This is a genomic window from Variovorax beijingensis, assembly GCF_003951285.1.
Classification (GTDB): Bacteria; Pseudomonadota; Gammaproteobacteria; order Burkholderiales; family Burkholderiaceae_C; genus Variovorax; species Variovorax beijingensis.
The window spans coordinates 1-53,741 of record NZ_RXFQ01000013.1; the positions used below are offsets into that span (position 1 = coordinate 1).

At 67.9% G+C, this 53,741-nt stretch carries 56 protein-coding genes (1 of these 56 running past the window's edge); 21 read left to right on the forward strand and 35 right to left on the reverse strand.

Going from position 1 to position 53,741, the window contains the following annotated elements; genetic code table 11:
• Positions 1–2 precede the first annotated feature (2 nt).
• Both EJO66_RS21270 and EJO66_RS21275 read right to left on the reverse strand, forming a co-directional pair.
• On the reverse strand, positions 3–545 hold the full coding sequence (locus EJO66_RS21270) for a superoxide dismutase family protein (RefSeq protein ID WP_124955956.1): 543 nt from the start codon (positions 543–545) through the stop codon (positions 3–5).
• On the reverse strand, positions 542–1,276 hold the full coding sequence (locus EJO66_RS21275; protein WP_206168879.1) for a gamma-glutamylcyclotransferase: 735 nt from the start codon (positions 1,274–1,276) through the stop codon (positions 542–544). The genes EJO66_RS21270 and EJO66_RS21275 overlap by 4 nt, the downstream gene beginning before the upstream one ends.
• Before the next feature lie 126 nt (positions 1,277–1,402).
• Here EJO66_RS21275 and EJO66_RS21280 point away from each other — a divergent pair, with 126 nt between their 5' ends.
• The 4 genes from EJO66_RS21280 (at position 1,403) to EJO66_RS21295 (ending at position 5,325) form a co-directional block, all read left to right on the forward strand.
• A complete protein-coding gene (locus EJO66_RS21280) occupies positions 1,403–1,954 on the forward strand; it encodes an OmpA family protein (RefSeq protein ID WP_125966030.1) in 552 nt (183 codons plus the stop codon).
• A gap of 156 nt (positions 1,955–2,110) precedes the next feature.
• Positions 2,111–3,937 (forward strand): phosphogluconate dehydratase, encoded by a 1,827-nt coding sequence (gene edd / locus EJO66_RS21285; RefSeq protein ID WP_124955952.1) that lies wholly within the window; start codon positions 2,111–2,113, stop codon positions 3,935–3,937.
• Positions 3,938–3,953: 16 nt separating this feature from the next.
• Positions 3,954–4,589 (forward strand): bifunctional 4-hydroxy-2-oxoglutarate aldolase/2-dehydro-3-deoxy-phosphogluconate aldolase, encoded by a 636-nt coding sequence (eda, locus tag EJO66_RS21290; RefSeq protein ID WP_021008370.1) that lies wholly within the window; start codon positions 3,954–3,956, stop codon positions 4,587–4,589.
• Positions 4,590–4,596: 7 nt separating this feature from the next.
• Positions 4,597–5,325: a haloacid dehalogenase type II gene (locus EJO66_RS21295; RefSeq protein ID WP_125966031.1), complete on the forward strand. Its 729-nt coding sequence runs from the start codon at positions 4,597–4,599 to the stop codon at positions 5,323–5,325.
• Positions 5,326–5,363: 38 nt separating this feature from the next.
• Here EJO66_RS21295 and EJO66_RS21300 read toward each other — a convergent pair whose 3' ends face one another.
• The 9 genes from EJO66_RS21300 to EJO66_RS21340 form a co-directional block, all read right to left on the reverse strand.
• Positions 5,364–6,425 (reverse strand): acyltransferase family protein, encoded by a 1,062-nt coding sequence (locus EJO66_RS21300; RefSeq protein ID WP_125966032.1) that lies wholly within the window; start codon positions 6,423–6,425, stop codon positions 5,364–5,366.
• Complete coding sequence (locus EJO66_RS21305; protein WP_124955946.1) at positions 6,422–7,579, reverse strand: hypothetical protein; 1,158 nt, start codon at positions 7,577–7,579, stop codon at positions 6,422–6,424. The genes EJO66_RS21300 and EJO66_RS21305 overlap by 4 nt, the downstream gene beginning before the upstream one ends.
• A 278-nt stretch (positions 7,580–7,857) precedes the next feature.
• The gene (gene gloA, locus EJO66_RS21310; protein ID WP_125966033.1) at positions 7,858–8,298 is read right to left on the reverse strand and encodes a lactoylglutathione lyase; all 441 of its coding nucleotides are present in this window, start codon (positions 8,296–8,298) and stop codon (positions 7,858–7,860) included.
• A gap of 46 nt (positions 8,299–8,344) precedes the next feature.
• A complete protein-coding gene (locus EJO66_RS21315) occupies positions 8,345–9,022 on the reverse strand; it encodes a glutathione S-transferase family protein (protein WP_124955942.1) in 678 nt (225 codons plus the stop codon).
• Between the two features lie 103 nt (positions 9,023–9,125).
• Positions 9,126–9,809, reverse strand: a complete 684-nt coding sequence (locus EJO66_RS21320; RefSeq protein ID WP_124955940.1) for an ABC transporter ATP-binding protein — start codon at positions 9,807–9,809, stop codon at positions 9,126–9,128.
• Positions 9,806–11,458 carry an ABC transporter permease gene (locus EJO66_RS21325; protein WP_125966034.1) on the reverse strand — a complete coding sequence of 551 codons (1,653 nt, stop codon included), beginning with the start codon at positions 11,456–11,458 and terminating at the stop codon, positions 9,806–9,808. The genes EJO66_RS21320 and EJO66_RS21325 overlap by 4 nt, the downstream gene beginning before the upstream one ends.
• 136 nt (positions 11,459–11,594) lie before the next feature.
• Positions 11,595–12,653, reverse strand: coding sequence for a Fe(3+) ABC transporter substrate-binding protein (locus EJO66_RS21330; RefSeq protein WP_124955936.1), 1,059 nt, complete (start codon positions 12,651–12,653; stop codon positions 11,595–11,597).
• Positions 12,654–12,772: 119 nt separating this feature from the next.
• Positions 12,773–13,468, reverse strand: coding sequence for a nitroreductase (locus EJO66_RS21335; protein ID WP_124955934.1), 696 nt, complete (start codon positions 13,466–13,468; stop codon positions 12,773–12,775).
• 17 nt (positions 13,469–13,485) lie between these two features.
• Positions 13,486–14,034 carry a PaaI family thioesterase gene (locus EJO66_RS21340; RefSeq protein WP_124955932.1) on the reverse strand — a complete coding sequence of 183 codons (549 nt, stop codon included), beginning with the start codon at positions 14,032–14,034 and terminating at the stop codon, positions 13,486–13,488.
• Between the two features lie 52 nt (positions 14,035–14,086).
• On the opposite strand from EJO66_RS21340, the gene EJO66_RS21345 reads away from it, so the two are divergent.
• From EJO66_RS21345 to EJO66_RS21355, 3 genes are all read left to right on the forward strand, one after another.
• Entirely contained in the window at positions 14,087–14,584 is a 498-nt protein-coding gene (locus EJO66_RS21345; protein WP_124955931.1) for a MarR family winged helix-turn-helix transcriptional regulator, read from the forward strand.
• A complete protein-coding gene (locus EJO66_RS21350; RefSeq protein ID WP_125966035.1) occupies positions 14,577–15,812 on the forward strand; it encodes an MFS transporter in 1,236 nt (411 codons plus the stop codon). The genes EJO66_RS21345 and EJO66_RS21350 overlap by 8 nt, the downstream gene beginning before the upstream one ends.
• Before the next feature lie 61 nt (positions 15,813–15,873).
• Positions 15,874–17,280 carry an MATE family efflux transporter gene (locus EJO66_RS21355; RefSeq protein ID WP_125966036.1) on the forward strand — a complete coding sequence of 469 codons (1,407 nt, stop codon included), beginning with the start codon at positions 15,874–15,876 and terminating at the stop codon, positions 17,278–17,280.
• A gap of 52 nt (positions 17,281–17,332) precedes the next feature.
• On the opposite strand, the gene EJO66_RS21360 is transcribed toward EJO66_RS21355, so the two are convergent.
• The 5 genes from EJO66_RS21360 to EJO66_RS21380 all read right to left on the reverse strand — a co-directional run bounded on the left by EJO66_RS21360 (position 17,333) and on the right by EJO66_RS21380 (position 21,871).
• A complete protein-coding gene (locus tag EJO66_RS21360; RefSeq protein WP_124955925.1) occupies positions 17,333–17,656 on the reverse strand; it encodes a hypothetical protein in 324 nt (107 codons plus the stop codon).
• Positions 17,657–17,814: 158 nt separating this feature from the next.
• Positions 17,815–18,552 (reverse strand): aldolase, encoded by a 738-nt coding sequence (locus EJO66_RS21365; RefSeq protein ID WP_124955923.1) that lies wholly within the window; start codon positions 18,550–18,552, stop codon positions 17,815–17,817.
• A gap of 34 nt (positions 18,553–18,586) precedes the next feature.
• On the reverse strand, positions 18,587–19,228 hold the full coding sequence (locus EJO66_RS21370; protein ID WP_125966037.1) for a 2-dehydro-3-deoxy-6-phosphogalactonate aldolase: 642 nt from the start codon (positions 19,226–19,228) through the stop codon (positions 18,587–18,589).
• Positions 19,225–20,133: a 2-dehydro-3-deoxygalactonokinase gene (locus EJO66_RS21375; RefSeq protein WP_124955919.1), complete on the reverse strand. Its 909-nt coding sequence runs from the start codon at positions 20,131–20,133 to the stop codon at positions 19,225–19,227. Before EJO66_RS21375 ends, EJO66_RS21370 begins: the two co-directional genes overlap by 4 nt.
• A 1-nt stretch (position 20,134) precedes the next feature.
• Positions 20,135–21,871 carry an IlvD/Edd family dehydratase gene (locus EJO66_RS21380; RefSeq protein ID WP_125966038.1) on the reverse strand — a complete coding sequence of 579 codons (1,737 nt, stop codon included), beginning with the start codon at positions 21,869–21,871 and terminating at the stop codon, positions 20,135–20,137.
• Positions 21,872–22,022: 151 nt separating this feature from the next.
• On the opposite strand from EJO66_RS21380, the gene EJO66_RS21385 reads away from it, so the two are divergent.
• The 5 genes from EJO66_RS21385 (at position 22,023) to EJO66_RS21405 (ending at position 27,098) form a co-directional block, all read left to right on the forward strand.
• Complete coding sequence (locus tag EJO66_RS21385) at positions 22,023–22,766, forward strand: FadR/GntR family transcriptional regulator (protein WP_124955915.1); 744 nt, start codon at positions 22,023–22,025, stop codon at positions 22,764–22,766.
• 99 nt (positions 22,767–22,865) lie between these two features.
• Positions 22,866–24,251 carry an ABC transporter substrate-binding protein gene (locus EJO66_RS21390; protein ID WP_125966039.1) on the forward strand — a complete coding sequence of 462 codons (1,386 nt, stop codon included), beginning with the start codon at positions 22,866–22,868 and terminating at the stop codon, positions 24,249–24,251.
• Between the two features lie 36 nt (positions 24,252–24,287).
• On the forward strand, positions 24,288–25,163 hold the full coding sequence (locus EJO66_RS21395; RefSeq protein ID WP_124955911.1) for a carbohydrate ABC transporter permease: 876 nt from the start codon (positions 24,288–24,290) through the stop codon (positions 25,161–25,163).
• Positions 25,160–26,011, forward strand: coding sequence for a carbohydrate ABC transporter permease (locus EJO66_RS21400; protein WP_124955909.1), 852 nt, complete (start codon positions 25,160–25,162; stop codon positions 26,009–26,011). Before EJO66_RS21395 ends, EJO66_RS21400 begins: the two co-directional genes overlap by 4 nt.
• Before the next feature lie 19 nt (positions 26,012–26,030).
• Positions 26,031–27,098, forward strand: a complete 1,068-nt coding sequence (locus EJO66_RS21405) for an ABC transporter ATP-binding protein (protein ID WP_124955907.1) — start codon at positions 26,031–26,033, stop codon at positions 27,096–27,098.
• A 10-nt stretch (positions 27,099–27,108) separates the two neighbouring features.
• On the opposite strand, the gene EJO66_RS21410 is transcribed toward EJO66_RS21405, so the two are convergent.
• Positions 27,109–28,149, reverse strand: coding sequence for an endonuclease/exonuclease/phosphatase family protein (locus EJO66_RS21410; protein WP_125966040.1), 1,041 nt, complete (start codon positions 28,147–28,149; stop codon positions 27,109–27,111).
• 129 nt (positions 28,150–28,278) lie between these two features.
• A complete protein-coding gene (locus EJO66_RS21415) occupies positions 28,279–30,093 on the reverse strand; it encodes a DEAD/DEAH box helicase (protein ID WP_125966041.1) in 1,815 nt (604 codons plus the stop codon).
• Positions 30,094–30,392: 299 nt separating this feature from the next.
• Between EJO66_RS21415 and ettA the strand changes: the two genes are divergently transcribed.
• Positions 30,393–32,054: an energy-dependent translational throttle protein EttA gene (gene ettA, locus EJO66_RS21420; RefSeq protein WP_021008342.1), complete on the forward strand. Its 1,662-nt coding sequence runs from the start codon at positions 30,393–30,395 to the stop codon at positions 32,052–32,054.
• A gap of 87 nt (positions 32,055–32,141) precedes the next feature.
• On the opposite strand, the gene EJO66_RS21425 is transcribed toward ettA, so the two are convergent.
• Genes EJO66_RS21425 through EJO66_RS21445 form a run of 5 tightly spaced genes read right to left on the reverse strand, consistent with a single transcriptional unit; the run spans position 32,142 to position 36,292 of the window.
• Positions 32,142–32,981 (reverse strand): NHL repeat-containing protein, encoded by an 840-nt coding sequence (locus EJO66_RS21425; RefSeq protein ID WP_124955901.1) that lies wholly within the window; start codon positions 32,979–32,981, stop codon positions 32,142–32,144.
• The gene (locus EJO66_RS21430) at positions 32,978–33,397 is read right to left on the reverse strand and encodes a carboxymuconolactone decarboxylase family protein (protein WP_124955899.1); all 420 of its coding nucleotides are present in this window, start codon (positions 33,395–33,397) and stop codon (positions 32,978–32,980) included. Before EJO66_RS21430 ends, EJO66_RS21425 begins: the two co-directional genes overlap by 4 nt.
• Positions 33,315–33,806: a MerR family transcriptional regulator gene (locus EJO66_RS21435; RefSeq protein WP_124955897.1), complete on the reverse strand. Its 492-nt coding sequence runs from the start codon at positions 33,804–33,806 to the stop codon at positions 33,315–33,317. The genes EJO66_RS21430 and EJO66_RS21435 overlap by 83 nt, the downstream gene beginning before the upstream one ends.
• Positions 33,807–33,840: 34 nt before the next feature.
• Entirely contained in the window at positions 33,841–35,235 is a 1,395-nt protein-coding gene (locus EJO66_RS21440; protein ID WP_125966042.1) for a TAXI family TRAP transporter solute-binding subunit, read from the reverse strand.
• A 7-nt stretch (positions 35,236–35,242) separates the two neighbouring features.
• Positions 35,243–36,292, reverse strand: coding sequence for a P1 family peptidase (locus tag EJO66_RS21445; protein WP_124955893.1), 1,050 nt, complete (start codon positions 36,290–36,292; stop codon positions 35,243–35,245).
• Positions 36,293–36,332: 40 nt separating this feature from the next.
• Between EJO66_RS21445 and EJO66_RS21450 the strand changes: the two genes are divergently transcribed.
• Positions 36,333–37,631 (forward strand): NAD(P)/FAD-dependent oxidoreductase, encoded by a 1,299-nt coding sequence (locus EJO66_RS21450; RefSeq protein WP_124955891.1) that lies wholly within the window; start codon positions 36,333–36,335, stop codon positions 37,629–37,631.
• Positions 37,632–37,649: 18 nt separating this feature from the next.
• Here EJO66_RS21450 and EJO66_RS21455 read toward each other — a convergent pair whose 3' ends face one another.
• From EJO66_RS21455 to EJO66_RS21470, 4 genes are read right to left on the reverse strand one after another with little or no spacing between them, the layout of a single operon-like run.
• Positions 37,650–38,117 carry a DUF411 domain-containing protein gene (locus EJO66_RS21455; RefSeq protein WP_124955889.1) on the reverse strand — a complete coding sequence of 156 codons (468 nt, stop codon included), beginning with the start codon at positions 38,115–38,117 and terminating at the stop codon, positions 37,650–37,652.
• Between the two features lie 13 nt (positions 38,118–38,130).
• Entirely contained in the window at positions 38,131–38,409 is a 279-nt protein-coding gene (locus EJO66_RS21460) for a hypothetical protein (protein ID WP_124955887.1), read from the reverse strand.
• Entirely contained in the window at positions 38,406–39,398 is a 993-nt protein-coding gene (locus tag EJO66_RS21465) for a glycerophosphodiester phosphodiesterase (RefSeq protein ID WP_124955885.1), read from the reverse strand. Before EJO66_RS21465 ends, EJO66_RS21460 begins: the two co-directional genes overlap by 4 nt.
• The gene (locus EJO66_RS21470) at positions 39,395–39,964 is read right to left on the reverse strand and encodes a DUF1439 domain-containing protein (RefSeq protein ID WP_223262149.1); all 570 of its coding nucleotides are present in this window, start codon (positions 39,962–39,964) and stop codon (positions 39,395–39,397) included. The genes EJO66_RS21465 and EJO66_RS21470 overlap by 4 nt, the downstream gene beginning before the upstream one ends.
• 171 nt (positions 39,965–40,135) lie before the next feature.
• On the opposite strand from EJO66_RS21470, the gene EJO66_RS21475 reads away from it, so the two are divergent.
• Positions 40,136–41,101, forward strand: a complete 966-nt coding sequence (locus EJO66_RS21475; RefSeq protein ID WP_124955881.1) for a DUF72 domain-containing protein — start codon at positions 40,136–40,138, stop codon at positions 41,099–41,101.
• Between the two features lie 19 nt (positions 41,102–41,120).
• On the opposite strand, the gene EJO66_RS21480 is transcribed toward EJO66_RS21475, so the two are convergent.
• The 7 genes from EJO66_RS21480 to EJO66_RS21510 form a co-directional block, all read right to left on the reverse strand.
• Positions 41,121–41,888 carry an amino acid ABC transporter ATP-binding protein gene (locus EJO66_RS21480; RefSeq protein WP_124955879.1) on the reverse strand — a complete coding sequence of 256 codons (768 nt, stop codon included), beginning with the start codon at positions 41,886–41,888 and terminating at the stop codon, positions 41,121–41,123.
• Positions 41,872–42,525 (reverse strand): amino acid ABC transporter permease, encoded by a 654-nt coding sequence (locus tag EJO66_RS21485; protein ID WP_124955877.1) that lies wholly within the window; start codon positions 42,523–42,525, stop codon positions 41,872–41,874. Before EJO66_RS21485 ends, EJO66_RS21480 begins: the two co-directional genes overlap by 17 nt.
• An 18-nt stretch (positions 42,526–42,543) precedes the next feature.
• Positions 42,544–43,200, reverse strand: coding sequence for an amino acid ABC transporter permease (locus EJO66_RS21490; RefSeq protein ID WP_124955875.1), 657 nt, complete (start codon positions 43,198–43,200; stop codon positions 42,544–42,546).
• A gap of 35 nt (positions 43,201–43,235) precedes the next feature.
• Entirely contained in the window at positions 43,236–44,036 is an 801-nt protein-coding gene (locus tag EJO66_RS21495; RefSeq protein ID WP_124955873.1) for a transporter substrate-binding domain-containing protein, read from the reverse strand.
• Positions 44,033–44,812 carry a GntR family transcriptional regulator gene (locus tag EJO66_RS21500; RefSeq protein WP_124955871.1) on the reverse strand — a complete coding sequence of 260 codons (780 nt, stop codon included), beginning with the start codon at positions 44,810–44,812 and terminating at the stop codon, positions 44,033–44,035. The genes EJO66_RS21495 and EJO66_RS21500 overlap by 4 nt, the downstream gene beginning before the upstream one ends.
• A 203-nt stretch (positions 44,813–45,015) precedes the next feature.
• Positions 45,016–45,993: a Bug family tripartite tricarboxylate transporter substrate binding protein gene (locus tag EJO66_RS21505; protein WP_124955869.1), complete on the reverse strand. Its 978-nt coding sequence runs from the start codon at positions 45,991–45,993 to the stop codon at positions 45,016–45,018.
• Between the two features lie 44 nt (positions 45,994–46,037).
• Entirely contained in the window at positions 46,038–46,478 is a 441-nt protein-coding gene (locus EJO66_RS21510) for an OsmC family protein (RefSeq protein ID WP_028256202.1), read from the reverse strand.
• A 233-nt stretch (positions 46,479–46,711) separates the two neighbouring features.
• Here EJO66_RS21510 and EJO66_RS21515 point away from each other — a divergent pair, with 233 nt between their 5' ends.
• Complete coding sequence (locus EJO66_RS21515) at positions 46,712–48,409, forward strand: long-chain fatty acid--CoA ligase (protein ID WP_124955867.1); 1,698 nt, start codon at positions 46,712–46,714, stop codon at positions 48,407–48,409.
• Positions 48,410–48,486: 77 nt separating this feature from the next.
• Positions 48,487–49,011, forward strand: coding sequence for a thermonuclease family protein (locus EJO66_RS21520; RefSeq protein ID WP_125966043.1), 525 nt, complete (start codon positions 48,487–48,489; stop codon positions 49,009–49,011).
• Between the two features lie 2 nt (positions 49,012–49,013).
• Here EJO66_RS21520 and EJO66_RS21525 read toward each other — a convergent pair whose 3' ends face one another.
• Entirely contained in the window at positions 49,014–50,360 is a 1,347-nt protein-coding gene (locus EJO66_RS21525; protein WP_125966044.1) for an NAD(P)/FAD-dependent oxidoreductase, read from the reverse strand.
• A 188-nt stretch (positions 50,361–50,548) separates the two neighbouring features.
• Here EJO66_RS21525 and egtB point away from each other — a divergent pair, with 188 nt between their 5' ends.
• The 4 genes from egtB to EJO66_RS21545 all read left to right on the forward strand — a co-directional run.
• Positions 50,549–51,805: an ergothioneine biosynthesis protein EgtB gene (egtB, locus tag EJO66_RS21530; protein WP_125966045.1), complete on the forward strand. Its 1,257-nt coding sequence runs from the start codon at positions 50,549–50,551 to the stop codon at positions 51,803–51,805.
• 3 nt (positions 51,806–51,808) lie between these two features.
• On the forward strand, positions 51,809–52,822 hold the full coding sequence (gene egtD / locus EJO66_RS21535; protein WP_124955859.1) for an L-histidine N(alpha)-methyltransferase: 1,014 nt from the start codon (positions 51,809–51,811) through the stop codon (positions 52,820–52,822).
• 162 nt (positions 52,823–52,984) lie between these two features.
• Complete coding sequence (locus EJO66_RS21540; RefSeq protein ID WP_124955857.1) at positions 52,985–53,269, forward strand: DUF427 domain-containing protein; 285 nt, start codon at positions 52,985–52,987, stop codon at positions 53,267–53,269.
• Positions 53,266–53,741 carry the 5' portion of a 2OG-Fe dioxygenase family protein gene (locus EJO66_RS21545; RefSeq protein WP_124955855.1) on the forward strand. Its footprint extends 277 nt past the window's final position, so 476 of the gene's 753 nt are visible here — the first part of the coding sequence; its start codon is at positions 53,266–53,268; its stop codon lies off the right edge, out of view. Before EJO66_RS21540 ends, EJO66_RS21545 begins: the two co-directional genes overlap by 4 nt.

Sequence of the window (53,741 nt, forward strand, 5' to 3'; positions counted from 1 at the left end):
GCTCAGCGCCGCGCGATCACCGCGCAGGCGGTGCGCGGGCCGGAGTTGCCGGCCGGCTGGGTGGTGAAATCGTCGCGGTCGCGGTGCACCACGAGCGCGCGGCCCACCACGTTGTTGGCGGCGCCTTCGGTCAGCGAGATCGTGTGCACGTCGACGCTGAAGCGCGCCACGCCGTTCGCATCGGCCACCAGGCTCGGCAATTCGCCGGCATGGCTGCCCGGTGCGCTGAACTTGCCGTGCGTGCCGCCGGCGGGGTTGAAGTGGCCGCCCGAGGCGTTGCCGTTGTCGCCGCAGTCGCCCTTTTCATGGATGTGGAAACCATGCTCGCTGCCCGGTGCGAAGCCGCGCACCTCGCCGGCCACGCGCACGCCATGGTCCAGCGCGGTGAAGGTCACCGTGCCGCGCGTCGGGTTGGGCGAGATCGCCGCGGTGGGCATCAGTTCGGCAGCGGCTTTCGGCTTGCCGCCCATCATGCTGCCGCAGGCCGAAAGCAGGGCGCTGGCGAGAAGGGCGGTGCCGGTGGCGGCGAGAAGGCGATGGTTCATGGTTTTTCCTTGGACGGTCCGGAGGATTGTTGGGGAAGGGAAGAAGAGGAAGGAGATTTGTCCGGAGACCCCGGAACATATACCGGAGCCGGCGGCATCCCGCAATCGGCCGCCGCCCCGGCCGCTGCCTGACGTTCCTGTTCCTCCTGCCGCTCCTGGGCCACCAGCGCAACCAGCCGGGCCAGGGCCGCGTCGTGGATCGAGTGGCGGCGCAGCTCCAGCAGGGTCTGGCGCGCATAGTCGAGCGAGCTGCCGTAGCGGCCGACGGCATGCGTGAAGATGTGGCGGTAGCGCTCGTCGCTGAGCTCGCCGGTGAAGTTGGGGCTGCGCCTGGAAAGCGTGAAGGCGAGCGCACGCACGGGGCCTTCGGGCGTGGTGCACTTGAGCCACCTGGGGTCGTACACGCCGGTGGGCATTTCGCGCAGCCAGAGCCTGCGAAGCGTGTCGAGCCCGTGCGCCGACGGCACCCGGAACACCATGCCGCGGCAGCTGCCGCCCGACAGCAGGCCGAAAACGAGGCCGGGTGTCTGGACGCTGCCGCGGTTGATGCGGCTCCACATCTTGAGTGCGCGATGCCAGCCGTGCACCCCGGCGGGCCGGCGCTCCGCAAAATCGAACTCGGGGCGCCAGATCAGCGAGCCATAGCCGAAGAGCCACAGGTCGTCGCGCCCGCCCCAGTCGGCAATGGCCTGCTCGAGCATGGGCTGCGGGTCGCGCAGCGGCCTGGGCAGCGGGTCCAGGCCCGGCGGTCCGGGATCGGGTGCGGGGCCGGAGGGGCCGCCGCCTACAATTTCGCGATCATGGTTCACCGCACCATTATTTACCGACCTCTTTCCTCCTACGGAGTACGACCCCCCATGAGCGACGACGACAGCCAGCAAAACTTCATCCTCGGATTTCTCCTGGCATTGATCGCGCTGGTGATCTTCTTCGTGTTGGGCATCGTGTTCTGGCACAAGAGCCATGGCGCGGCGCCGGCTGCCATGCCTGCTGTCGCCGTGGCTGCGGTGGCCGCAGGGCCGGCCACCAACACCACGGTGGCCGAAGTGACCGAGACGGTGACGGTCGTCATTCCCGACGGGGCCAGCATCCGCGTGGCCGATGGCGTGGTGAACTTCTATTTCGCCACCGGCAGCGCCGACCTGGCGCCCGGCGCGGCCGAGGCGCTGGCCGCCGTCATCAAGGGCGTGGAGAGCGGCCGCAAGGCCGTGGTGTCGGGCTTCCATGACACCACGGGCGATGCGGCCATCAACGAGCAGCTCGCGAAGAAACGCGCCGAAACAGTCCGTGACGTGCTGGTGGGCCTGGGCGTGCCGGCCGACAAGGTCGCCCTGCAGCGGCCGGCCATTACCGTGGGCTCGGGCAACGACGCCCAGGCGCGGCGCGTGGAAGTCAAGCTGGTCGACTGAGCCGGCAGCGGGCCGGACCGAATCCGCCAATCCGTATTGCCGGGGTGCGGATTTCCATCAGCCTCGGTCGCAGGGTCTTGGTACCATTGACTTCCACGTCGAAGGTCGCACAAGCGACAGTGGCCAGATGCCGGCAGCGCGACCGAAACCATCCCCATGAGCACACATCCCACCGTCCTTGACGTCACCGATCGCATTCGCGAGCGCAGCCGGAGGCCGCGCAGCGCGTATCTCCAGCGGCTGGCGGAAATCCGCAACCGCGACCGGGGCTCCGACCGCATGGGCTGCGCCAACGTCGCGCACGCCGTGGCCGGCATTCCCGCCAACGACAAGTTCAAGGTGGTGACGGAGCGCGCGCCCAACATCGGCATCGTCACCGCCTACAACGACATGCTCTCGGCCCACGCGCCGTACCAGGGCTATCCCGACATCATCAAGCACGAGGCGCGCAGCCTCGGTGCCACCGCGCAGGTGGCCGGCGGCGTACCCGCCATGTGCGACGGCGTCACCCAGGGCACGCCCGGCATGGAACTGAGCCTGTTCAGCCGCGACGTGATCGCCATGGGCACCGCGATCGCGCTCACGCACGACATGTTCGACGGCGCGCTGCTGCTGGGCGTGTGCGACAAGATCGTGCCGGGCCTTTTGATCGGCGCGCTGCATTTCGGGCACCTGCCCACGGTGTTCGTGCCGGCCGGCCCCATGCCCTCGGGCCTGTCGAACGGCGAGAAGTCGAAGGTGCGCGAGCAGGCGGCGCAAGGCCTCGTTGGCCGGCAGGGCCTGCTCGACGCCGAGATGGCGGCCTACCACACCATGGGCACCTGCACGTTCTACGGCACGGCCAACAGCAACCAGATGCTGCTCGAGGCCATGGGCCTGCACGTGCCGGGCACCGCCTTCATCCAACCCGGCGACGCGATGCGCGAGACGCTCACGCGCGAGGCCGTCCGCACGGTGCTGGGCCGTGCGGGCGAGGCGAAATTCAGTTGCCCTCCCATCGGCGAAATGGTCGACGAGCGCTGCATCGTCAATGCCATGGTGGCGCTGCTGGCCACCGGCGGCTCCACCAACCACCTGATCCACTGGGTGGCCGTGGCGCGCTCGGCTGGCATCGTGATCGACTGGGACGACTTCTCCCGGCTCTCCGACGTGATTCCGCTGCTGACGCGCGTCTATCCCAACGGCAGCGCCGACGTGAACGCGTTCCAGGCCGCGGGCGGCCCGGGCTTCGTGATCGGCGAGCTGCTCGACGCCGGCCTGATGCACGCCGACGTGCTGACCGTGCGGGCCGGCGGCATCCGCGAGTTCGCGAACATCCCGTCCCTTTCGGACGACAGCCGCCTGGCCTGGACTTCCGCCGCGCCTTCCAAGGATGAAGCCATCGCGCGGCCCGTGGAGAATCCCTTCAGCGCCACCGGCGGCCTGAAGCTGCTGAGCGGCAACCTGGGGCGCAGCGTGATCAAGGTGTCCTCGGTGCCCGACGACCGCCATGTGATCGAAGCGCCGGCGCGCGTCTTCGATTCGCAGGCCGCGCTGCACCAGGCCTTCACCGCCGGCGAGCTGGAGCGCGACGTGGTGTGCGTGGTGCGCTGGCAGGGACCGCAGGCCAATGGCATGCCCGAGCTGCACAAGCTCACGCCGCCGCTGTCGGTGCTGCAGGGCAAGGGTTTTCGCGTCGCGCTGGTTACCGACGGCCGCATGAGCGGCGCCTCGGGCAAGATCCCGGCCGCCATCCATGTTTCTCCGGAAGCCGCCGCGGGCGGCCCGCTCGCCAAGGTGCGCGATGGCGACGTCGTGCGGCTGGACGCCGTGGCGGGCACACTGGCGGTGCTGGTGCCCGACGACGAATGGGCCGAGCGCGAGATCGCGAAGCTGCCCGAGGCCAAGCGCATCGACGACGGCCACGGCCTGGGCCGTGAGCTGTTCGCGGGCATGCGGCGCAACGCACTGACGGCGGAAGAGGGCGCATGCTCGTGGCTGTGAACATTGGAGCAATGAAATGACAGACAAACTCACCGCACTCGACGTCATGCGCGATGCACCGGTCATTCCGGTGATCGTGCTGCACGACGTGAAACATGCCATTCCACTGGCGCGCGCGCTGGTGGCTGGCGGCATCCGCATGCTCGAGGTCACCCTGCGCACGCCGCAAGCGCTCGAATGCATCGAGGCCATTGCCAGGGACGTGCCCGAGGCCGTGGCCGGCGCGGGCACCATCCGCAGCGCGGCCGATGCGCAGGCCTCGGCGCTGGCCGGCGCGAAGTTCGGCGTGAGCCCGGGCTATACGCGCGCGGTCGGCAAGGCCTGCCACGACCTCGGCCTGCCGCTCCTGCCCGGCGTTGCCACCGGCAGCGAGATCATGACGGCGCAGGAAGACGGCTACACCGAACTCAAGTTCTTTCCCGCACTGCAGGCGGGCGGCATCCCCATGCTGAAGGCGTGGCAGGGCCCGTTCGGCGACGTGACGTTCTGCCCGACTGGTGGCATCCATGCCGACAACGCGGCCGAGTTCCTGGCGCTCTCGAACGTGGCCTGCGTGGGTGGCTCGTGGATCGTGCCGGCCGACGCCATCCGCAACGGCGACTGGGCGCGCATCGAGCAGCTCGCACGCGCGGCGAGCCAGCTCGCACGCTGATCCGGCCATGCGTGCGGATTTCGACGCCAGTGACCTGAAGGTCATTGCCTTCGACGTTTTCGGCACCGTGGTCGACTGGCACAGCGGCATCGCCGCCGAGGCCGAGCGCGCATTGCCGGGTGTCGACGGCGCCGCTTTCGCGCTGGCCTGGCGTGCGGGCTACCAGCCTGCCATGAAATCCGTGATGGAGCGCATCGCGGCGGGCGAAGGCGGCTTCACGCTGCTCGACGAGCTGCACCTGAGCATGCTCGAACAGGTGCTCCACGACTTCAGCCTGGCTGACCGGCTCGATGCCGCCGCCAAGCGCGACCTGAGCCGCGCCTGGCACCGCCTGCCCGCGTGGCCCGATGCGGTGGAGGGGCTCACGCGCCTCAAGAAAAAATTCACCATCTGCACGCTCTCCAACGGCAACATCGGCCTCCTGACCGAAATGGCCAAGCGCGCCGGCCTGCCCTGGGACTGCGTGCTGTCGGCCGAGGTGTTCAAGGCCTACAAGCCCGATCCGCGCACCTACCTTGGCGTGGCGGGCGTGTTCGATGCGACGCCGGGGCAAGTGATGCTCGCGGCGGCGCACCACGACGACCTGGCGGCGGCGCGCACCTGCGGCCTCAAGACCGCCTACATCGAGCGGCCCCATGAATTCGGCCGCGCCCAGCCGAAGGATGTTTCGCCGAACCCGGACAACAACGTGCACGCGCACGACATCAGGCAGCTGGCCGACCTGCTGGGCTGCTGAACCATCGGCACCCATCGGCATCTGCGCGCGCGGCGCCATCACCTTGCCCTGGCTGCGCTGAAGGATTTTGCGGACTTGATCATCCCCCGCATCATCTGCGTGAGCGGGAATTCCACGAACCGGTAGACCATGTGCGAAGCCCAGATCGACGCGATACAGATCGCAACGGAAATGGCAAGGATCTGAGGTGTCGACGTGAAGCCCAGCAGTTTGACCGTGAGAGGGATGCCAACCAGGATGAACGGGTGAAACAGGTACAGCGAGTAGGAACTGTCCCCGATGGCCAGGATCACGCGCAGCCTGGCCCAGAACGGTCCGAGCGATATCAACCCGAAGAAAATCATTGCGGAGGGAATTGCCAGTGCAAATCCCCGGAGTTCGCTGCTGCCAAGGCCTTCGGAAATTGCCAGGTGCGCAAGAAATGCCCCGGCGGCCAGCAAGACGATGGACACCGGCGTGCTCTGCCGGATCAGCCCTTTCTTGAACGCGACGCCAATGGCCACGCCGAATGCGAACTCAAGGAGCAAGGAAAAATTCATGACCTTGTAGTCGATGCCGGAAAGCAATCCAATGAACGATGCGGCGGCCAATACCAGGCACGCGAGATAGGCGTTCTTCGGTTTTGCGGTCGGCAGTGCGACCAGCGCCCACAGCCCGTAGAAAATGATTTCATAGGTGAGCGTCCATCCGTTGTTGACCAGGTACGGGGCGGATGTGGGCCACAGGAAGAACGACGCGGCAATGTCGGTCGGCTCCTGGGCATTGCTGTTGATCAGCTTCGGCGCAAGCATGAAGACCATCAGGGCCAGCAAGGACAACCCCCAATAAAGGGGAAACACCCGGATGATCCGTTTCTCCATGAATTCCACGTGCGTCATGGTCTTGTTGGCCGTGACAAAGTAGATGATGAAGCCGCTGATCATGAAGAAGATATCGACCCCGATGATCCCGAAATCGAACAGCGGAATGGCGCCGCCGGAAAGCGCATGGGCTTTCTGCGCCGCGTGATGAATCACGACCAGCAGCGCGGCAATGCCTCTTCCTGCCTGAATGGATTCGACGTACTGTGGCTGGTCCACCGCAATGGATTGGGATTTCACGAAATTCGATCCTGACGGGTGGAGCGGACAAGGAGCGGGTTGCTCGAAATGGCGGCGGCCTGCCTGCGCCGCAGCAGCCTTTTTTCGGCCAGCTCGGTTTTCTGCGCCAGCGCCATGGCCGAAAAGACGAGCGGACTCACGATGGCGAAGTGGCGGGCAAACGAGCCGAAGTCGGGCTCGAACACCCCCTCGATGATGAGGAAGGACAACGGCGCAAGGGCCACCTTGGCAGCCTGGATCAGGTTCTTGTTGTTCGACTTCGCGCCCTCGACGACAACCTTCACCATCCATATGAAGGTGAAAGGCATGATCGAGATGAATGCCAGTTGGCTGACCGAGCCAAAGCGCAGGAGCTCGAGCGGAAAAGCCAGGCGGAAGAATGTGATCGTGGCGTTGAGCGCCTGCAGCAGGGCATTGTCGGAGGCGATGACCGCCTCGATGACGGTCCGCGATCCTTCGGCGCCGACTTCCCGGTTTTCGTTGACCGTTGCGCGCGCAAAGTCCAGGGTGACGCCAAGTGCGATCTGGAAGGTCAGCGCGAGCGCGATGTAGACCACGACGATGATGACCAGGAGCCTGAATACGGTGAGTTGCTTTCTTATCAGCCGCAGCCCGAGCCAGACCGCGCTGACCAGCAGCCAGTACTTTCTGACCACCCAGCCGTAGATCGTCGACGACAGGAACCACGTCAGCCCGAACCCGCTGTGCTGCGCCGCCATGACCGAGAGCAGCACCACGCAGGCCGACAGCATGTCCTTCGAAAGCACCGAAAGGAAAATGGCCCTGATGAATCCCCATCCGAGCGAAGCGAAAAATACGCCAAGGGGAATTCGGCTGAATTGGAGTATGGGTATGACGGTCAGCGTGACGCTCAGAAAAGCGCCGGCAATGGGCGCCGTCTTGGCGCTGAGCCCGGCCGACTCCAGCAGGAATGCGCTGCAGGCGTAGGAGTTTCTTTCCTCGATCGTGGTGGAAGTGAGCTGGCACAAATCGGCGCCGAAGAAGCTCAATAGCGTTTCTTCGTCCGGAAAATTCTGGGCTGCCGTGTCGTGGTAAAGAAACGGAATGACGCCGACGATCAGGGCGGAAAAGAAAAAGATGATCAGCGATATGGCCGGATCAACAGGCTTGCCGCGTATGCTCAGAATCGTCAATTTTCATTCCGCTTGGAAGGAAGCGCCCATGTAGAAGATAGTTCAAGGAGTAAGGAGCATTCGGCGCCGCGTCCGAATGGACGATCTTGCTGAACTGTGAAGCTCTTTGATCGCGATTCCGGGTATCAGAATGTGATGCGTCCTGCATCAGCACTACCCCTTGAAAATACCAGCAAAGAATATGCCGATCGCCTTTAAAAGGTGATCATTTGTATCCTCAATTCAGCGGCCGTGAAGCGCTGACGGCGGCGCCGGGCGCCGGCGCCGCGGCGGCCCGGCTAGGAGGCGCGCAGGGCGTCCGAACCGGCGGGGCTGCCGTCGCCGGAAGCCTTTGCCTTGTCTTGAATGAGCTCGATCTTGTAGCCGTCGGGATCGGTCACGAAGGCGATCACGGTGGTGCCGCCTTTCACGGGGCCGGCTTCGCGCGTGACGTTGCCGCCGGCGGCCTTGATCTTTTCGCAAGCCGCGTAGGCGTCGGGCACGCCGAGCGCGATGTGGCCGTAGGCCGTGCCGAGCTCGTAGCTTTCGGTGCCCCAGTTGTAGGTGAGCTCGATCTCGGCCTGGCCGGGGTTGCCGCCACTGTAGCCGACGAAGGCGAGGCTGTATTTGTACTCGGGGTTCTCCGACGTGCGCAGCAGGCTCATGCCAAGCACCTGGGTGTAGAAGTCGATCGAACGCTGGAGGTTGCCGACGCGCAGCATGGTGTGGAGGAGTCGCATCTCGTGGGATCTCTGTTGTTGCGGGGGAAGGATTCCATTGTCGGCGCTAGGCGAGCGCGAGCAAGTGCGCCTCGTGCTTGCGCAGGAATTCGCGCAGGTGCTGCGCATACTCCGGCACCACTGCGCTGCGCACGCTCGGCCGCGACGCCAGCGCCTTGCGCCATGCATTCACCTTGGGCAGGGCATCGAAGATGTGCGAATTGCTGATTTCGTCGAAGACCTCGAAGTAGCGAAAGATCGGCGCGAACACCGCGTCGACCAGGCTGAAGTTTTCGCCTGCAAAGTAGGGGCCGGCGCCCAGTGCAGCCTCGACGCGCTCGAACTTGGCGGCAAGGGCCAGGCGCTTCTGCTCGAACACTTCGGCGTCGCGCGTGGTTTCGTAGCCCCACAGGTCGCCCAGGATCGCCGAGCCGAACTCCATCCACGCGCGATGCTCGGCGCGGGTGAGCGGATCTTCGGGATGCAGGCGCGGGCCGGGCTGGGTCTCCTCGAGGTACTCGCAGATCACGTTGCTCTCGAACAGCACCGCCTCGCTGCCATCGGGGCGCTGAAGCCGCAGCAGCGGCACCTTGCCCAGCGGCGAGATGGCAACGAACCAGTCCGGCTTGTTCGCCAGGTCGATCACCACGCGCTCGAAGGGCACGTTCTTTTCGGCCAGCGCGATGGCGGCGCGCTGCACATAGGGGCACAGCAGGTGGCTGACGAGCGTGAGGGGCTTGGACATGGCGTTGGGCTCTCCGGAAAAGTTGAAAGTGGGACCGCGGCAATTCTTGCGGCCCCGAACAACCTTTTCCCGAAAAGCCCATTCGCCGAACGGGCGCCCTGTGCTATTTGGCGGTGTTCAGCCAGTGCGTGATGCGGCCGCCGTGCATCACGCCGATGCGGTCGGCCATGGCATGGGCCTCGGCCTCGTTGTGGGTGACCAGGATCGCGGTCTGCCCGGCGCGCCGGAGGATCCCGCGCACCTCGGCCGTGAGGCGCTCGCGCGTGCCGCCGTCGAGGTTCGAGAACGGCTCGTCGAGCAGCAGCAGTTCGGGCGAAGGTGCCAGTGCGCGGGCGAGCGCGATGCGCTGCTGCTGGCCGCCCGAGAGTTCATGCGGAAAGCGCTCGCCGGCATCGGCCAGGCCCACCAGCGCCAGCATCTCGGTCACGCGCGCCTGCTGCTGCGCGCGGCTCGAGCGGCGCAGGCCAAAGGCCACGTTCCGGCTGGCCGACAGGTGGGGAAACAGCGCGTATTCCTGGAACATCATGCCCACGCGCCGCTGCTCGGGCGGCAGGTGCACCTGGGTGGAGGAGAGCAGCACGTCGCCGAGCCGGATGGCGCCGGCGCGCAGCGGCTCGAAGCCCGCGATCGCCCGCAGCACTGTGGTCTTGCCGCAGCCCGAGGGGCCGAACAGGCAGGCGATCTCGCCGGCGCGCAGCGACAGTGAGAAGTCGTTGACCACGGCATGCAGGCCGCGCGGCGTTTCGTAGGCGAGCTGGATCGATTCGATGGAAAGAGGGGAACTCATTGTGTCTTTGCGGCTGGCGTGCCCAGTTGGTTGCGAGCCAGCAGCACCACCGGCAGCAGGCCGGCCGCCACGATGGCAAGCGCGGCAATCGCGCCTTCTTCGTAGGTGCCGCGGGCGGCCTCGGCATAGAGCCAGGTGGCCAGCGTGTCGAAATTGGCCGGCCGCAGCAGCAGCGTGGCCGGCAGTTCCTTCATTGCATCGACAAAGACCAGCAGCGCGCCCGTGGCAATGGCGGGCCGCAGCAGCGGCAGGTGCACGCGCCTGAGCGTGCCGCCGCTGGTTTCGCCCAGCAGCCGCGAGGCCTGCTCGATGGCGGGCGGAATGCGGGCGAGCCCGGCCTCGATGCCGCCGACCGGCATGGCGAGGAAGCGGATCGCGCAGGCCGCCACCAGCACGATGCCCGCGCCCATGAGCGGCAGGCCCTGCAGGCCGAGCATGCCGGCCAGCGCGGCATCGAACGCGAGCGCGGGCGTGAGCAGGCCGATGGCGAGCACCGTGCCCGGCAGCGCGTAGCCCAGCGTGGCCGCGCGCGCCTGCCACCGTGCGCGGTTCGGGCGCGATCCCTGGTTGCGTGTGGCCCACGCCACCACCAGCCCCGCGGCCACGGCCGCCACGGTGACGCCGGCGGCCAGCGTGACGGTGTTGCCGAGGCTTGCCAGCAGGCCTTGCGACACGCCGCCACCCTGGCGCAGCCGCTTGGCGCTTTCCCAGACCAGGTAGAGGGCGGGCGCCACGAAGCCGATCAGCACCGGCAACGACGCGGTGGCGGTGGCGAGCCAGGCGGCGCCGCCGTGCAGGCGCCGCGGCTGCATGGCGCGCATGCGCTGCGCCGAGCCGAAGCGCTGGCGCCGGCGCCCGTTGCGTTCGAGCCAGACCAGCGCGACCACCACGAACAGCATGGCGCAGGCGATCTGCGCCGCACCGGCCAGGTCGGAGCGCGTGATCCAGGTGGTGTAGACCGCCACCGTGAGCGTGTTCACGCCCAGGAATTCGGAGGCGCCGATGTCGTTGAGCGTTTCGAGCAGCGCCAGGCTCAGGCCCACCGCGAGCGCCGGCCGGGCCAGCGGCAGCGCCACGCGAAAGAAGGCGCCGCGCCGGCTTTCGCCCAGCGTGCGCGCCGCTTCCATCAGGTGCGCGGGCTGCGTCATGAACATGGCGCGCGCGGTCATGTAGACATAGGGGTAGAGCACGAAGCCGAGCACGAAGATCGCGCCCGGCATCGAGCGCAGGTCGGGCAGGCGGAACTGGCGCGGACTGTCGAAGCCCAGCGCCCAGCGGATCGCGCCCTGCACCGGGCCGATCGGATGCAGCAGGTCCAGGTAGGCAAAAGCGACGATGTAGGTCGGCATTGCGAGCGGCAGCAGCAGCGCCCAGTTCAGCACGCGGCGCCCCGGGAAATCGCAGGCCGTCACGAGCCATGCGCAGCCGGTGCCGATCAGCAGCACCAGCGTGCCCACACCCGCGAGCAGCAGGGCCGTGTTGAGCGCGGCCTGCGGCAGCACGTGCGCGAACAGCGGCCCCCAGTGCGCGACGCCCGAGCCGAAGGCGAGCCAGGCGAGCATGAGCACCGGCGCGAGCACGCCGATGGCGATGCTGAACGAGGCCCAGCGCCAGATCGGCCCCGCCGCCTGCAAACCGCCGAAGCTCATGCGAAACACAGGCCTTCCATTGCTCCCGTTCCTTCGGGAAACACCGTGGAACCGGCTCTGCCGGGCCACTGGTGTTGCCCCCGGTAGGGGGCGGGAGAAGCGACACGAAGTGCGCGAAGCCTGGGGGCGAGCAACATTACAAGTCGAAACCCACCTTGTCGACCAAGGCGCTGGCCTGCTTGCGGTACTTGGCAATCTCGGTGAGCGGCAGCGGATCGACCTTCAGTTCGCCGATGGTTTCTCCGATGATCGGATCGAGCGCTACGCCCTTGCGCACCGGATATTCGTAGTTGGCCTGCGCGTAGAGCGACTGCGCCGACTCCGACACCAGGAACTCGAGCAGCTTGACCGCGTTGGCGCGCTGCGGCGCATTTTTGGCCACGGCCGCGCCACTGATGTTGACGTGCGTGCCGCCCTTGGCGCCGGCAAAGGTCGGGCGGACCACCTTGATGGCGTCGCCCCACTTGCGCGCGTCGCTGCCTTCCTTGGCGCTCTTCATCTGGCCGACGTAGTAGGAGTTGGCCAGGCCGATGTCGCAGATGCCGCCCAGGATGTCGCGCGCCACGTCGCGGTCGCCGCCGGTGGCCTTGCGGGCCAGGTTGGCCTTGACGCCGCGCAGCCACTGCTCGGTCTTGGCCTCGCCGTCGTGCGCGATCATTGCCGCGATCAGCGCCGTGTTGTAGGGGTGCTGGCCCGCGCGGATGCAGACCTTGCCCTTCCACTTGGGGGTGGCCAGGTCTTCGTAGCGGAAGCTGGTGATCGGCTGGTCCCTGTCGGCGTAGAGCACGCGCGCGCGCAGCGAGAGTGCGAACCACTGGCCGTCGGCGCCGCGCAGGTTGGCGGGCACGGCCGATTCGAGCGCGGCCGATTTCACCGGCTGCGTCACGCCGCCGTCGACCAGGTCCATCAGGTTGCCGATGTCCACCGTCATCAGCACATCGGCCGGCGAGCGCGCGCCTTCGGCCTTGACCCGTTCGAGCAGGCCGTCCTTCACGAACACGGTGTTCACCTTGATCTTGCTCTGCGCGCTGAAGGCCGAGATCAGCGGCTGGATCAGCGCGGCTTCGCGCGTGGTGTAGAGCGTGAGCTCATCGTTGGCAGCGTGCGCTGGCAGGGCAGCGGCAGCCAGCCAGGCGGCGGTGACGCCGATCAGTGCGCGGGCGGCGCGGCCTTGGACGCCGGGGCGGTCGGTCATGAGGATCCTCCAGGTGCAGAGACGTGTTGTGGAAAGTCATCGCAACCGTGACGGTGACGATGAGAATCATTATCACTGCCCTTGGGGCGGTTTTTACGTCCTTGCACTTACATTGATTGCTAATCCACCCATCGGCAAACCTGCGCCAGCGGCGCGCGCGACGTGCGGAACCGGTTGGCCGGATGCGATGGATCCTCGTAGCCGAACGCGATGCCGCAGACCACCTGGCGATCGTCCGGAATGTCGAACCAGCGATGCAGGAACTTCGAACGCGAGGCCACGGCCGCCTGGGCGATGCTGGCGACGCCCAGGCTGCGCGCCGCCAGCATGAAGTTGTTGACATAGGCGCCGCAGTCGAGCGCGCCATAGGTGCCGAGCAGCGCCTCGGTGGTGACGAGGGCCACATGCGGCGCCCCGAAGAACCTGAAGTTCTCCTGAGCCTGCCGCTGCGAGGCCTCGCGGTCGCCGCGCGCCACGCCCACGCTTTCATACAGCTGGAAGCCGCATTCGCGGCGGCGCTCGCGGTAGACGCCGCGGTATTCCGCCGGCGGCGCAATGTCGAATGCGGCGTCGGCCGCGGCCTCGTCCGAATCGAAGGCCTGGCGCAGCCGTTCGGTGGCCGCGGCACTGGTCACGATCACCTGCCAGGGCTGCGAGTTGCACCACGAGGCGGTGCGCTGCGCCAGTTGCAGGATGGCATCGATTGTCTCGCGCGCAACGGGGTCGGCAAGGTAACCGCGGCAGCTGTACCGCTCGGCGAGCAGAGCCTTGAGGGCTGGCGCGAGCGCGGGGTCGTGGGGGATCGAGGAGGGCATGGGCTGCGGCCGATCGTTCAGCGCGGCGAGGGGGCCTCGAACACCAGGCAGGTGGTGGTGGCGTGCGCATACAGCGTGCCGTCGGGCCCCACGAGCCGCGCCTCGGCGGTGGCGAGCTGCCGGCCGCAATGGATCACCCTGCCCTCGGCGCGCACCCGCTGCACCTTGGGCGTGAGGCCCCTCACGTAGTTCACGCTCAGCTCGGCGGTGGTGTAGGCGCGCCCCGCCGGCATCATGGTGTGGACCGAGCAGCCCAGCGCCGAGTCGAGCAGGGTCGCGGCCCAGCCGCCGTGCACGGTGCCCAGCGGGTTCATGTGCTGCGCAAGCGGCGTGCCCTGGAACACGGCCCGGCCCGGGCCGACCTCCAGCAGGACGAAGTCGAGGGTCTTGGCGATGGCGGCATAGGGGATTTCGGCGCGCAGCATCGCTTGCATCATTTCCAGCCCGGTCTTGCCGGCGACCTGCTCCGGGCGTGCCAGGCCAGGCCCCGGCCCCGCGTCCAGGCGCTGGACGATCTCCGCCTCCTGCGCAATCCAGGCGTCGAGGGTGGCGTGCGGCTCGGTCATGAAAAATTCCTTGATAGTTGCATATACAATTATTGTAGCTACAATGAACGGCATGAACACCGCTCTGAAGCCTCCTCAGCTGAGGCCCCAAGGATGTACCAATTTCCGCCTGCGCCGGCTTTCCAGGTTGGCCTCGCGTCTCTATGACACGCATGTCGCGCCCAGCGGGCTCAAGACCACGCAGTATTCGCTGCTCTCGCACGTGCTGCATTTCGGGCCGTTGCGCCCGGTCGACCTGGCGCGCGAGATGAACGTCGACGCCTCCACGCTCACGCGCAATCTCAAGCCGCTGCTGGCCGCCGGCTTCCTGGTGCAGACGGAGGGGCCCGATGCGCGCAGCCGCATGCTGGCGATCACCGACCCAGGCCGCGACAAGCGAGCCGAGGCGCAGCGCCTGTGGCACGGCGCGCAGCTGGCGCTCAACGACATCCTGGGCACGGACCGCGTGCTGGCGCTGCATGCGCTGCTCGACGAGAGCCTGGAGTTGCTGCAGCGCGCCGGGCTGGGCGATGGACGGCCGGAAGACGAAACGGGAGCCGGTGATGAATGAGGCCTCTTTGCGGCGCCATGCGCTCTGGCTCGTGCTGCTGGCGGCCGCGGGCGCCTTCGCACTCACGATGGGGGTGCGCCAGACGATGGGCCTGTTCCTCTCGGCGCTCAACACCTCGACCGCGCTCGGCATCGGCAGCATCAGCCTGGCGTTCGCATTCGGGCAGCTCTGGTGGGGGCTCACGCAGCCCTTCGCGGGCGCCGTGGCCGACCGCATCGGCGCCGGGCGCGTGGTGTTCCTCGGCGTGCTGCTGGTCGCCATCGGCACCTTGATCACGCCGCTGATGACGAGCACGGCCGGCCTGATCTTCGCGATCGGCGTGCTCGCGGCCGGCGGCGCCGGCATGGCGGGCCCTTCGGTGCTGATGGCCGCGACCACGCGCCTGGTGCCGGCCGAAAAACGTGGCCTGGCCACCGGCATGGTCAATGCCGGCGGCTCCTTCGGACAGTTCGCGATGGCGCCGATCGCCGTCGGCCTGACGGCCGCCGTGGGCTGGGCCGGCGCGATGCAGTGGCTCGGCGTGCTGGTGCTGCTGGCGCTGCCGGCCGCGTGGGTGCTCAAGGGCAATTCGAATGCAATGGCCGCGGCATCGGCTGCCGCATCGGGCACGAAGCCGCTGAGTGCACGCCAGGCCATCGGCCAGGCGCTCGCGACGCCCAGCTACCGCTACCTGAGCCTGGGCTTCCTGGTCTGCGGCTTCCACGTCGCGTTCCTTGCCACGCACCTGCCCGGCGTCGTCGCGGCCTGCGGACTGCCGGCCGAGGTCGGCGGCTGGGCGCTCGCGATGATCGGGCTCTTCAACATCGTCGGCAGCCTTGCCATGGGTTGGGCCGTGGGACGCTGGCGCATGAAGTCGCTGCTGTCGCTGGTCTATGCCACGCGCGCCATCGCCGTGCTGGTGTTCCTGCTGGCGCCGAAGACGACCGCGGTCATGCTGGTGTTCGCCGCGGTGATGGGCGTGACCTTCCTGTCGACCGTGCCGCCGACCGCAGGCCTCGTCGCCAAGATGTTCGGGCCGGCCAACATGGCGATGCTGTTCGGCATCGTGATGCTGGCGCACCAGGTCGGCGGCTTCCTGGGCGCGTACCTGGGCGGCTACGTCTTCCAGGCCACGGGCAACTACGACATCGTCTGGTACGTCGACATCGCGCTCGCCGCGGGCGCGGCGCTGGTGCACCTGCCGATCCGCGAAGCGCGGCTGCCGCGTGCGAAGCTGGTGGCAGCATGAGCGCCGCGCCGGGCCGCCCCAAGCAAGCTCGCACCGCAGTGCGAAGCACGGAGGTACTCCAATGAGCGGGGGACTCGATCCGCGCACGCGCATGCTGCTCGAGGCACCGATCGTGCCGACGCTGCTGCGCCTGGCCGTTCCCAACGTGCTGGTGATGGTGGCCCAGGCCGCCGCGGGCCTGATCGAGACCTACTTCGTCGGCAAGCTGGGCACCGATGCGCTGGCCGGCATGGCACTGGTGTTTCCGATCGTCATGCTGATGCAGATGACCTCGGCCGGCGCCATGGGCGGCGGCATCGCCTCGGCCATCGCACGGGCGCTGGGCGCGCGCCGCCGTGCCGACGCGGACGCGCTGGTGTGGCATGCCATCGTCATCGCGCTCGGCTTCGGAGTGGTCTTCACGCTTGCCCTGTGGTTCGGCGGGCGCTGGCTCTACACGCTGATGGGCGGCACGGGCGCGGCGCTCGATGCGGCCATGGTGTATTCGAACTGGGTGTTCGCGGGCGCCGTGCTGGTCTGGCTCTTCAACTCGCTCGCCGCGGTGATCCGCGGCACCGGCAACATGGCGGTGCCGGCCAACGTCACCGTGATCGGCGTGCTGATGCTGGTGCCGCTGTCGCCGCTCTTGATCTTCGGCTGGGGCCCGATCCCCGGCATGGGCATCGCGGGCGGTGCGCTCGCGCTGCTGGTCTACTACGCCGCCGGCACGCTGGCGCTGTGGCTGTACCTGCGCTCGCCGCGCAGCCTGCTGCGGCCCGTGCTCGCGACGCTGCAGCTGCGCTGGCCGCTGTTCCGCGACATCCTGCGCGTCGGTGTGGTGGGCGCAGTGTCGACCGTCGCGACCAACCTCAGCATCGGCATTGCCACCGCGCTCTCGGGTCACTTCGGCGCCGGCGCGATCGCGGGCTACGGCACCGCCGCGCGGCTCGAATACCTGCTCGTTCCGCTCGTGTTCGGGCTCGGCGCGCCGCTGATCGCGATGGTGGGCACCTGCATGGGTGCGGGCCAGCGCGAACGCGCGCTGCGTGCGACCTGGGCCGGCGCGGCGCTGGCCTTTGTGCTCACCGAAGCCGTCGGGCTCGCCGCGGCGCTGTTCCCGCGGCCGTGGCTGCTGCTGTTCGGCAGCGACCCGGCCATGCTCGAGGCCGGGACGCAGTACCTGCACGTGGTGGGGCCGCTCTATGGCTTTTTCGGCGTGGGCCTGGTGCTGTACTTCGCCTCGCAGGGCGCAGGGCGCCTGCTGTGGCCGGTGCTCGGCAACATCGCGCGGCTCGCCGTGGCCGGCGTGGGCGGCTGGCTGGCCTTGCGCTGGGGCGGTGGGCTGGCCGGCGTGTTTGCGGCGCAGGGCGTGGCGCTGGTGGTGTACGGCATCGTCATCGCCTCGGCGATTGCAGGCGGCGCCTGGTTCGGTCGCGTGGGCTGGCCGCGCACGACCCGCGGCCTGCTGCGGCGCGTGGCGCAGGCGTGAGCCATGCGCCCGCCTGTGCGGCGGCGGTCGCTGCACAGGCCGGGACGCCCGATCAGTAGCGGTAGGGGTTCTCGGGCCGGCGGTCGTAGCGGTTGGGCACGCCGTCGCCGTCGTAGTCCCTGCGGCCGTAGCGGCGCTCTTCCCAGTGGCGATGCCGGCGCTCGTAGCGGTCGCGTCCGTGGTAGTAGCCGGGGCCGTAGTAGTGATGCCGCGGGGGCGGCGGCGCGTAATAGTGGTGGCGCGGCGGAGGCGGTGCGGGCACCACGTAGACCTGGGCCTGGATGAAGCGGCCGCCGGTCTGTGCCTGTGCCGGGGCGGTGAGTGCAGCCAGCGACAGCAGGGCCGCGGCGCCGATGGCGAATGTGAGCTTTTTCATGGCAACTCCAATGGAGTGGTTGGAAGCCCTATCGTCGTAGCCCCATGTGAACGCTTTGTAAGGCTGGAGCGAAATCGGATGAAGAGCTGTAAGCCGCTGCGCGGCCATTGCGCGATTCTGCGCGGCCCTTTCGCGATCCGGAATCGGCCGAACGGACGTCAGCCGCGTGGCGCAGGCAGCATCCGCCGCAGCGCCTCGAAGAACAGATCCGACTGCTCGCGTTCGCCCTGGATCTGCGCTGCCACATGCGCGGCCATCTTGGCGTCCACCGGGACCAGCGGGCGCCCGGTCGATTGTGCAATCACCTGGTGCAGGCTCGCGCGCTCCAGGTAGTAGAGATCGTCGTAGGCATGCGCAATGCAGGCGCCCGCCACGATCACGCCGTGGTTCGCAAGAAAGGCAATGTCCTTGCCCGCCATGGCGCGCGCGATGCGCTCGCCCTCGGCATCGTCGAGCGCGAGGCCGTTGTAGACAGCGTCGATGGCGATGCGGTTCATGTAGCGCATCGCGTTCTGGCTCAGCGTGGGATCGAGCGCGCGCTCGGCCGTGAGCGTGAGCGCGGTGGCGTAGGGCATGTGGCAATGCAGCACGACCGCGTGGCCCGTGATGCGGTGCACTGCGCCATGGATGAAGAGGGCGGTCGGCTCCACCCTGTGGCGCCCGGCCAGCACTTCGCCGTGCACGTCGATCAGCACGATGTCGTCGGCACCGATCTCGCTCCAGTGCAGGCCGCGCGGATTGATCAGGTAGCGGTCCTGCGCGCCCGGCAGCAGCACGCTGAAATGGTTGCAGACCCCTTCGGACAAGCCGTGGTGGGCGGCTGCGCGCAGCGCGAGCGCAAGGTCTTCGCGCAGCTTGCGCACGGCGGGGCTGGCGTAATCTGAATCGGCGGGCATCGACGCTCCCTTGTGGACGTTGGAAAGAAGATTTTCAGATGGCGGCCGCGCCCGTGAAGGCCGCGACGAATCTCTGCGCATCGGCACGCACGGCAAAAGCCTGCTTGCCCGGCTTGTAGAGCGCGGAGCCGATGCCAAAGCCGGCTGCGCCGGCCGCGCGCCATTCGGCCATGTTGGCGGGCGTGATGCCGCCCACGGGCATCAGCGGCGTGCCTTGGGGCAGCACCGCGAGCAGGGCCTTCACCACCGCGGGCGATGCGAGCTCGGCCGGAAACAGCTTGAGCCCGGTCGCGCCCGCGGCCAGCGCGCCGAAGGCTTCGGTCGGCGTCATCACGCCGGGCAGGCAGACCATGCCGAGCCGCACGGCTTCGGCGATCACCTCGGCATTGCAGTTGGGCGAAACGACCAGCTCGCCGCCGGCCGAATGCACATAGCGCACCTGCTGCACGTCGAGCACCGTGCCGGCGCCCACCAGGGCCTGCGGAAAGCGCGTGCGCATCAGCGTGATGCTGGCGTATGGCTTGGGCGAATTGAGCGGCACCTCGAGCAGCCGGAAGCCCGATTCGACGATGGCATCGCCCACGTCGGCGGCCTCGGCAGGCGTGAGTCCGCGCAGGATGGCGACCAGCGGCAGCTCGCGCATCGCGGCTTCGAATTTTTCTTGGGGCGTGGTCATGGCGGATTTCTGTCTGCTTCGAGAAAGCCGGACAGCGCATGCAGCCCGGCCCAGGTGGCTTCGGCGCCGAGCGTGCGGGTGGCGATACCGGTGGCGCTCAGCGCGAGCGTGTAGCGCTGTGTCAGTGCGGGGGAGCCGATCAGCACCACCTCGCCGAAGGCATGCAGCGACTGCGTGCGCAACTCCTCGCCAATCAGGAGGCCCGAGAGATAGCTGGCGAGTTCCTGCGTGGGCATGCGTTCGAACAGCGCCAGCGTGCGCGCACCGAACGCGTTGTGCAGCAGGCCCTGGCCGTTGTCGGCACGCGTGACGCCCTGCACGAAAGCGGCTTCGTCGAGCGGCGCATCGGCATCGAGCGTGCGCGCGAGGATCGAATGCCGGCTCAGCAGCGCATAGAACTCGCCGGTCATGAAGGTCCGAAAGCCCGTGACGCGGCCCTTCTTGACCGTGACCCACTTGTTGTGCGTGCCCGGCAGCACGAAGACGCCCTCGTCGACGTCCATCAGTGCCATGGCGCCGAAGATCTGCACCTCTTCGCCGCGCATGACATCGGGAACGCCGTCATGCTCGTCGCGAAGGCCCGGCACGATGGAGATGCGCGAGCCTGGCCGCACGTCGATGTCGATGATGCTGCGGCCCGCTTCGACGCGGCCGGCGGGGCAGGCGCAGTACGGCGCCTCGACCCAGCCCTGCTTGCTGCCGGCCATGCCGGAGATCAGGCAGCGTGCGCCGTCGAGGCGCATCCAGTCGCCGAACAAGGCTTCAAAAACCGCGGGGAACCCGCCTTGCGGCACCTTGAGGATGCCACGCGCATCGCTGCGCTCTTCGAGCACCTTGCCGCCGGCATCGAGCAGTGCGCCGCGCAGCGAGCTCGTGCCCCAATCGATGGCGACCAGTCTTGTCATGTCAGTGATTGTCGCGCGGCACGAAGGCCCCGCGGCGACCACGCAGGAAGGCCAGGTCGGCGCCCTGGTCGGCTTGCAGCACCGTGTCGACGTACAGCTTCCAGTAGCCCGAATCGAGCGGCGCCTTGGGTGCGACCCACTTCTCGAGCCGCCTTGCGAGCTCTTCGTCGCTCACATGCAGGTGCAGCTTGCGGTTGGGCACGTCGAGCTCGACGATGTCGCCGTCCTGCACCAGCGCGAGCGGTCCGCCCGCGGCCGCTTCGGGCGCCGTGTGCAGCACCACCGTGCCGTAGGCCGTGCCGCTCATGCGCGCGTCGCTGATGCGGACCATGTCGGTGATGCCCTTGCGCAGCACCTTCGGCGGCAACGGCATGTTGCCCGACTCGGCCATGCCCGGATAGCCGCGCGGGCCGCAGTTCTTCAGCACCATGACGCAGTGCTCGTCGATGTCGAGGTTCTCGTCGTCGATGCGCTTGTGCAGGTCGTCGGCGCTTTCGAACACCACCGCGCGACCCTTGTGCACCAGCAGCTCGGGTGTGGCGGCGCTGGGCTTGATGATGGCGCCGTTGGGCGCGAGATTGCCGCGCAGCACGCAGATGCCGGCCTTGTCCTTGAAGGGCTCGGCCAGCGGGCGGATCACCTGCGGGTTGTAGTTCTCGACGTCCTTCACGTTGTCCCACAGCGTCTGGCCGTTGGCCGTGATCACGTCCTTGTGCAGGTACTGCGCGATCTCCTTGATGACCACCGGCAGCCCGCCCGCGTAGCAGAAGTCTTCCATCAGGAAGCGGCCCGAAGGCTGCAGGTCGACCAGGCAGGGCAGGTCGGAGGCCAGCCGGTCGAAGTCGTCCAGCGAGAGATCCACGCCGATGCGCCCCGCGATGGCCAGCAGGTGAATGACGAGGTTGGTGGAGCCGCCGATGGCGGCGTTGACCTTGATGGCGTTCTCGATGGCCTGGCGCGTGAGGATCTTCGACATGTGGAGGTCTTCATGGACCATGTCGACGATGCGCCGGCCGGCCATGCGCGCCAGCACGTTGCGCCGGCCATCCACCGCCGGGTAGGCGGCGTTGCCGGGCAGGCCGATGCCCAGCGACTCGACCATGCAGGCCATGGTGCTCGCGGTGCCCATGGTCATGCAGTGGCCGTGGCTGCGGTGCATGCAGCTCTCGGCCTCGAAAAATTCCTGCAGCTTGAGCGTGCCGGCGCGCACCTGCTCGCTCATCTGCCACACGCCGGTGCCCGAGCCCAGTTCCTGGCCGCGCCATTTGCCCGAGAGCATCGGGCCGCCGGAGACGCCGATGGTCGGCAGGTCGACGCTGGCCGCACCCATCATGAGCGCGGGCGTGGTCTTGTCGCAGCCCATGAGCAGCACCACGCCGTCGAGCGGATTGCCGCGGATGCTTTCTTCCACGTCCATGCTCGCGAGGTTGCGGTACAGCATGGCGGTGGGGCGCAGCAGCGTTTCGCCGAGCGACATCACCGGGAACTCCAGCGGAAAGCCGCCCGCCTCGTAGACGCCGATCTTCACCTGCTCGGCGAGCGTGCGGAAATGCGAATTGCAGGGCGTGAGCTCGCTGAAGGTGTTGCAGATGCCGATGACGGGACGCCCGTCGAACTGGTCGTGCGGCACACCCTTGCCCTTGACCCAGCTTCGGTAGATGAAGCCATCGCGGTCATTGCGGCCGAACCATTGCTGGCTGCGCAGGTCTTCGGGTTTTTTCTTGGGGGAAGTGCTCATCGGGTTGTCTCCGTTTACGACCGCTTACGGCCCCAAACCTCAGGGTTTGTCCTGCCGATCGATCATTTCAATCATCATATGATAAGTGTGAAGAACTTGCCGGACCCTTAGTGTTTTCGAGTGTCGGCATATCAAATTTCACATCACGCACATGATCAAGAACATCCACGGTCGCACGCTCGAGCTGCTCGGCGAAGCTGTCGTGGCCGGCCGCTATGCGATCGGTGCGTCGATCCCGGCCGAACCCATTCTGGGCGAGGAGCTCGGCGTGAGCCGTACCGTGGTGCGGGAGGCCATCAAGTCGCTGGCGGCCAAGGGCCTGATCGTGACGGGCCCCAAGGTGGGCACGCGGGTGCTGCCGCAGGACAAGTGGAACTGGTTCGATCCCGATGTCATCACCTGGCAGTCGCGTGCCGGGCTCACGCCCGAGTTCCTGCGCGACCTGCAGGACCTGCGGCGCGTGGTCGAGCCCGCGGCCGTGCGGCTCGCGGCCGAACGGGCCAGCCCGCAGGACATCGAAGAAATAGAGCGCGCCTATGCCGGCATGAAGGAAGCCGTGGAGAACGGCGGCGACTACGTCACCTTCGACCTGCGCTTTCATACCGGCCTCCTGAGCGCAGCGCGCAACCGCATGCTCGCGCAGATGAGCAAGGCGCTCAACGCATTGCTTCGCACCAGTTTCGAAATCTCGACCAGCAAGCCCGACGGTCCCGCGCTTTCGCTGCCGCTGCATCGCGCGGTGCTCGACGCGGTGATTGCGCACGATCCGGCCAAGGCCGAGCAGGCGGTCATCCGCCTCATCGATGGCGCGCGGCAGGACATCGAAGACGTGCTCGGCTCGCGCCGCCGGCTGCCGCGGCTCAGCCGTCCACCGCCGCGGCTGAAGGCGAACTAGCCGGGCAGCCCGGGTCCAGGCGCCAGCCGGCGCAGGTTGCAGCAGATTTTTCACCCACGCTCGTGTTCGAGCATTTCCACCGAAAAAGAAGGAGACACCATGAAAGTCGTCAAGTCGCTGATAGCGCCGACGTTGTTCGCGCTGGGGTTGTTGGCGGCGGCAGGTCCCGCTGCCGCGCAGGAAAAGCTCACCGTCTGGTGGGTGAAGGGCTTCTACAAGGCCGAGGACGATGCGTTGTTCGCCGCCATCAAGAAGTTCGAGGACAAGAACAAGAACGTGAAGATCGAGCTGTCGCAGTACCCGATCCAGGACATGATTCCCAAGACCGTGTCCGCGCTCGACTCCGGCAGTCCGCCCGACGTGGCCTACGCCGACGTGTACGACTTCCAGGTCACGGGCAAGTGGGCCTACGACGGCAAGCTCGAAGACCTCAGCAGCGTGCTCACGCCCATGAAGGACCGCTTCGCGCCGAACACGCTGGAGACCACGTACCTCTACAACGAGCAAAGCAAGGCCAAGGCCTACTACGCCTTCCCGATCAAGCAGCAGACGATGCACGTGGAGTACTGGCTCGACATGCTCACCGAGGCCGGGCTCAAGGAAAGCGACATTCCCACCACCTGGAAGGACTACTGGACCTTCTGGTGCGAGAAGGCGCAAACCGCCAGCCGCCAGAAGAGCGGCAAGCGCACCTTCGGCATCGGCATGCCCATGGGCGTGGATTCGAGCGACTCGTTCTATTCGTTCCTGACCTTCATGGACGCGCACAACGTCAAGCTGGTGGACGACAACGGCAAGCTGCTGGTCGACGACCCGAAGGTCCGCACCGGCCTGATCGGCGCGCTGACCGACTACACCACGCCCTACACCAAGGGCTGCACGCCGCCCTCGTCGACGAGCTGGAAGGACCCGGACAACAACGTCGCGTTCCACAACAAGACGACGCTGATGACGCACAATGCGACCATCTCGATCGCCGCCAAGTGGCTCGACGATTCGAACAACGCCTCGCTCACGCCCGAGCAGCGCGAGGAAGCCCGCAAGAACTACACCGAACGCATCCGCACGGCGGGTTTCCCGAGCAAGCCTGACGGCAGCAAGATGGTCTACCGCACCGCGGTGAAGACCGGCGTGGTGTTCAAGGACGCCAAGAACAAGGCCCGTGCCAAGGAGTTCGTCGCCTTCCTGCTGCAGGAAGAAAACCTCACGCCGTACGTCGAGGGTTCGCTGGGCCGCTGGTTCCCGGTGACCAAGGCCGCGCAGCAGCGTGACTTCTGGAAGGCCGATCCGCACCGCCTCTCGGTCTTCAACCAGTACGCTGCCGGCACAGTGACCTTCGAGTTCACCAAGAACTACAAGTTCACCGTGCTCAACAACGAGAACGTCTGGGCCAAGGCCATGAGCCGCGTCGTCACCGACAAGGTGCCGGTGGACAAGGCGGTCGACGAGATGATCGCGCGCATCAAGACTGTCGCGGCGCAGTAAGCCGCATCCGGAAACACCTTCACCGGGCCGACTCGCATGAGCTCCACTGCCACCGCCGCGCCATCCCCGGCGCCTGTTGTCAATCTCGGGGCGCGGCACGCGCGCTGGCAGTTCTGGGGCGCGGTCATGGTCGTGCCCTACCTGCTGGTGTTCGTGGTGTTCGTGCTCTATCCGGTGGGGTACGGGCTATGGCTCGCGCGCCATCCGCAAAGCTACGTCAAGCTGGTCGAAGACCCGATCTTCTTCCGCTCGGTGATCAACACGGCCATCTTCCTGGTCGTGGCGATCAACATCAAGATGCTCGTGGCCCTGGTGCTCTCGGGCTTCTTCGTGACATCGCGCTGGTGGATCAAGATCGTCTCGGCGATCTTCATCCTGCCATGGGCGATGCCCTCGATTCCCACCATCCTGTCGATCCGCTTCATGCTCAACCCCGAGTGGGGCGTGATCAACAGCACCATCTTCCGCCTCACCGGCGCGGATGGCCCCAACTGGCTCAACGATCCTTCGCTGGCACTGGCCCTGGCGATGGTGGTGCACATATGGAAGTCGCTGCCGTTCTGGACGCTGATCCTGGTGGCGGGGCGGCTGGCCATTCCTACCGAGCAGTATGAAGCCGCTTCGGTCGATGGCGCCTCGTCGTGGCAGAAGTTCCGCTTCGTGAGCTGGCCCGCGCTGAAGACGCTCTACGTCACGTCCCTCATTCTTTCGATGATCTGGACGCTGGGCGACTTCAACAGCGTCTACCTGCTGACCGGCGGCGGACCTGCCGACCTGACGCACGTGCTCGCAACCTTGGGCATCCGCTATCTGCGGCTGGACCAGGTCGACCTGTCGATGGCATCGATCGTGGTGGCGCTCCCTCTCATCCTGCCACTCGTCTACTTCATGATGAAAAGGCTCTCGAAATGACGCGCTGGACCCCCAAGGCCATGGCGACCGAGGCCAAGCTGCTGCTGATCGGCATTCCGGTGCTGCTCTGGACGCTGATTCCGGTCTATCACATGGTGCTGTTCGCGATCTCGTCGAAGGACTCCGCGACCTCGGGCCTCCTGTGGCCCAAGAACCCGACGCTGGACAACTTCCGCATCGTGTTCCAGCAGAAGCACTTCTACCTCGACCACTTCTGGCTGCAGCTGGGGAACTCGCTGCTGATCGCGCTGACGGTCGGGGCGCTCACGCTGTTCGTCGCGACCACGGCCGCATTCGCGATCAGCCGGCTGCGCGTGCGCGGCGGGCGCACGGTGATGAACATGGCGCTCTTCACCTACTTCATTCCCGCGGCCTTTCTTGCCGTGCCCATGTACAAGACCATGGGCAACTACGGCCTGCTCAACAGCCAGTGGGCGCTGATCCTTGCCATGGTGACCATCGCCTCGCCGTACTGCATCTGGGTGCTCAAGCAGGCCTCCGACAAGCTGCCCTACGAGCTCGACGAGGCCGCGCGCATGGACGGCGCCTCGCCGCTGCAACTGTTCCGCCTGGTGTACCTGCCGCTGATGGTGCCGTCGCTGGTGGCGGTGGGCACCTATTCGCTGCTGCTGGCATGGAACGAATACCTCTACGCATTCCTGCTGCTGTCGAACGACAGGAGCGTGACCTTGGCGGTGGCGCTCGGCAACTTCCTTTCGGCCGACGATTCGCCGTGGGAGCTGCTGATGGCCACCGGCCTCATCTATGCATTGCCGCCCGCGGCGATCTACTACGCCTTCAAGCGCTACATGGTGGGCGGACTCACCGCTGGTGCCGTCAAGAGCTGAGCGAACCCTGGGAATAAAAATGGCATCCGTATCCTTTCGCAATATCCAGAAATCCTTCGGCAAGGTCCAGATCATCCAGGGCTTGAGCTTCGACATCACCGACGGCGAGTTCGTGGTGCTGGTCGGGCCCTCGGGCTGCGGCAAGTCGACCTTGCTGCGCATGCTTGCGGGCCTGGAGGACATCAGCGGCGGCGAGATCATGATCGACAGCCGCGTGGTCAACGACCTCGAGTCGAAGGACCGCGACATCGCCATGGTGTTCCAGAGCTACGCGCTCTATCCGCACATGACGGTCGGCGAGAACATGGGCTTCAGCCTGCGGCTGCGAAATGCCGAGAAGTCGGTGACCGACGAGCGGGTGGCGCGCGCCGCGAAGATCCTCAACCTCGATGCACTGCTCGGGCGCTATCCGCGCGAGCTGTCGGGCGGCCAGCGCCAGCGCGTGGCCATGGGGCGCGCCATCGTGCGCGACCCGAAGGTGTTCCTGTTCGACGAGCCGCTCTCCAACCTGGACGCCAAGCTGCGCGTGGCGATGCGTGCCGAGATCAAGGCGCTGCACCAGCGCCTGAAGACCACCACCGTCTACGTGACGCACGACCAGATCGAGGCCATGACCATGGCCGACCGCATCGTGGTGATGCACGACGGCATCGTCGAGCAGATCGGCACGCCGCTCGACCTGTACGACCGTCCCGACAACCTGTTCGTCGCGCAGTTCATCGGCTCGCCGTCGATGAACGTGATCGAGGGCACGGTGCGGCGCTCGGGCGGCGAATGCCACGTCGAGGCACATGGCGCGCGCTGGCCTGTGCCGCCGGGCACCTCGGCGCCCGACGGCCAGCCAGTGCACTACGGCATCCGCCCCGGCGACATCACGCTGGGCGGCGGCAGCGGCGTCGATGCCCAGGTGATCGTGGTCGAGCCCACCGGCGCCGAGACCGAACTGCTGGTGCAGGTCGGCAAAGCGAAGCTGGTGCTCGCGGTGCATGGCCGCGTCGACGCACAGCCCGACCAGACCGTGGGCCTGGCGATCGATGCCGACCGCGTGCACCTGTTCGATCGCCAGAGCGGCCGGCGCATGCCCTGAGCTTTTCGGCTCAGTCGGTGCGCAGCCGCAGCAGCGCGCGCACGAAGCCGTGGTCCGAGCGCGAGCGGTCCCGGCCTTCGTGCAGGTGGTCGTTGAAGTAGTCGACCCGGCGCACGTCGCCCAGGCTGCGCCGGCTCGTCGCAACGAACTCCTCGCTCACGAAGATCTGGTCGAGCACGGCCGGAAAGCCCTGGTGGATGTGCGAATAGGCCACGTCCTTCTTGAGCGCCGATTCGCCCTGCATCTCGTAGGCGTTGAACAGCGCCACGTCGCGTGCGGCCTTGTCGTAGGCCACCTCGGAGGTGGCGGCCACCAGCTGCGTGGTGACGCTGTGCGGGTCGTCGTTGAAGTCGCCCATCACCACCAGTGGCGTGTTCGTGTCCTGCAGCAGGTCGATCACGATGCAGCGCAGGGCCGCCGCCTCGACGCCGCGCATGACGAGCGAGCGCAGCGAAGCCATGACGCCGACCTTGCGGTCCTCCCGGTCTTCCAGGGCATTGCCCTGCGCGTCCTGCAGGAACTTCGGCCGTTTGGACTTGAGGTGCACCGTCAGCACGTGCACCTGCTGCCCGTGCTTCATGCGCAGCGTGGCCAGAAGGGGCGGGCGCTCGAAGCGCGTGTGCGGGCCCAGGCCCGGGACCTCGGCCCCGAAGCCGGGTGGAAAATCGACGAAGGAGCGAACCTCGTCCACCTGCAGCCGCGTGGCAATGCCGACACGCGGCGTGCCCTGCGCGCCCGGCCGTGCAGGCGTGCCCGGCGGGCTCGCGGGCGGCGGCGTGTTCTCCGCGCCGGGGACCGAGACGAAGTCGTAGCGCAGGCCGCTGCGCGCAATGGCAGCCTTCAGCGCGCTCTCGTCCCAGACCTCCTGCACCGCGAGCACGTCGGCATTGAGCGCGTGGAAGCGCTCGCCGGTCCAGGCGATCTTGCGTTCGTATTCGCGCTCGTCGTAGGCGTCCTGGTTCTCGTAATACACCCGGTGCGGGTTCGCGAGATTCAGCAGGTTGCAGGTGGCGACGAAGAGCGTGGCGTAGTTGGGCGGGATGTCTTGCATGGCACGCGATTGTGTCTGCAGCGGGTGACGAACGGGAGATGCCGTGCAGGCGATGCAAAAGACAAAGGGCACCGAAGTGCCCTTTGTCTTTCTTGCGGGGTAGATGTTCCTTCTACCCGCTGCAGCCGGTCAGCGGCCGAACGAACGGCCGCCGCCGCCGGAGCGGTTGCCACCGCCACCGCCACCGCCACCGCCGCCGTAGCCGCCGCCACCACCCGAACGGCCGCCGCCGCCCGAGCGATTGCCGCCGTAGCCGCCACCGCCGCCGCCCGGACGACCGCGCCCGCGGCCGCCACCCATGTGGTCGACGCTCGTGCGCAGCGGATCCGGCTGGCCGTCGCCGCCGGCAACCGCTTCGGCGCGCAGGTGCGCGACCTGGTTGGCCTGCGTCGGGCTGTGGCTGTTGCCGTGATGGCGCGGTTGGCGCTCGTCATGCGGCAGATGGTTCTGCGGCGCATGGTGCGGCGCGCGTGCCGGGCCTTGCGGTCCACGGCCTTGTGCCGGGCGGGCGCCCTGGCCGCGCGGGCCTTGGCCTTGTCCCTGGCCGCCGCCATTGGCATTGCGGCCTTGGCCGCCGCCGCCCTGGCCGCCTCCGCGGCGTTGACCGCCGCCGTTGCCGCCACCACCACCGCCGGCGCGTTCGCCGCCGCCCTGGCCGGCCTTGTTCTCGCGGATGCGCTGCAGCATCTCGGTGCGGGCAGCCTTGGCGGCGGCCTGCATCACGTCGCGGCTCGGCGGACGGCCGGCGCCGCCCCAGATCGTCTGGCGACCCATGGCGATCGGCTCGGCGCGTTCGCCTTCCTCGGGGCCGAAGCCTTCGACGAACTGCACCGGAATCGTCTGCTTGGTGAAGCGTTCGATTTCCTGCATGAAGCCTTCTTCGTCCATGCAGACAAAGCTCACGGCCTCGCCGCTCGAGCCGGCGCGGCCGGTGCGGCCGATGCGGTGCACGTAGTCTTCGCTGACGTTCGGGATCTCGTAGTTCACGACGTGCGGCAGCTCGTCGATGTCGATGCCGCGGGCCGCGATGTCGGTGGCCACCAGCGCGCGGATGTCGCCGCTCTTGAAGCCGGCCAGCGCCTGCGTGCGCGCGCTCTGGCTCTTGTTGCCGTGCAGCGCCATCGCCTCGATGCCGTTCTTGGTGAGGAACTCGGCCACGCTGTTGGCGCCGAACTTGGTGCGCGTGAACACGAGCACCTGGCTCCACTTGTTCTCGTTGATGATGTGCGCGAGCAGCGCCTTCTTCTTGCCGCGGCCCACCGGGTGGATCACCTGGGTGATGCGCTGCACCGTGGTGTTGCGCGGCGTGACCTGGATGCTTTGCGGGTTCTTGAGCAGCGTGGCGGCCAGGTCGCGGATCTCGTCGCTGAAGGTGGCCGAGAACAGCAGGCTCTGCTTTTCCCTGGGCACCAGGGCGAGGATCTTCTTCACGTCGTGGATGAAGCCCATGTCGAGCATGCGGTCGGCTTCGTCGAGGATCAGCATCTGGACCTGGCTCAGGTCGAGCATGCCCTGCTGCTGCAGGTCGAGCAGGCGGCCGGGGGTGGCCACGAGGATGTCGACGCCCTTCTTGAGCTTGCTGATCTGCGGGTTCATGCCCACGCCGCCGAAGATCACGGTGGAGTCGAGCTCCAGGTACTTGCCGTAGGTGCGCACCGACTCCTCGACCTGGGCCGCGAGTTCGCGCGTGGGCGTGAGCACCAGCGCACGGATGCCGATGCCGCCGAACTTGTTGGTGGCGCTCGTGCCAACGCTGAGCTTGTGCAGCATGGGCAGCGTGAAGGCAGCGGTCTTGCCGGTGCCGGTCTGGGCGCCGCCCAGGAGGTCGTGGCCTTCGAGGACCGCGGGAATGGCTTGCGCCTGGATGGGGGTGGGGGTGTCGTAACCGTGCTCGTGCACAGCCTTCAAGATGGCGGGAGCCAGCTTCAGTTCGTCAAAATTCATTGGAAACAATAAGCGCCATACACGGCGCAGTGGCATCGGCCCGCTTGGCGTCTTTTGGTGACGCCGAGCCAGTCAAGGCTGATGAAGGTCAGGGGTGGGAGCCGGAAAGTCCGCCCTCGCAAGAGGGTTGAAAGGCGCTTTCTTCGTCCCCGGCAGAGAGCCGGTGTTGCGGGCAACTGGACCCGGCAACGGTGGCTATTGTCGCATGAGTCGATAATCCATGGTTTGCCGCGTTCGAAAGCTTCTTCGGGCGCCCGCACTTTTTCCCAATTTCCGCTACCCAAGGTAACTATCTACAGATGGCTCAATACGTCTATTCGATGAACCGCGTCAGCAAGACCGTGCCGCCCAAGCGGCAGCTCTTGAAAGACATTTCGCTCTCTTTCTTCCCCGGCGCCAAGATCGGCGTGCTCGGCCTGAACGGCTCGGGCAAGTCCACGCTGCTCAAGATCATGGCGGGTGTGGACAAGGAGTTCGAGGGCGAGGCGCTGCCCATGCCGGGGATGACGATCGGCTACCTGGAGCAGGAACCCAAGCTCAACCCCGAGCACACGGTGCGCGAATCGGTCGAGGAGTCCATGGGCGCGGTGTTTGCGGCCAAGGCGCGCCTCGAAGAGGTGTACATCGCCTATGGTGCCGAAGACGCCGACTTCGACGCGCTGGCGGCCGAGCAGGCCCAGCTCGAAGCCATCATCGCCACTGCCGGCACCGATTCCGAGCACCAGCTCGAGATCGCCGCCGACGCACTGCGCCTGCCGCCGTGGGACGCAAAGATCGGCCTGCTGTCGGGCGGCGAAAAGCGGCGCGTGGCGCTGTGCCGCCTCCTGCTGTCCAAGCCCGACATGCTGCTGCTCGATGAGCCGACCAACCACCTGGACGCCGAATCGGTGGAGTGGCTCGAAGTGTTCCTGCAGCGCTTCACGGGCACCGTGGTGGCCATCACCCACGATCGCTACTTCCTGGACAACGCGGCCGAGTGGATCCTGGAAATGGACCGCGGCCGCGGCATTCCCTGGAAGGGCAACTACAGCACCTGGCTCGAGCAGAAGGGCGAACGCCTGGCGCAGGAGCAGAAGAGCGAAGAAGCCCACGCCAAGGCGCTGAAGAAGGAACTGGAGTGGTCGCGCCAGAACCCGAAGGCACGCCAGGCCAAGAGCAAATCGCGCCTCGCCCGCTTCGAGGAGCTGAGCGACATGGAATACCAGAAGCGCAACGAGACGCAGGAGATCTTCATTCCGGTGGCTGAGCGGCTGGGCCAGCAAGTGTTCGAGTTCCACGGCGTCAGCAAGTCCTTCGGCGACCGCATGCTGATCGACAACCTGAGCTTCACCGTGCCGCCGGGCGCGATCGTCGGCATCATCGGCCCGAACGGTGCCGGCAAGTCGACGCTCTTCAAGCTGCTCGCGGGCAAGGAGCAGCCGGACAGCGGCGAAGTCATCATCGGCTCGACGGTCAAGATGGCCTTCGTGGACCAGCACCGCGACGAGCTCGCCAACAACAAGACCGTGTGGGAAGACATCTCGAACGGCCTGGACATCATCAACGTCGGCAAGTTCCAGATGGCGAGCCGCGCCTACGCGGGCCGCTTCAACTTCAACGGCGCGGACCAGCAGAAGAAGGTCGGCACGCTGTCGGGCGGCGAGCGCGGCCGGCTGCACCTGGCCAAGACGCTGATCGCGGGCGGCAACGTGCTGCTGCTGGACGAACCGTCGAACGACCTCGACGTCGAAACGCTGCGCGCGCTCGAAGATGCGCTGCTCGAATTCGCCGGCACCGTGATGGTCATCAGCCACGACCGCTGGTTCCTCGACCGCATCGCCACGCACATCCTGGCCGCCGAAGGCGACAGCCAGTGGACCTTCTTCGACGGCAACTACCAGGAGTACGAGGCCGACAAGAAGAAGCGCCTGGGCGAAGAGGGTGCCAAGCCCAAGCGCATGCGCTACAAGGCCCTCAAGTAAGCCTCGACCGGTTTTTCCGGAGCGCGAACGGCGCGCCGACCCTGGGAGGGCGGCGCGCTTTTTTCATGGGGCGGACAAGCCGGCGTTTCAACGCGGCCGCACCAGCCGAAAGGCCGCATTCGCTCCCCATGTGGCGACCAGCAGGTTCCCGTCGGGTGTGCGGGCGAGTCCGACCGGGCTGGACAGGCCGTCCGCCACCACGACGCGGCCTCCTTCGCGGTCGATGCGGCTGACCGTCGTGCCGCCGTAGTCGACCACATAGGCGGCAGCGCCCTCCCGGTCCGCGACGATGCCGGGACCTGGGCTGCGCAACCCGTCGTGGATGCTTCGCGCGCGTCCGTCCTGCGCGACCAGCGAGATGCCGCCTGCGATGTTGCTGACCATCAGCTCGCCGCCGGGCAGTTCGACCGCGCCGACCGGCGTTTGCAGTCCCTTTGCAGCGACTTCGATCCTGCCGTCGGGGTGCGCCGCGAGGATCTCGTCGGTTCGGCGGTTGGCGATCAGCAACCGGCCCTTGCGGTCGAAGCTCAGGCCCGCCGGCGTTGCCAGGCCGCGCACGAACACGCTCTGCCTGCCGCCGGGCGTGAAGCGCCACACCAGGTCCTGGCTGTAGGACGCGACGAAGATGTCGCCGGAAGGGCCGATTGCCAGCCCGCTGGGGCCGCTCAAGCCCGATGCGAACACCGAGCGGGCACCGTCAGGCGCAAAGCGCAGCACGGTTCCGGCCGACCAGTTGGCGACATAGAGATGGCCCGCGGCGTCGTAGGCCATGCCGACCGGCGAGGAGAGCTCGTCATGCACGGGGCGTTTCTCCAGCATCCAGGCCGGCGGGGCGGGCGTTCGCGCCGAGGCGGGCACATGGGTCGCGCTCGCAAGCAGCGCAAGGCCGAGCAGCGGCAGGCGGATGCGAAAACTGCGGTGCTTCATGCGGGCTCTCCAACCGGGGCATCCACGGCAAACACCTCGCGCGCTGCCGCCAGTCCGTTGAGCGCCGCGGGAAAGCCCGCGTATACGGCCATCTGCATGATGACCTCGACGATCTCGGTGCGCGTGACGCCGACGTTGAGCGCGCCCTGGATGTGCACCTTGAGCTGCGGCGCGGCATTGCCCATGGCCGTGAGGGCGGCCACCACCGCGATCTCGCGCGAACGCAGGTCGAGGCCGGGGCGCGAGTAGATGTCGCCGAACGGAAACTCGATCAGGAGGCGCGCGAAGTCGGGTGCGATGCCGGCCAGGCTTTCGACGACCTTGACGCCGCCTTCACCGTCGATCTGCTGGAGTTTGGCGAGCCCGCGCTCGTAGCGCAGGTTGTTGCCGTTGTGGCTTGCTTGTGCGTTGGTCATCGCTCGTCTTTCCTTCGGGGGCTGTGCCCGGTGACGAGGGACGCTTCCTGTCGATGGCTCGGTAGTGCTCGATCTTCAGCGACAGCGCCTGCATCGATTGCTGCAGCGCCGCCACCTTGCCCTGGACCTCGGCAAGATGCTGTTCGAGCATCTCGCGCCGCGCTCCGACACTGGCGTCCCCCTGGCTTCGAAGCCTGGCGAAGGCCTGCATGCCCTGGATGGGCATGCCGGTCTCGCGCAGGCGCAACAGGAAGGCCAGCCAGTCCAGGTCGGCGCCCGCATAGCGGCGCTGGCCGCCCGGTGCACGGGGCACCGCGGCGATCAGTCCGATGCGCTCGTAGTAGCGCAGCGTGTGGGCCGTGAGGCCGGTGCGCTGCGCGACTTCCGCAATGGTCAAGCTGGCTTCCATGGCGGGAATTCTCGAAGTTGGAGCGCGCTCGAAGTCAAGCGCTTTCTGCGGCTTCCGCGGGCGGCGGCGTCCGGGGCGCGAAATCGCCGGGCTGCGGCCAGCGCATCTGCACGCGCCTTTGCACCGTGTGGATGTTGTTGCGCAGCGCGTAGAGCTCGTCGGCGTACGACAGCGGAACGGCCACCTTGTTGACCACGCGGTCGAGCTCCTCGAGTTCGTCGAGCAATTCGTCGCGCCCGCCCTGGCGGGAATCGACCTTGGCCTCGATGTCGCGCAGCCGCGCATACCAGCGGAACACGCGGCGCCGCACGCGGAATTGGTACAGCGGCGGCACCACGCGGCTCAGCGGCAGCATCAGCACCAGGAGGCCGCCGAGCACCAGCCACATGCGCTCGATCAGGTTGCTGGCCCAGAACGGCAGGTAGCGTTGCCAGAATGGCGGCGTGCCGTTGATGGCGCGGTCGCCCTCGGGGCTCACGGGCAGTTCGCTGGTGCGCGTGTTGGGAAAGTCGCGCGCGCGGTTGAACCAGCCGGCGTCGCTGTGCACGCCTTGCGCGGCCTGCGCGAAGAGCTGGCGCAGAGCGGAGTGGGTCTCGTCGCGCGAAAGCAGCGAGGTGGTGGCCGCGAGCAGCGAGACGTCGGCAGGTGGCAGGTCTTTCGACAGGTCGACCACGCCGCGCGGCAGCGTGACCGCCGAAAGAAACGGAAAGCGCCGGGTGTACGCATCGGCCTGGCCGAAGTCCATGAGCTTGATGTCGGGCGCGCGCAGCAGCCGCTGCACCTGCGGCGACTGCGGCGCCGAGGCCAGCACGATGGCATCGAGCAGGCCGGCCTGGAGCGCTTCGGCCGCGGCCGCCTGCTCGAGGTTGGACAGCTGCAGCGCATCGGGCTCGAGGTGGTTGGCCTTGAAGAGCCTTTCCATGATCTCGGGCAGGCCGCTGCCCGCCAGGTCGACGTTCACGCGCAGGCCGCGCAACTGGGCGAGCGAGGTCAGCGTGGCCGTCTTGCGGTCGATCTTCTGTGCGCTGTCGGCGCGGTAGAAGAGCCAGATCGGCTCGAAGAACAGGCTGCCGAGGGAGGTGAGGCCGGCTTCCTCGTCGGCCACCGGATCGGCGCTGCCGCCGCGCACGAAGCCCACGTCGGCGGCGCCGCTGCGCAGCAGTTCGAGGTTTTCGGATGATCCCGTGGTGGCCTTGAGCTCCACCTCGATGCCGCTGCCCTTGAGCAGCTCGGCATAGCGCTTGCCGAACTGCGAATAGGCGCTGCCGGTCGGGCCGGTCGCCAGCGTCACGTGCTTGGGCGGCTGCGGCTGCAGCCACCAGTAGGCGGCAATCAACAGGCCGATCACGAGGAACACGACGGGACCGGCCGAGGCGATCAGGTCGCGGATCGACAGCAGGATCAGCTTCAGTGTCTTGGGCATGGCCATGGGGAACTCAACCTTTCGTTGCGGCGAGGTCGGCCGCGCACGGCACGTGCAGCTCGCCAACGGTGACGGAACGCGCCGCCAGCACCGCGCGCAAGGTGGCCCGCGCCACCGCTTCGGCCGCCATGGTGCCGAGCACGGTCATGCCGGGGCTGGATTCGGCACCGGGGCCTTCGAGCGGGACGCGGCCGGTGGCCAGCGCGAACAGGGTGTCGCCGTCGCTCATCGTGTGCACCGGGTTGATGGCGCGCGCCAGGCCATCGTGCGCCACGCTGGCGAGGCGGTTGGCCTGCACCTTCGTCAGCACCGCGTCGGTCGCGATCACGCCGAGCGTGGTGTTGGTGCCCGCGAGCAGGGGCTTGGGCAGCTCGCCGCGCAGCAGTGCGCGGCGGGTGTCGAGCAGCGCGCGGCCGTCCTCGGTGCGCGCGCCGGCCACGGGCTGCGCGGTGTCCGGGTCGATCACGTCGCCCAGCGCGTTGACCGCGATGAGCGCGCCCACCGTCACGCCGCCCACGGTGACCGAGGCGGTGCCGATGCCGCCCTTCATCGCGCGGTGCACGCCGAAGAGCTTGCCCACGAGCGCGCCGCTGCCGGCGCCCACGTTGCCTTCTTCGGGTGCACCGCGGGTGGCCGCCTCGCAGGCCGCATAGCCGGCGGCGGCGTCGGGGCGGATGCGCGCGTCGCCCATGGGCAGGTCGAACAGCACGGCGGCCGGCACGATAGGCAGGGTGCCGAAGCGCACGTCCATGCCGATGCTGCGCTCCTCGAGCCAGCGCATCGCGCCTTCGGCCGCGGCCAGGCCCCAGGCGCTGCCGCCCGCCAGCATCACGCCATGCACCTGCTGCACCAGGTTGCCGGGCGAGAGCAGGTCGGTTTCGCGCGTGCCCGGCGCGGCGCCGCGCACGTCGACGCCGGCCACCGCCCCTTCGCGGGCGAGGATCACGGTGCAGCCGGTGGGCCGGCGCGCGTCGGAAAAATGGCCGACTTCGATGCCGGCCACATCGGTGATGGCGCCGGAAGACGAAGCAGGAGAAGAGGAAGCGGGTGACGAAGCAGGCATGGCGGCCGATTATGGGACCGCCCCTCTACGATAGGCCCCCATGACAGTTGCAAGAAGTTTCTCCGGCAGGGGCGCGGGACGCCATGTGGTCGTGATCGGCGCGGGCGCCGTGGGCAGTGCGACCGCCATCGAGGCCTTGCGCGCCGGCCTGCGCGTGACGGTGGTGGAGCCCGGCGAACCGGGCGGCCCGCAGGCCACGAGCTACGGCAATGCGGGTTGGCTCTCGTCGCATTCCGTGGTGCCGCCCGCGCTGCCCGGGGCCTGGCGCAAGGTGCCGGGCTGGCTGGCCGATCCGCTGGGGCCGCTCGCGCTGCGCTGGCGCCATCTGCCACGGGCCTTGCCCTGGCTGCTGCGCTACCTGGCCTCGGGCTGGACCGAGGCGCGCGTGCAGCGCACCGCCGACGCACTGCGCACGCTGCTGGCCGATGCACCGGCGCTGCATGCCGGGCTCGCCGCCGAGGCCGGCGTGCCGCAGCTCATCGAGCGGCGCGGCCTGCTGCATGCCTACCGGTCGCGCGAGGAATTCGAGGGCGACGCGCTCGGCTGGCGCGTGCGCCGGCGCACCGGTGTGCAATGGGAGGAATGGCCGGCGGCTGAATTGCGCCGGCGCGAACCCGACCTCGACGCACGCTACACGCTCGGCATCTTCGTGCCCGAGGCCGGGCACTGCCGCAATCCCGGGGCCTATGTGGCGGCACTGGCGCGGCATGCGCAGGAGGCCGGCGCGCAGCGCGTGGCGGCACGCGCCACCGGCTTTCGCATCGAGGGCGGGCGGCTGCGCGCGGTGCGCACCGATGCGGGCGAGATCGCCTGCGACGCCGCCGCCATCTGCGCAGGGGCGCGTTCGGGCCCGCTGGCCGCGGCCGCCGGATCGCCGGTGCCGCTTGAATCCGAACGCGGCTACCACGTGGTCGTCGAAGGCGCTTCGGTGGGGCCGCGCACGCCGACGATGGTGGCCGACGGCAAGCTCATCGCGCACTGGATGGATGGCGGCCTGCGCGCGGCCGGCCAGGTCGAGATCGGCGGGCTCGATGCCGCGCCCGACTGGCGGCGCGCGGAGATCCTGCACCGGCACCTGCTGTCGATGTTTCCGGCGCTTGCCACCCAGGCACCGGAGGCGGTGGCCGTGAAGCACTGGCTCGGCCACCGGCCCAGCCTGCCGGACGGGCTGCCCTGCATCGGCGCGTCCGCGGCCAGCGCGGACATCGTGCTGGCCTTCGGGCATGGGCACGTCGGCCTGTGCGGCTCGGCGCGCACCGGCAGGCTCGCGGCGCAGTTGCTTGCGGGTACCGCGCCCGAAACGGCGCTGGCTCCTTTCGATCCGGCCCGCTTCCGCTGACGGACGGCGTGGTCTTCCTCAGCGGTAGCCCTGGTAGATGCGGCTGCCGCCACCAGCCAGCACCAGCAGCACGTCGTAGGGATCGCGCCGGTCGCCGTAGGCGGCGCCGTCCATGCCCGGCGATCCCACCGGCATGCCGGGCACCGCGAGGCCGATGGCCTTGGGCTTTTCGCGCAGCAGCCTGTGCACTTCGCGCGCAGGCACGTGGCCTTCGAGCGCATAGCCGCCGACCAGGCCGGTGTGGCACGAACCCAGCCTGGCGGGAATGCCGAGCCGGCTGCGCGCGGCGCTGTTGCCGTCGTCGTGCACGCGGGTGGCGAAGCCGTTCGCGTTGAGGTGCCTGACCCAGTCCTGGCAGCAACCGCAATTCGGGTCTTTCCAGATCTCGACCATCGGCGCCGCGGCCGATGCGGCCAGCGGCCATGCCGCCGTGGATGCGAGCGCGAGCAACGGGGCGGCGCGCAGAAGAAGGGTGCGTCTTTGCATGGTTTGTTTCTCCTCAGGGCGGCAGCTGCGCGCGGGCCTTGTCGGCCCACGCCTGCAGGTTGTCGAGCAGGTCTTTCTGGCTGAAGGAACAGCTCTCCTCGCTGAACAGCGCGCTCGATTCGAGCCGGTCGAGCAGGTTCAGCAGCACCTCGCCATAGCGCGGCGGCAGCGCCGCGAGCAGTTCGCTGCTCGCGCGCGCCTCGTTCGAGAGCGCGGCGACCGATCCGCCGCCGCCTTGCAGCGCCGCGATGCCGCCGCCGATGGCGTCGAGTTGCCGTGCGGCGGTGCTCACGACGAAGCCTTTCCAGGTGGCGGCAGCGAGAGGCCGCGTTCGCGCATCAGGTCGCGCAGCACGTCGGGGTAGTCGGTGATGAGGCCGTCCACACCCCAGTCCATCAGCCGCAGCATGTCGGCGCGCTGGTTCACGGTCCAGGGCAGCACCTTGAAGCCGAGTCCTTGCGCTTCCTTGATGGCGGCGGACGTCAGATCGCCATACGCCGGTGACCAGGTCACGGGCGCGCCGGGCTTGCCGGCGGCGGCCTTGACCAGCTGCGGCGTCGAAGCGAAGTCGGCCGCATCGAGGCCGGCCGTCCAGCGCCTGTCCTTGAGCGTGCGCGGCGAGCTCAGGTAGGCGCGCGGCAATTGCGGCGCAAGCTGGCCGACCAATGCGAGCGTGCGCCAGTCGAAGCTCTGGATGGTCACGCGGCCGCCCATCTGCGCCTTGTCGATCTCGGCGAGCAGGGCGCGCACCATCGGCTCGGGCGCGGCGGTCTCGTCGGGCTTGGCGGGGTCGATCTTGGTCTCGATGTTGAAGCGCACCGTGGCGGCCGCGGCGCCGCGTGCGCGCACATGGTCGAACAGCGCGGCCAGGGTCGGAATGCGCTCGCCGTCGCGCGGCTGCTGCAGCGCGAACTGCTTGCCGTAGTTGCTTGCGGGGTTCAGGCGGCCGACGTCGTAGCTCTGCAGTTGCGCCAGGCTGAGAGAACGGACGGTGGGGCCGGTCTTCGATGCGAGCCACGCACCGTTCGCGTCGCGCGTGTGGTCGGCATTGAGTGCGGTGTCGTGCGAGATCACGACCACGCCGTCGGCCGTGAGCCCGACGTCGAGTTCGAGCGTGTTCACGCCCATATCGATGGCGTTGGAGAAGGCCGCCAGCGTGTTCTCCGGTGCGAGCCCGCGTCCGCCTCGGTGCGCCTGCAGGTCGAAGTGCTGCTTGGCCGTGGGGAGAATGGCCGCGCAGCCCGCGACGAGCAATGCGGCAGCAAGCAGTGGGTATTTCATTTCAGCTGCACCTTGATGCCGTCGTCCTGCACCGTGATGTCGCCGATCTCGTAGGTCTTGCGCCCCACCGTGAGCTCCTCGGCCGTGAAGCTGCGCAGCACCTGCCCCTGCAGCAGCTCCTGCGCCACTACCGCGCCCACCTGCTGCAGGCGTTCCGCATCGCGGCCCTGCACGCCCTGCAGCTCGAGGCGCTCGGCCTTGGGCTGGTCCAGGCGCAGCGCGCGCGCGGCGGCGTCGTAGCGCAGCGCGCTGCTGACCGAGACCACGCCCTGCACCGGCGAGGCGGCCAGCAGGGGGCTGGCAATGGTCAGCGTGGCCGTGATGGCCGCGCGGTTGCCGCGCGCGTCCAGGCCCAGCTGCGGATCGCGCAGCCCGACCGTGAAGATCTCGGCATAGCGCTCGGCCACCGGAAAGCGCTTGGCGATCTGCGCCTGCAGTTCGTCGCGCGTGGCGGTGTATTCGCTGGTGAAGAAGTTGAAGCCGGCCAACGCGGAAAGCGGCGCCTGCACGGCGGCGGCACCGCACAGCGCGCGCAGCAGCATCCAGCGGCGGGAGGGGAAGGGCAAGGGGCGGATTTGCATACTTCTCCGAGCTTGCCACAGCCTGCGGGGTTCCGGCGAGTTCAGGACTCCGGTCCGTTCGCCGGGCCCATGCTGCTACGCGGATGGGAAAATCTCCTACGCCGCGGCGACGCCCGGCAGGCCAGGTTCGAGGCCTCGGCAGGAAAAAGACGAACGATGCAGGGCGCCACGCGAATCGGAATTTCTGGCTGGCGCTACGCGCCATGGCGCGGCCGCTTTTATCCTGAGGGATTGGCGCAGCGCCTCGAGCTCGACTTCGCATCGCGCATGCTGCCCACCATCGAGATCAACGGCTCTTTCTATTCGCTGCAGCGCCCCGTGTCCTACCAGGCATGGCACGACGCGACGCCCGACGATTTCGTGTTTGCGGTGAAGGGACCGCGCTACATCACCCACAACCTGCGGCTCAAGGAACCGCGCGGTGCGCTGGCCAACTTCTTTGCATCGGGCGTGTTCGCGCTGGGCGCCAAGCTCGGGCCCATTCTCTGGCAGTTGCCGCCGTCGTTCGCCTACGACGCCGATCGCCTCGAGGAGTTTCTGGCACTGCTGCCCCGGGACGGCCGGTCCGCCCTCGGGCTGGCGCGGCAGCACAACGAGAAGCTTGCCGACGACCGCACGTTGCTGAAGGCGCCCGCGAAGCTGCGCATCCGGCATGCGGTGGAAGTGCGCCATGCGAGCTTCGCGAATCCGGATTTCATTGCGATGCTGCGCCGGCATGGCGTCGCGCTGGTCGTCGCCGACACGGCGGGGCGCTGGCCGCTGCTCGAAGACCTGTGCGCCGACTTCATCTACATGCGGCTGCACGGCGACAAGGAGCTCTACGCGAGCGGCTACGACGATGCCGCGCTCGACCGCTGGGCCGAGCGCATCGATGCCTGGCGCCATGGACGCCAGGTGAAGGACGCAAGGTTGATCGCGCCTTCGCGCCGGCTCTCCGGACGCAAGGGGCGCGACGTCTTCTGCTACTTCGACAACGATGTCAAGGTGCACGCGCCCTGCGACGCCGCACACCTGGCGGCCCGGCTCGGCGTGGCCACCGGCCTGGGGGCGGACGACCGCTTCGGCCTGCCGCCGGACATGGCCGCGCGAAAGCCGGCGCGTGCGCGGGCAGGCAGGAAGTAGCGCGGCGCTGGGTCCCGCCTCAGTCGTGCAGCGACGAAAGGAATTGCTTCAGCTCGGCCGTCTGCGGATTGCCGAACATGTCCGCCGGCGGCCCCATCTCGTGCACGCGGCCCTGATGCATGAAGATGACGCGGTCGCTCACCTTTCGCGCAAAGCTCATCTCGTGCGTGACCATCAGGAGCGTCATGCCTTCGTCGGCCAGCGACTCCACCACGCGCAGCACCTCGCCCACCAGTTCGGGGTCGAGCGCCGAAGTGATCTCGTCGCACAGCAGCACGGCGGGTTCCATCGCCAGCGCGCGGGCGATGGCCACGCGCTGTTGCTGGCCGCCCGAGAGCTGCTCGGGCATGGCGTCGAACTTTTCGGCCAGGCCCACGCGCTCGAGCAGCTTGCGCGCCTGCGAAGCCGCCTCCATGCCGCTGCGCTTCTTCACCAGCGTGGGGGCGAGCATCACGTTCTTGCCGACCGTGAGATGCGGAAACAGGTTGAAGCTCTGGAAGATCATGCCCACGCGCTGGCGCAGCTCGCGCATGGCCATGGCGCTCTCGTGCAGCAAGGGCTTGCCATCGACCGTGAGCGAGCCTTCCTGGAACACCTCGAGCCCGTTGATGCAGCGCAGCAGCGTGCTCTTGCCCGAGCCGCTCTTGCCGATGATGGCAATGACCTCGCCGCGTTTCACGTCGAGGTCGATGCCCTTGAGCACCTCGTTGGCGCCATACGACTTGCGCAGCGCGGTCACGCGCACGATCGGCGCGGCAAGGGTCGGGGGTTCAAGCACGGCGGCCATGGGATTTCCTCTCGAGATTCTTGGCGTACAGGCTTACCGGGAAGCACAGCACGAAGTAAAGCAGCGCCACGCAGCTGAACACCACGAAGGGCTGGAAGGTGGCGTTCGAAATCATGCTGCCGGCCTTGGTGAGTTCGACGAAACCGATCACCGAGGCGAGCGCAGTTCCCTTGATCACCTGCACCAGGAAGCCGACCGTTGGCGCGATCGCGATCTTCACCGCCTGCGGCAGGATCACGTGGCGCATCTGCTCATTGAAGCTCAGCGCCAGGCTGCCCGAAGCTTCCCACTGGCCCTTGGGAATGGAGGCCACGCAGCCGCGCCAGATCTCGGTGAGGAAGGCGCTGGTGTAGAGCGTGAGCGCCACGCTGGCCGCAGCCCATGCCGACACGTCGATGCCGAACAGCGCAATGCCGAAGTAGGCGAGAAACAGCTGCATCAGCAGCGGGGTGCCCTGGAACAGCTGCACGTAGAGGCCGACGGCGCGACCCATGGCGCTGCCGCCGCGCAGCCGCAGGAACAGCAGCAGCGCGCCCACCAGCCCGCCGCCGATGAAGGCGATGAGCGAGAGCACGACGGTCCAGCGCAGCGCCATCAGCAGGTTGCGCAGGATGTCCCAGAGAGAAAAATCGACCATGGTGGTGGCGTCCTGCGTTCAGCGGCCGAAGAAGAATCTCGGCCCGGCCCAGTTGAGCAGCCTGCGCAGCGCAACGGCCAGTGCCAGGTAGAGCAGCGTGGCGACGATGAAGGCCTCGAAGGCGCGGAAGTTGCGGCTCTGGATGAGGTTGGCCGCGTAGCTCAGTTCCTCGGTGGAGATCTGTCCGCACACGGCCGAGCCCAGCATCACGATGATGATCTGGCTCACCATGGCGGGCCACACCTTCTTGAGCGCCGGCGGCAGCACCACGCGGGTGAACACCTGCACCTTGTCGAGCGCCAGGCTCACGGCCGCCTCGATCTGTCCCTTGGGCGTGGCCTCGATGCCGGCGCGGATGATCTCGGTGGCGTAGGCCCCGAGGTTCAACACCATCGCGATCACCGACGCCACCTCCGGCGTGAGCTTGACGCCCGCCGCGGGCAACCCGAAGAAGATGAAGAACAGCTGCACGATGAAGGGCGTGTTGCGGATCAGTTCCACATAGCTGCCGACCACCCAGCGCAGCCACGCCGGCCCGCTGGCGCGCGCCCAGGCGCAGGCCACGCCCACGGCCATGCCGATGACGGTGGCGATGGCGGTCAAGCCGACCGTCCACGCGATGCCCTTGGCGAGCAGCCGCCAGTCGACGAGAACTGCACCGAAGTCGAATTCCATGGCCGCGCCTTTGTTCGAGGTTCAGCGAGCGAGGCTCAGACCGGCAGGTCGCCCGCGGCCTTGCCGAGCCACTTCTTCGACATGGCGTCCAGCGTGCCGTCCTTCTTGGCGGCGGCAATGATCTCATTGACCTTGGCCTTCAAGGCGGTTTCGCCCTTGGCCACGCCGACGAAGCAGGGGCTGTCTTTCAGCAGCAGCTTGAATTCGGCGCTCACCTTCGGGTTCTTGGCGAGCATGTCGCCGGCCACCGCCGCGCTGGTGGCAAGGGTTTGCGTCTGGCCGGCAACGAAGGCCGCAATGGTCGCGTTGTTGTCCTCGAAGCGGCGGTAGTCGACGTTCGGCGGCGCCACCTTGTTCAGTTCCTGGTCCTCCATTGCGCCGCGCGTCACGGCGACGGTCTTGCCGGCCATGTCGGCAAAGCTGGTGAGCTTCATGCTCTTGGCCGCGTACACGGCCTGGAAGAAGGGCGCGTAGGCCGAGGAAAAATCGATCACCTTCTCGCGCTCGGCGTTCTTGCCGAGCGTGGAGATCACGAGGTCGGCCTTGCGGGTCTGCAGGTAGGGAATGCGGTTGGCGCTGGTCACGGGCACCAGCTCGACCTTGACGCCGAGCTTGGCGGCGATCAGTTCGGCCATTTCCACATCGAGGCCCTGGGGCTTCATGTTCCTGTCCACCGAGCCGTAGGGCGGATAGTCGGTGGGCACGGCGATCTTGATGGTCTTGGCCTTCAGCACGTTGTCCAGGGCGTTCTGGGCCTGGGCAGTACCTGCCGCCGCCAGCATGGCAACGGATGCAAGCGCGAGCGAGAGGTGGCGTTTGGACGAAGAGAAAGTCATAGCAGGGCTCCTAGGTAAGTCGATGAATCGGTGTCGTCGGGAGAGGGCGCGGCCGCCTTGCGCCGCCTGGGGCCGGCCGCGGTGGTTTTCTTCTTCTGCTGCAGCGGCGCCAGCGCGTCGCGCAGCTGTGCGAGCGGATCGGTGGGCGCCTGCACGCGCAGCGCCGACTGCACCGTGCCGATGTGCGCAGCCATCAGCGCCTCGGCGGCGGCGTGGTCGCCCCGCTCGAGGGCGGCGACGATCTGCACGTGGTCCTCGCAGGACTGCACGGCGTCGTGCGTGGACTGGTAGAGCATGGCGATCAGCGTGGTGCGCGCGGTGAAGTCGCGCAGCGTGTCGGCCAAGAGCGTGTTGCCCAGGCATTCGGCCAGGCACACGTGGAAGTCGCCGAGCAGGAAACTGCGGTTGCCGACGTCGCTCTCTTTCAGTGCGGCCTTTTCACGCTGCAGGTGCGCCTTCAGCTGGCGCAGTGCGGCCTTGTCGATCTTGCCGGTGCTGCCCGTACTGCGGATCAGGCCGAGCTCGATGACGCGGCGTGCCTCGAAGGCTTCGCGCGCCTCGTCCTGCGAGGGTTCGATCACGAACCAGCCGCGCCGCGCACTCACCGTGACGATGCCGCGCGCCGCCAGCCGGGTGAGGGCCTCGCGCACGATGGTGCGGCTGCAGTCGAACAGCATGGCCAGCGGCTGCTCGCCCAGGCGCGAGCCTGGTGCGAGCTTCTGCGCCATCACCGCCTCGACGATGCGTGCACTGATTTCGGATGCGGATGTAGACATTGGCATGCATACCAGCAGCTTTTGTGCCAACTGGTATGCAAGATGTGTGCACCGAAATGGGTTGGTGCTGCGTGGCGGTGGTGCGCGCTTGTGAGTCTTGGCGCCTTGTTGGGGTGTCCAGGGGCTCTGTTTTCAGGGCTCTGCCGTTCAGGGCGCGCTCCCTGAACAAGAGGGCCCCGAAGGAGCCCCTGAAAAGCCAGCGATCAATCCATCCGCGCGCCCGAAGCCTTCACCGCCTTATCCCAGCGCGGCGTCTCGGTGGCCAGGAAGCGCGCGAAATCTTCGCTGCCCAGGTAGGCCGGGTCCGCGCCCTGGCTCACCATCCGGTCGCGCACCTCGGCGCTCGTCAGCACCTGCTTGAACGCGTCGCTGAGCCTGGCGACCACGTCCCTGGGCGTGTCCTTCGGTGCGAAGAAACCGTAGAAGCCCACCACCTCGAAGCCCTTGACGCCCGACTCGATCACCGTCGGTACGTCCGGCAGGGCGGGGTTGCGCTCCCGGCTGGTCACGGCCAGGGCGCGCACCTTGCCCTGCTTGTGGTAGTTGGCGGCCTGCGGAATCGACTCGGCCATGAACTGCACCTGCCCGCCCATCAGGTCCGCGAAGGCCGGGGCGCTGCCGCGATACGGGATGTGCACCATGAAGATGCCGGTGGCGGTCTTGAACATCTCGGGCACCAGGTGGCTGATGCCGCCGTTGCCGGCCGAGCCGTAGTTGACCTGTCCGGGCCGCGCCTTGGCGTAGTCGATGAACTGCCGCAGGTTCTGCACCGGCAGCCTGGGCGTGACCAGCAGGGCCAGCGGCTGCATCGCGGTGCGCGCAATGGGCACGAAGTCGCGCTGCGTGTTGTAGGGCAGCTTGCTGTAGAGCGCGCCGTTGATCACGGCCACGCCGGTGTTGGCCAGCATCAGCGTGTAGCCGTCGGCCGGGCTCTTGGCGACCGCATCGGCACCCACCGAACCGCCCGCGCCGGGCTTGTAGTCGACGATCAGCGGCTGGCCCAGCGCAGCCTGCAGCTTGTCGGTCAGAAGTCGCGCATGCTGGTCGAGCGGGCCGCCGGCCGGAAAGCCGATGACGACCTTGATCGGCTTGTCGGGGTAGGCGGCCATGGCGGCGGCGCCGACGCCGAGCGAGGCGATTGAAAAAACCGCCAGGAGGGCGGCGCGCGCAGGTCGGGTCATGGATCGTCTCCTCTTTTTAAGTGGAGACGATCATAAGCAGCGGTTCAGCCGGCGAGCGTGGCCTTCAGCGTGATTTCCGGCACGCTCGCCAGCGCCTTCGACAGCGGGCAGCCGGCCTTGGCGGCGGCCGCGATCTGCTGGAACTTCGCTTCTTCCAGATTGGGCACCGCGGCGTCGAGCTCGAGCGCGATGCGGTCGATCTTGAAGCCTTCGCCGTCCTTGGCCAGCCGCACCGCGGCCTTGGTGTCGATGCGGGTGGCGGTGAAGCCCTCTTTCTCCAGCGCGAAGGCAAAGGCCATCGTCAGGCAGGCCGCATGGGCCGCGCCGACGATCTCCTCGGGGTTGGTGCCGCGCTTGTCGTCCTCGAAGCGGCTGGCGAAGCCGTAGGGGTAGTCCTTGAGGGCGCCGGTCTCGGTGCTGACCTGGCCCTTGCCGGTCTTGCCGGCGCCTTCCCAGTGAACGCTTGCGTGCTTGTCTGCTGCCATGAAAACTCTCCTTCGGTCGGGTGGTGGGTGATGGGAGACGCAGGTATCGCGCGGAACGCCGCGCTTGTCTGTAGTCGCAAATCGCATGCGATGAAGATCGCGAGCATCGAGCAATGGCGGGCAGGGCGTCGCCAAGGTGACGCGTCCGGGGGCTTCCCCGATGGGAGCGGCGCACGGCTCGGCTTAGGCTGCGGCCTGTCTTCTTTCTCCCCTCCCTCCGCCTCGCCTTGACCATGCAACCACGCCCGCACCACAAGTTCTGGCCCAAGCGCCTGCCACATTCGATCACCGTCCCCGCCACCTCGCTGTGGCACAACCTCGCAACCTCGGCGGCGCGCTACCCGGACAAGGCCGCGCTGGTCTTCTTCGGCCGGGTGCTGAGCTACCGCGGCTTCGCGGACCAGGTCGAGCGGCTGGCCGGCATGCTGCATGCCCTGGGCGTGAAGCGCGGCGACCGCGTGGTGCTGGACATGCAGAACTGCCCGCAGCTCGTGATCGCGCATTTCGCGATCCTGCGCGCCAATGCGGTGGTGGTGCCGGTCAACCCGATGAACCGGGCCGAGGAGCTCAAGCACTACATCGTCGACCCCGACGCCAAGGTCGCCATCACCACCGGCGACCTGGCCGGCGAATTGGCCAAGGCCAGCAACGCGCTGCCGTCCGCGCAGCAACTGGCCCACATGATCGTGACCCAGTTCACCGACGCCTTCGACGCCGATGCGAGCGGCGACGACGCTCCGGCGCCGGCATGGAAAGAGTGGCTCGCCACGCGCCATCCGCTGCCCGAACTGGCGGGCGGCAAGGCCATGGCCTGGACCGATGCGCTTGCCGCGGGCCATGCCGCGCCCGAGCACGTGGTGGGTGCCAACGACATGGCGCTGCTGCCCTACACCAGCGGCACCACCGGCCTGCCCAAGGGCTGCGTGCACCATCATTCCAGCCTCATGCACAACGCGGTGGCCAGCCAGCTCTGGGGCCAGGCCACGTCGGAGGCGGTGGTGCTGGCGGTGGTGCCCATGTTCCACATCACGGGCGTGGTGAGCATGATGCACACCTCCATCCTGGCCGCGGCCACGCTGGTCATCATGCCGCGCTGGGACCGCGAGGTGGCGGGCCGGCTCATCTCGCGCTGGAAGGTCACGAGCTGGACCAACATCCCCACCATGGTGATCGACCTCATGGCCAGCCCGAACTTCGCGAGCTACGACCTGTCGAGCATCACGCACATCGGCGGCGGCGGCGCGGCCATGCCGCAGGCCGTGGCGCAGCGCCTCTTCGAGCAGTACGGCCTCAAGTACCAGGAGGGCTACGGCCTCACCGAAACCGCCGCGCCCTCGCACACCAATCCGTCGGATAACCCCAAGCAGCAATGCCTGGGCATTCCGTTCATGAGCACCGATGCGCGCGTGGTCGACCCCGACACGCTCAAGGAAATGCCGATCGGCGAATCGGGCGAGATCATCATCCACGGCCCCGAGGTGTTCCAGGGCTACTGGAAGCGTCCCGACGCCACGCAGGCAGCCTTCGTCGAGTTCGGGGGCAAGCGCTTCTTCCGCTCGGGCGACATGGGCCGCATGGACGAGGACGGCTACTTCTTCATGACCGACCGCCTCAAGCGCATGATCAACGCGAGCGGCTTCAAGGTATGGCCCGCCGAGGTCGAGCTGCTGATGTTCCGCCATCCCGCGATCCAGGAGGCCTGCGTCATTTCCACCCGGGACGACTACCGCGGCGAATCGGTCAAGGCGGTGGTGGTGCTGCGCGCCACGCACAAGGACACCACCGAGCAGCAGATCATCGACTGGTGCCGCGAGAACATGGCGGTCTACAAGATCCCGCGCAAGGTGCAGTTCGTCGACGCCCTGCCCAAGAGCGGCAGCGGCAAGGTGATGTGGCGGCTGCTGCAGGAAGACGAGAACGCCGACCGGTAACAGCGGGTTCATGCGCCCGGGCCGGGGCGTTTCGCGCCGAGAATCCGGGGCTTTGACCGCCGCCCGGTTTCCTGCCCATGCGCCTGCGCTTCCCGTTCGCCGTTTGTCTTGCGCTGCTGCCGTTGCTGTCGCAGGCCGCTTCTTCGTCCCGGACCTGCCTGGTGGTCGGCATCAGCGACGGCGACACGCTCACCGCGCGTTGCGGGCGCCTCGGTGCCTACGAGGAGGTCAAGGTGCGCATTGCCGCCATCGATGCGCCGGAGCGGGCGCAGCCCTACGGCCAGCGCAGCAGGCAGGCGCTGAGCCGCATCTGCTATTTCGAGCAGGCGGTCATCACCGAGCGCGACACCGACCGCTACGGCCGCACGGTGGCCGACGTGCGCTGCAACGGCGAGGATGCCGGCACCCGGATGGTGGCCGAAGGCTGGGCCTGGGTGTACGACTTCAACGGCATCGCCACGCGCCGCGGCGGCGGGTTGTTCAAGCTGCAGGACAGCGCGCGTGCGCAGCGACTGGGCCTGTGGGCCGGTGCCAGGCCGCAGCCGCCCTGGGAATGGCGGCGCCGCCAGCGCGAAGACCATTCGGACGGCTTCCTGTTCTGAGCCTAGGACTCGCTCTTGCCCTGCACGTCCGCCACCACGCGCGCATTGCGCTGGAAGCTCCAGTAGGCGCTGGCCCAGTCCATCATCACCACGATGCGGTTGCGGAACCCGATCAGGAAGTACGCGTGCGCGAACAGCCAGAACAGCCATGCGAGCCGGCCGCTGAAGCGCAGCGGGCCGAAGGGCGTTTCCAGGTCCACCACCGCCGAATTGCGGCCGATGGTGGCCAGGTTGCCGTAGTCCCGATAGCGGAAAGGCTCGGTCGGCTCGCCCGCGATCCGGCGAAGAATGTTCGCGGCTGCCGCGCGGCCCATCTGCTTGGCGCCGGGCGACACGCCGGGCACCGGCTTGGGCGGCTTGCCGGGCGCATAGCTCAGTGCCGCGGCCAGGTCGCCCACTACACTGATCTCGGGATGGCCGGGCAGGCTCAGGTCGGACTCGACCTTGATGCGGCCCGCGCGGTCGCATTCGGCGCCGGTCGCCTCGCCCAGCATGCGCCCGAGCGGCGACGCCGCCACGCCCGCCGCCCACACCACGCAGTTGCTGTCGATGCGGTAGCTGGTGGCAGAAGCGCCGCCGGCGGCGCCGCCGGCCTCCACTTCGAGGCCGGTGGCGTCGATGGCGGTCACGCGCGCATTGAGCCGCACCTCGACGCCGAGTCGCTGGAGCTGCTCCAGCGCCTTCTGGCTCAGGCTCTCGGGCATGGCCTGGAGCACGCGTGGGCCGCCTTCGATCAGCAGCACCTGCGCGCTCCCGGGGTCGATGTGGCGGAACTCGCCGGCGAGCGTGTGCTTGGCAATCTCGGCCAGCGTGCCTGCCATTTCGACCCCCGTCGGGCCGGCGCCGATCACCGCGAAGGTGAGCAGGGCGCGGCGGCGCTGCGGGTCGGTTGCGGTTTCGGCCGCCTCAAACGACATCAGCACGCGGCGGCGAATCTCGAAGGCGTCGGCCAGCGTCTTCAGGCCGGGCGCGACGGGCGCCCATTCGTCATGGCCGAAATAGCTGTGCGTGGCACCGGCCGCGACGACCAGGTGGTCGTAGCTCACCAGGCTGCCGTTGGCCAGCCGGACCGCTCGCGCCGCCGGGTCGATGGCGCTCACTTCGCCGAGCAGCGTGGTGATGCGCGGCTGCGCGCGGAACAGGGCCCGCACCGGCGCCGCGATCGACGGCGCGGCCAGGCCGGCGGTCGCCACCTGGTAGAGCAGGGGCTGGAACAGGTGGTGGTTGGTCTTTTCGATCACCGTCACGTCCACGTCGGCGCTTTCGAGCCGGCGGGCGGCTTCGAGTCCGCCGAATCCGCAGCCGACGATGACGACATGGGGGCGAGCGGAGGCGTTGGTCGTTTGCATCGAACAGATGATACGCAGCCGATACCCAGCCGCCCTGCAAGCCGGCCGATCTTGTGCCAAAGTGGCTCCCCCCACCGATGGTTGCCCGTGGCCCGGGGCCGCACGGCATGCCAAGGGCGCGAACTTGTCCTACGCGCCTTTGCAGCGGCCATCGGCTACAAATTGCGGTTGACCCGACTGGAGACACCATGACGCTTTCCCGGCCGATCACCCAGGCGGCGAGCGCACTGCGCGACAGGTTCCGCGAAGTGCGCGCCGCCAGCCTGGCACTCGCCGCGCCGCTCTCCGCCGAAGACCAGTGCATCCAGTCGATGCCCGACGCGAGCCCGACCAAATGGCATCTCGCGCACACGACCTGGTTCTTCGAGACCGTGCTGCTCCAGCCGCATGCGGCGGGCTACCGGCCTTTCGACGAGCGGTTCCATTACCTCTTCAACTCGTACTACGAAGCGCTCGGGCCGCGCCATCCCCGCCCGCAGCGGGGGCTGCTCACGCGCCCTTCCGTGGACGAGGTGCATGCCTACCGTGCCCATGTCGACGAGGCGGTGCTTGCGTTGCTGGACGGCGGCGATGGCGAGCGCGGCTGGGCGGCCATCGAACCCATCGTCACGCTCGGGCTGCACCACGAACAGCAGCACCAGGAGCTGCTGCTCACCGACATCCTGCATGCCTTGTCGTGCAACCCGCTGCTGCCCGCCTACAGGCCAGCGGCAGGGCCCGCGCTGCGGCTGGCCGCCGTGCCGCCGGCCATGCACTGGCTGCCGCGGCCCGGCGGCATGGTGCAGGTGGGCCATGAGGGGCCGCAGCAGGGCTTTGCCTTCGACAACGAAACGCCGCGCCATGCGACCCTGCTGCAGCCCTATGCCATTGCCGACCGGCTGGTGAGCTGCGGCGACTATGCACAGTTCATTGCCGATGGCGGCTACCAGCGCCCCGAGCTCTGGCTTTCCGACGGTTGGGCGGCGGTGCAGGCGCAGGGCTGGCGCCATCCGGCCTATTGGCTGGCCGCCGACGATCCCCGGCTGCAAGGCCAGCAGCCGCAGGGCGGCTGGCAGGTGTTCGGCCTGCATGGCGTGCGGCCGATGGAGGCCGACGCGCCCGTGTCGCAGCTGAGCTTCTACGAGGCCGCCGCGTATGCCGAATGGGCCGGTGCGCGCCTGCCGACCGAATTCGAATGGGAAGCGGCCTTCGATGCGCCCGGCATCTCGCAGATGACGGGCCACGTCTGGCAGTGGACGCGCTCCTCCTACGATCCGTATCCCGGGTTCAGGCCCATGCCCGGCATCGCGGCCGAATACAACGGCAAGTTCATGGTGGGCCAATTGGTGCTGCGGGGTGGCAGCGTCGCCACGCCGCCCGGGCACTCGCGGCCGAGCTACCGCAATTTCTTTCCGCCGGCGGCGCGCTGGCAGTTCTCGGGGCTGCGGCTCGCGAAAGACATCTGAATCATGCGCAATCCAAGCTCCTCGTCCTCCTTTTCGTTTGCCGCCGCCCAGCAGCAGCAGCGCCACCCTGCCGCGCCCGCCGCCCCGGAAAGTGCGGCGCTCTCCGAGTTCGGCCGCGAGATGCAGGCGGGCCTTGCGCGCAGGCCGCGCAGCATTTCTCCCAAGTATTTTTACGACGCCGCGGGTTCGCAACTGTTCGACCGCATCTGCGAACTGCCCGAGTACTACCCCACGCGCACCGAGCTGCGCATTCTTGGCGAATGCGCAGGCGAGATTGCCGCGCAGGTGGGGCCGGGCGCCGAGATCGTCGAGTTCGGCGCCGGCTCGCTCACCAAGGTGCGGCTGCTGCTCGATGCGCTCGAGGCGCCCCGGCGCTACCTACCGATCGACATCTCTGGCGAGCACCTGGCGGCCGCTGCCGAGCGGCTCAGGGCCGATTACCCGGAGCTGGCGGTGCAGCCGATTGCGGCGGACTACACGATGCCGCTGGTGCTGCCGGCGCCGTTGCCAGGTGCGGGCAAGCGGGTGGGATTCTTCCCCGGCTCGACGATCGGAAATTTCGAGCCCGACGAGGCGCTGGCCTTCCTGCAGCTCGCGGCGCGCATGCTGCGCGGCGGCGGGCTGCTGATCGGCGTCGACCTGGTGAAGGACCCGGCCCGCCTGCATGCGGCCTACAACGACGCGCAGGGCGTGACCGCGGCGTTCAACCTCAACCTGCTGCGGCGCGCCAACGCCGAGCTCGATGCGAACTTCGACCTCGAGGGCTTTGCGCACGCGGCGTTCTACAACGCACCGAAGCAGCGCATCGAGATGCACCTGGTGAGCCGGCGGGCCCAGATCGTTTCGCTGAACGGCGAGCGGTTTGCGTTCGAGGAAGGGGAGACCATCCACACCGAGTACTCGCACAAGTTCACCGTGGAAGGGTTGCGGGCGCTGGCGGTGAAGGCGGGGTTCCGGCCGGGGGCGGTGTGGACGGATCCGGAGAGGCTTTTCAGCGTGCATTGGCTGGGGGCTTGAATTGTTTTGAGGGTCGGGGCCGGGGCGAGACCCGGCCCCCGAACTCAAAGCCATAAGCCACACAAAATCCCCACCAAAAGCAACGGGCACAATATCCCTTCCCCGTGCGGCAGCGCACCGCCAAACTGCGCCCCGCGCCACCTCCCCCTTGGAGTGCAAGACATGAAAGCAACCTGGAACGGCGTCACCATCGCCGAAAGCGACGACACCGTGCTCGTCGAAGGCAACCACTATTTCCCGATGAGCTCGCTCAATCGCGACCACGTGACCTTCAGCAACCACAAGACCACCTGCGCGTGGAAGGGCACGGCCAGCTACTACTCGCTGCTGGTCAACGGCGAGCTCAACACCGACGCCGCCTGGTACTACGCCGACCCGAAGCCCGAGGCCGAGGAAATCCGCGACCGCGTGGCGTTCTGGAAGGACGTGAAAGTCACTGCGTCGTGACCACGGCCGCATTCGCCCCACCATTCATCCAGCCCGCCGAGCTGCAGGCCGCGCTGCGCGAACAAGGCTATGCCGTGTTGAGCCCGCAAGGCGTGAGCGACTGGCTGGGCGTGCCGCTTGCGCAACTCGAAGCGCTGCATGCCGACTGGAGCGATCTTCCGCCGGACGAATACCTGAAGGACGGCGGCCGCTATCGCACGCGGCGCCACGCCTGCTTCACGGTCGAAGGCGATTCGATCGCGCAGGCGCCGCACCGTGCGCACTGGCAGCCGGTCGAATACAACGCGCTGCATGGCGGCATGCAGCGCTGGTTCGCGCCCATGCACGAAGCCACCGTGGCGCAGCCGGCCTGGCTGCGTCTGTTGCAGCGCCTGGGCGAAGCCGCGAGCGGCATGCGCGGCGCGGCGGCGGCGCAGCCGTGGTTCGTCGAGGCGCACCAGTTCCGCATCGACACCGCGGGCGGCATCGGCCG

What these genes read in the sequence shown, in the direction of transcription:
- EJO66_RS21335 (WP_124955934.1), bottom strand. Translation starts at nt 13,468, where the DNA reads ATGCCCTCCTCGATCCCCCACGACCCCGCGCTCGCGCCAGCCCTCAAG.
- EJO66_RS21505 (WP_124955869.1), bottom strand. Translation starts at nt 45,993, where the DNA reads ATGACCCGACCTGCGCGCGCCGCCCTCCTGGCGGTTTTTTCAATCGCC.
- EJO66_RS21495 (WP_124955873.1), bottom strand. Translation starts at nt 44,036, where the DNA reads ATGACTTTCTCTTCGTCCAAACGCCACCTCTCGCTCGCGCTTGCATCC.
- EJO66_RS21540 (WP_124955857.1), top strand. Translation starts at nt 52,985, where the DNA reads ATGAAAGCAACCTGGAACGGCGTCACCATCGCCGAAAGCGACGACACC.
- EJO66_RS21520 (WP_125966043.1), top strand. Translation starts at nt 48,487, where the DNA reads ATGCGCCTGCGCTTCCCGTTCGCCGTTTGTCTTGCGCTGCTGCCGTTG.
- EJO66_RS21490 (WP_124955875.1), bottom strand. Translation starts at nt 43,200, where the DNA reads ATGGAATTCGACTTCGGTGCAGTTCTCGTCGACTGGCGGCTGCTCGCC.
- EJO66_RS21500 (WP_124955871.1), bottom strand. Translation starts at nt 44,812, where the DNA reads ATGTCTACATCCGCATCCGAAATCAGTGCACGCATCGTCGAGGCGGTG.
- EJO66_RS21475 (WP_124955881.1), top strand. Translation starts at nt 40,136, where the DNA reads ATGCAGGGCGCCACGCGAATCGGAATTTCTGGCTGGCGCTACGCGCCA.
- EJO66_RS21295 (WP_125966031.1), top strand. Translation starts at nt 4,597, where the DNA reads ATGCGTGCGGATTTCGACGCCAGTGACCTGAAGGTCATTGCCTTCGAC.
- EJO66_RS21410 (WP_125966040.1), bottom strand. Translation starts at nt 28,149, where the DNA reads ATGCAAGACATCCCGCCCAACTACGCCACGCTCTTCGTCGCCACCTGC.
- EJO66_RS21515 (WP_124955867.1), top strand. Translation starts at nt 46,712, where the DNA reads ATGCAACCACGCCCGCACCACAAGTTCTGGCCCAAGCGCCTGCCACAT.
- EJO66_RS21455 (WP_124955889.1), bottom strand. Translation starts at nt 38,117, where the DNA reads ATGCAAAGACGCACCCTTCTTCTGCGCGCCGCCCCGTTGCTCGCGCTC.
- egtD (WP_124955859.1), top strand. Translation starts at nt 51,809, where the DNA reads ATGCGCAATCCAAGCTCCTCGTCCTCCTTTTCGTTTGCCGCCGCCCAG.
- EJO66_RS21430 (WP_124955899.1), bottom strand. Translation starts at nt 33,397, where the DNA reads ATGACCAACGCACAAGCAAGCCACAACGGCAACAACCTGCGCTACGAG.
- EJO66_RS21400 (WP_124955909.1), top strand. Translation starts at nt 25,160, where the DNA reads ATGACGCGCTGGACCCCCAAGGCCATGGCGACCGAGGCCAAGCTGCTG.
- EJO66_RS21450 (WP_124955891.1), top strand. Translation starts at nt 36,333, where the DNA reads ATGACAGTTGCAAGAAGTTTCTCCGGCAGGGGCGCGGGACGCCATGTG.
- EJO66_RS21320 (WP_124955940.1), bottom strand. Translation starts at nt 9,809, where the DNA reads ATGAGTTCCCCTCTTTCCATCGAATCGATCCAGCTCGCCTACGAAACG.
- EJO66_RS21365 (WP_124955923.1), bottom strand. Translation starts at nt 18,552, where the DNA reads ATGCCCGCCGATTCAGATTACGCCAGCCCCGCCGTGCGCAAGCTGCGC.
- EJO66_RS21330 (WP_124955936.1), bottom strand. Translation starts at nt 12,653, where the DNA reads ATGACCGACCGCCCCGGCGTCCAAGGCCGCGCCGCCCGCGCACTGATC.
- EJO66_RS21280 (WP_125966030.1), top strand. Translation starts at nt 1,403, where the DNA reads ATGAGCGACGACGACAGCCAGCAAAACTTCATCCTCGGATTTCTCCTG.
- EJO66_RS21480 (WP_124955879.1), bottom strand. Translation starts at nt 41,888, where the DNA reads ATGGCCGCCGTGCTTGAACCCCCGACCCTTGCCGCGCCGATCGTGCGC.
- EJO66_RS21435 (WP_124955897.1), bottom strand. Translation starts at nt 33,806, where the DNA reads ATGGAAGCCAGCTTGACCATTGCGGAAGTCGCGCAGCGCACCGGCCTC.
- EJO66_RS21315 (WP_124955942.1), bottom strand. Translation starts at nt 9,022, where the DNA reads ATGTCCAAGCCCCTCACGCTCGTCAGCCACCTGCTGTGCCCCTATGTG.
- EJO66_RS21425 (WP_124955901.1), bottom strand. Translation starts at nt 32,981, where the DNA reads ATGAAGCACCGCAGTTTTCGCATCCGCCTGCCGCTGCTCGGCCTTGCG.
- EJO66_RS21380 (WP_125966038.1), bottom strand. Translation starts at nt 21,871, where the DNA reads ATGAGCACTTCCCCCAAGAAAAAACCCGAAGACCTGCGCAGCCAGCAA.
- EJO66_RS21405 (WP_124955907.1), top strand. Translation starts at nt 26,031, where the DNA reads ATGGCATCCGTATCCTTTCGCAATATCCAGAAATCCTTCGGCAAGGTC.
- eda (WP_021008370.1), top strand. Translation starts at nt 3,954, where the DNA reads ATGACAGACAAACTCACCGCACTCGACGTCATGCGCGATGCACCGGTC.
- ettA (WP_021008342.1), top strand. Translation starts at nt 30,393, where the DNA reads ATGGCTCAATACGTCTATTCGATGAACCGCGTCAGCAAGACCGTGCCG.
- EJO66_RS21390 (WP_125966039.1), top strand. Translation starts at nt 22,866, where the DNA reads ATGAAAGTCGTCAAGTCGCTGATAGCGCCGACGTTGTTCGCGCTGGGG.
- EJO66_RS21395 (WP_124955911.1), top strand. Translation starts at nt 24,288, where the DNA reads ATGAGCTCCACTGCCACCGCCGCGCCATCCCCGGCGCCTGTTGTCAAT.
- gloA (WP_125966033.1), bottom strand. Translation starts at nt 8,298, where the DNA reads ATGCGACTCCTCCACACCATGCTGCGCGTCGGCAACCTCCAGCGTTCG.
- EJO66_RS21445 (WP_124955893.1), bottom strand. Translation starts at nt 36,292, where the DNA reads ATGCCTGCTTCGTCACCCGCTTCCTCTTCTCCTGCTTCGTCTTCCGGC.
- EJO66_RS21340 (WP_124955932.1), bottom strand. Translation starts at nt 14,034, where the DNA reads ATGACCGAGCCGCACGCCACCCTCGACGCCTGGATTGCGCAGGAGGCG.
- EJO66_RS21465 (WP_124955885.1), bottom strand. Translation starts at nt 39,398, where the DNA reads ATGAAATACCCACTGCTTGCTGCCGCATTGCTCGTCGCGGGCTGCGCG.
- EJO66_RS21370 (WP_125966037.1), bottom strand. Translation starts at nt 19,228, where the DNA reads ATGACCACGCCCCAAGAAAAATTCGAAGCCGCGATGCGCGAGCTGCCG.
- EJO66_RS21355 (WP_125966036.1), top strand. Translation starts at nt 15,874, where the DNA reads ATGAGCGGGGGACTCGATCCGCGCACGCGCATGCTGCTCGAGGCACCG.
- egtB (WP_125966045.1), top strand. Translation starts at nt 50,549, where the DNA reads ATGACGCTTTCCCGGCCGATCACCCAGGCGGCGAGCGCACTGCGCGAC.
- EJO66_RS21345 (WP_124955931.1), top strand. Translation starts at nt 14,087, where the DNA reads ATGAACACCGCTCTGAAGCCTCCTCAGCTGAGGCCCCAAGGATGTACC.
- EJO66_RS21510 (WP_028256202.1), bottom strand. Translation starts at nt 46,478, where the DNA reads ATGGCAGCAGACAAGCACGCAAGCGTTCACTGGGAAGGCGCCGGCAAG.
- EJO66_RS21385 (WP_124955915.1), top strand. Translation starts at nt 22,023, where the DNA reads ATGATCAAGAACATCCACGGTCGCACGCTCGAGCTGCTCGGCGAAGCT.
- EJO66_RS21485 (WP_124955877.1), bottom strand. Translation starts at nt 42,525, where the DNA reads ATGGTCGATTTTTCTCTCTGGGACATCCTGCGCAACCTGCTGATGGCG.
- EJO66_RS21270 (WP_124955956.1), bottom strand. Translation starts at nt 545, where the DNA reads ATGAACCATCGCCTTCTCGCCGCCACCGGCACCGCCCTTCTCGCCAGC.
- EJO66_RS21325 (WP_125966034.1), bottom strand. Translation starts at nt 11,458, where the DNA reads ATGAGCTTCGGCGGTTTGCAGGCGGCGGGGCCGATCTGGCGCTGGGCC.
- EJO66_RS21415 (WP_125966041.1), bottom strand. Translation starts at nt 30,093, where the DNA reads ATGAATTTTGACGAACTGAAGCTGGCTCCCGCCATCTTGAAGGCTGTG.
- EJO66_RS21440 (WP_125966042.1), bottom strand. Translation starts at nt 35,235, where the DNA reads ATGGCCATGCCCAAGACACTGAAGCTGATCCTGCTGTCGATCCGCGAC.
- edd (WP_124955952.1), top strand. Translation starts at nt 2,111, where the DNA reads ATGAGCACACATCCCACCGTCCTTGACGTCACCGATCGCATTCGCGAG.
- EJO66_RS21525 (WP_125966044.1), bottom strand. Translation starts at nt 50,360, where the DNA reads ATGCAAACGACCAACGCCTCCGCTCGCCCCCATGTCGTCATCGTCGGC.
- EJO66_RS21350 (WP_125966035.1), top strand. Translation starts at nt 14,577, where the DNA reads ATGAATGAGGCCTCTTTGCGGCGCCATGCGCTCTGGCTCGTGCTGCTG.
- EJO66_RS21375 (WP_124955919.1), bottom strand. Translation starts at nt 20,133, where the DNA reads ATGACAAGACTGGTCGCCATCGATTGGGGCACGAGCTCGCTGCGCGGC.
- EJO66_RS21360 (WP_124955925.1), bottom strand. Translation starts at nt 17,656, where the DNA reads ATGAAAAAGCTCACATTCGCCATCGGCGCCGCGGCCCTGCTGTCGCTG.